The sequence below is a fragment of the Lutimaribacter degradans genome (genome assembly GCF_023703375.1).
In the GTDB taxonomy this organism is placed as follows: domain Bacteria; phylum Pseudomonadota; class Alphaproteobacteria; order Rhodobacterales; family Rhodobacteraceae; genus Lutimaribacter; species Lutimaribacter degradans.
Genome location: NZ_JAMQGO010000007.1, coordinates 1 through 56,517, shown reverse-complemented (window position 1 = coordinate 56,517; position 56,517 = coordinate 1). Strand labels below are relative to the sequence as shown.

Below are 56,517 nucleotides of genomic sequence, written 5' to 3'. Positions count from 1 at the left end.
GTCCGAGGCGCAGGCGGCGGCCCAGGCCAACATGCTGCAACTGATGGAGCGGCGGCTGGGCCAGGTCAGCGAAAAGATGAACGAGAACCTGCAGGGCGCGGCGCGGCGCACGGCGCATTCGCTGGGCGAGTTGCAGCAACGCCTGCAGGCCATCGACAAGGCGCAGGACAACATTACCAAGCTGTCGGGCGACGTGCTGTCCTTGCAGGATATTCTGAGCAACAAGCAGACGCGCGGCGCCTTTGGCGAAATCCAACTGCGCGATATCGTCAGCAAGGCGCTGCCCAGTGACAGCTATCAATGGCAGGCGACGCTGAGCAACGGCAAAAGGGCCGATTGCCTGATCTACCTGCCCAACCCGCCCGGGCCCATCGCGATAGACAGCAAGTTCCCGTTGGAGCCATACGAGGCGCTGGTGAATGCCGAAAGCCCCGAGGGTGTCAACCGCGCCGCCACGCAGATGCGGCAGGCGGTGCGCGCGCATATCAAGGCGATATCCGAGAAATACATACTGGATGGCGAAACCGCCGACGGGGCGTTGATGTTCCTGCCATCCGAGGCGGTCTATGCCGAGCTGCACGCGCGGTTTCCCGAGCTGGTGCGCGAAGGGTTCGCCGCGCGGGTCTGGATCGTGTCGCCGACCACTTGCATGGCCACGCTACACACGATGCGCGCGATCCTGAAGGACGCGCGGATGCGCGAGCAGGCGGGCGCGATCCGGCGTGAGTTGGGCCTGCTGTTTGCCGATGTCGAACGGCTGGGCGCGCGGGTGGACAACCTTGACCGGCATTTCGGGCAGGCGGCCAAGGATATCTCGGAAATCAAGATAAGCGCCGACAAGGCGGGGCGCCGCGCGCGGCGGCTGGACAATTTCGATTTCGAGGAACTGGCGCCCGAGACCGAGGCGCCGGGCGTTCTGCGGTTGGAACACCCCAAGCTGTAGGCGGCATTGGGGTGCATGGGGGGGGCGCCGGCCGCAGCCCTTGCGGCGCGCTCAGTGCCTGCGCGGGTCGGCGGGGTAGACGCCGAGAATCTTTACATGCGAGGTGAAATAACGCAGCTCGTCGAGCGCCAGTTTCACGTTGTCATCCTCGGGGTGGCCCTCGATGTCGGCGTAGAATTGCGTGGCGGTGAAAGACCCGCCCACCATGTAGCTTTCCAGCTTGGTCATGTTCACGCCGTTGGTCGCAAAGCCGCCCATTGCCTTGTAAAGCGCGGCGGGGATGTTGCGCACCTGGAAGACGAAACTGGTCATCATCCCGTCGGTGCCGCGGCGGCTGTGATCGCCCTCGCGCGACATGACCAGGAACCGCGTGGTGTTGTTGCCCTGGTCCTCGATATGGCGGGCCAGCACGTCGAGCCCGTAGATATCTGCCGCAAGATCGCCCGCCAGCGCGGCCAGCGACGGGTCGCCCAGTTCGGCCACGTGCTTGGCCGATCCGGCGGTATCGGCGCCGGTGACACGGTGAATGTCGTGCTTGGCCAGGAATTTCTTGCATTGGCCCAGAAGAACCGTGTGGCTCATGGCGCGCTTGACGCGCTCCAGTGGCGTGCCGGGCACGGCCAGCAGGTTGATATGCACGCGCACGAATGCCTCGTCGATGATGTGCAACCCCGAGGCTGGCAAAAGCGAATGGATATCGGCCACGCGGCCATAGGTCGAGTTTTCAACCGGCAGCATCGCCAGGTCGGCGCGGCCTTCGCGCACGGCGTCGATCGCATCCTCGAAGGTGCGGCAGGGCAGGGCCTCCATTTCCGGGCGGGCGTCGTGGCAGGCCTGGTGTGAATAGGCCCCCGGCTCGCCCTGGAAAGCGATGCGATTGGTCTGTGTCATGGCATTATTCCGTCAAAAAGCCGCATTTCGGGCGTTTCGTCGCGCTAACTATACCTTGCCACAGGGAAGGTGAAGCAATAGATACGCGGCGACGCAATCGAAATGAACGGGCGAACCATGTTTGACACGATGACGATCACGAAGGCCGGTGGCGCGCTGTGTGGCGCGCTTCTGATCTTTTTGCTGGGCAAATGGGGTGCTGAGACGCTCTATCACATGGGCGGTGGCCATGGTGAGGATCATGCCTCGGGCTACGTGATCCAGGTGGACGATGGTGCCGATGCCGAACCCGAAGAGGAAGAGGTTGTCGACGTCGCGACCATTCTTGCGGAAGGCGATGCCGGCAGCGGTGAACGCGTGTTCAACAAGTGTCGTGCCTGCCACAAGCTGGAAGACGGCGCCAACGCGACCGGGCCGCACCTGTTCGGGGTGGTCAACCGCGAGATCGGTGCCGTGGACGGGTTCGGGTATTCCGGCGCGTTGAGCGAGCAGGGCGCCGATGCGTGGACACCCGAAACGCTGTACGCGTTCCTGGAAAACCCGCGCGGCTGGGCACCGGGCACCTCGATGTCCTTTGCCGGCCTGAACAAGCCAGAGGACAAGGCAGACCTGATCGCCTACCTCGCCACGATCGGCAACTGATCTATCCCGACCAACGGGTTTCATGGCCGCTGCCCCACCGGGCGGCGGCCTTTTTCGTGTTCGGTGCCTTTCACGGGCGATCACGCATTCTTACCTTGAATGTGGCCAAGACGCGCCCTTAGCTTAGATCATTGATAAACAGGTCTGATCCGGATCGCGACAGGAGGACGAGCATGACACCTGCCCCCCGAACCAAGGCGCTGGCGCGCAATCCGCTGCCCGCGCTGTTCACGTGGATGCTGTTGAGCGTGATGGCGCTGACGGTTCCGGCGCTGGCACAGGATGACGGGTCGGGTGACGAAATGATCCGCAGCCACGGCTATTCCTATTTCGGCAACCTGACCTACCCGGCGGATTACCCGCATTTCGACTACGTGAACCCGGACGCGCCCAAGGGCGGGGAAATCTCGCTGGCGGCGACGGGCACGTTCGATTCGATGAACCCTTACAGCCGCAAGGGACGGGCGGGGCGCTATTCCTGGATGATGTATGAAAGCCTGCTGGGCGAGATGCCGGCCAGCGGGTCGGGGGCGCCGGCCGATGTCTATGGCGAGATGTATGGCCTGCTGGCCGAACGCCTGGAATATCCCGAAAGCAAGGAATGGGTGATTTTCCACATGCGCCCCGAGGCACGGTTTTCCGACGGGCACCCGGTGACGGCGCATGACGTGGTGTTTTCGCATAACCTGCTGCTGGACCAGGGCCTGCCATCTTATGCGCAGGCAGTGAAGGTGCGGGTGCTGACCGCCGAGGCGCTGGACGACCACACCGTGAAATTCACCTTCGCCAAGGATATCTCGCGCCGGTCGCTGATCGACCAGGTGGGCAGCGTGCCGGTCTGGCCCGAACACTGGTTCAAGGAAAACGACGCGCGGCTGGATGAACCGCGGCTTGAGGCGGCGCCGGGGTCGGGCCCCTACATGGTGGCCGAGGTCGAGCCGAACAGGCGCATCGTCTACAAGCGCAACCCCGATTACTGGGCGCGCGATCTGCCGATCAACGTGGGCCGGCACAATTTCGATACGATCCGCGTGGAATATTTTGGCGATGACACCGCGGCGTTCGAGGCGTTCAAGGCCGGTGAGTTCACCGTCCGCCCCGAGGGAAATTCGCGCCTGTGGGCCACGGGGTACGAATTCCCCGCGGTCGAGAAAGGCTGGGTCAAGATGGAAGAGTTGCCCGATGGCACGCCGCCCGCGCCGACCGGCATCATCTTCAACCTGGCGCGCGAAAAGTTCCAGGATCGCCGCGTGCGCGAGGCGGTTTCGCTGGCCTATAATTTCGAATGGACCAACAGCTCGTTGCAATACGGGCTATTCGAGCAGCGCCACTCTTTCACCCAGGGCACCCCGCTTGAGGCGAATGGCGTGCCCGAGGGGGCCGAGCTGGAATTGCTGCAATCGCTTGGCGACATCGTGCCACGCGAAATGCTGACCGAGCCGCCGGTGATGGCGCATACCTCGTCGGACGCGCGCCTGACCGATCGGCGCAACCTGCGCCGGGCGATGGGCCTGCTGGACGAGGCGGGATGGTCCGTGGGCGAGGACGGTATTCGCCGCAATGCCCAGGGCCGGGTGATGCGGATTGATTTTCTGCTGAACACGGCCGGGTCGCCCACGCTGGAATCGGTGGTCGAGACCTTCGTGCAGAACCTGCAAAAGATGGGAATCGACGCAAGGGTGGAAAAGGTCGATCCGTCTCAATACACGCTGCGCGAACGCGACCGTGATTTCGACCTGATCTTCGATCAGTATCGGGCCTTTCTGGATACCGGGACCGGGCTGCACCAGATGTACGGGTCGAAAGAAGCGGAGTTTTCGCTGTTTAACCCTGCCGGCTTGGCAAGTCCCATGGTCGACGCGATCATCGACGCTTCGCTGATGAGCGAAACCGCCGAAGAACGCGACGTGGCCCTGCGCGCGCTGGACCGTGCCCTGCGCTGGGAGCGATTCATGATCCCGGTCTGGTTCAACCCGAACGTCTGGATCGCCTCGTGGGATCAGTACGACCACCCTGACCCGTTGCCGACTTATGCGGTGGGACTTTTGGATTTCTGGTGGTATGACGCGGAAAAGGCCGAAAAACTCAGGGCTGAAGGCGCACTGAGGTAACAGCAAAGGTAGCGGGCAGATGGGCGCCTATATCCTGCGGCGATTGGCTTTGATCGTCCCGACGCTGTTCGGGATCATGCTGATCAATTTCATCCTGACCCAGTTCGTGCCGGGTGGCCCGGTAGAGCAGGTTATCGCCCAGATGCAGGGCCAGGGCGATGTGACCGCCGGTTTCGCCGGCAGCGGCAACGACGCGGGCATGGATATTCCCCAGAACGAGGAATATGTCGGCGCGCGCGGCCTGCCGCCCGAGTTCATCGAGCAGCTTGAGCGCGAATTCGGCTTTGACAAACCCCCGCTTGAACGCTTTGCCAGCATGATGTGGGATTATGCCCGCTTTGATTTCGGGGAAAGCTGGTTCAAGAAAGAAGAGGTCACGACGCTGATCCTGCAGGCAATGCCCGTGTCCATTTCGCTGGGGCTGTGGTCGACCCTGCTGGCTTATCTGATCTCGATTCCGCTGGGTATTCGCAAGGCGGTGCAAGACGGGTCACGCTTTGACGGGTGGACATCGACGGTGGTGATCGTGGCCTATGCGATCCCCGGTTTCCTCTTCGCGATCCTGTTGCTGGTGCTGTTCGCGGGCGGATCGTATTTGCAGATCTTTCCGTTCCGTGGCCTGACCAGCGAACAGTCGGTGTGGGACACGATGACATGGTATGAAAAGGTGGGCGACTATTTCTGGCACATCACGCTGCCGGTGGTGGCATCGACCATCAGCGCCTTTGCCACGCTGACCCTGCTGACCAAGAACAGCTTCCTGGACGAGATCAAGAAACAATACGTGATCACCGCCCGCGCCAAGGGACTGAGCGAGAAACAGGTGTTGTACGGACATGTCTTTCGCAACGCCATGCTGATCGTGATCGCGGGGTTCCCGGCGGCGTTCATCAGCATCTTCTTCACTGGCTCGATCATCATCGAGAAACTGTTTTCACTGAACGGGCTGGGCCTTCTGGGGTTCGAGGCGGCGTTGCAGCGTGATTACCCCATCGTGTTCGGCACGCTGTTCATTTTCGGCCTGATCGGGCTGCTGGTGGGGCTGCTGAGCGACCTGATGTACGTGCTGGTCGATCCGCGCATCGATTTCGAAAAGCGGGAGGGGTAAGATGGCGCTTTCCCCCCTCAACCAGCGGCGCTGGCGCAATTTCCGGCGCAACAAACGCGCCTTCTGGTCGCTGATCTTGTTCTCGATCCTGTTCGGCCTGTCGCTGTTTGCCGAGTTCATCGCCAATGACAAGCCGATCCTGGTGCAGTACCGGGGCGAGATTCACGCGCCGATCTTTCGCTTTTACCCCGAAACCGCGTTCGGCGGCGATTTCCAGACCGAAGCGGATTACCGCGACCCGGTGGTGCAATGCCTGATCGTGACGGGCGGCATGGGTGAGTGTTTCGATACGCCGGAAGAGTTGATCGAGGATGCCGCCGACGGGCAGGTGAACGGCGCGGCCATTGAACAGGGATGGGCGCTGTGGCCGCTTTTGCCTTATGCCTATGATACCACGGTCGACCGCCCCGGTGCCGCGCCGCTGCCGCCTGACGGGCAGAACTGGCTGGGCACCGACGACACAAAGCGCGACGTGCTGGCGCGCGTGATCTATGGCTTTCGGCTGTCTATCCTGTTCACGCTGATCGTCACCACGCTGGCCAGCCTGATCGGTATCATCGCGGGGGCGTTGCAGGGCTTTTTCGGCGGTTGGCTGGACCTGATATTCCAACGCGTGATCGAGATCTGGACGGCGATGCCGCAGCTTTACGTCATCATCATCCTGTTCGCGATACTGGGGCGGGGGTTCTGGTTACTTGTCTTCATAACGGTGCTGTTCGGATGGACGGCGCTGGTGGGCGTGGTGCGCGCCGAGTTTCTGCGGGCGCGCAACCTTGAATACGTGCGCGCGGCGCGCGCGCTGGGCGTGTCGAACTGGACGATCATGTTCCGCCACATGCTGCCCAACGCGATGGTGGCCACGCTGACCATGCTGCCCTTCATCGTCACCGGCACAATCGGGCTGCTGGCCAGCCTCGATTTCCTGGGCTTCGGCCTGCCCTCGTCCTCGCCCAGCCTGGGCGAGCTGACGTTGCAGGCCAAGCAGAACCTTGATGCACCCTGGCTGGCTTTCACCGCGTTTTTCACCTTCGCCATCATGCTGTCGCTGCTTGTCTTTATCTTCGAAGGCGTGCGCGACGCGTTCGACCCAAGGAAGACCTTTCAATGAGCGTGCTCGAGGTTCGCGATCTGACCGTGGCGTTTCGCCAGGATGGCATGCTCAACACTGCCGTGCGCGGCGTGTCGTTCAGCGTTGATCGGGGCGAAACCGTGGCGCTGGTGGGGGAAAGCGGCTCGGGCAAGTCTGTCACGGCGCTGTCGACCGTGGGGCTGCTGCCACCCTCGGCCGAGGTGACCGGCGACGTGACATACGAGGGCCAGCAGATGATTGGCGCCAGCGACAAGCTGTTGCGCCAGGTGCGGGGCAACGACATCAGTTTCATTTTCCAGGAACCGATGACCTCGCTCAACCCGCTGCACACGATCGAAAAGCAACTGCGCGAGTCGATCGAACTGCACCAGGGCTTGCAGGGCAAGGCGTTGCACGACCGTATCCTTGAATTGCTCGACAGGGTGGGTATCCGCGACGCCGCCGAACGGCTGAGCGCCTATCCGCACCAGTTGTCCGGCGGGCAGCGCCAGCGGGTGATGATCGCCATGGCGCTTGCCAACAAGCCCGACCTGCTGATCGCGGACGAGCCGACCACCGCGCTGGACGTGACGATACAGGCGCAGATCCTCGATTTGTTGGCCGAGCTGAAAGAGACCGAGGACATGGGGCTGCTGTTCATCACCCATGATCTTGGGATCGTGCAGCGCATCGCCGACAAGGTTTGCGTGATGAAGGATGGCGAGATCGTCGAGGCCGGCCCGACGGCCCGGATTTTCGCCGACCCGCAACACCCCTATACGCAAAAGCTGCTGGGTGCGCGCGCCGTGGGCGTGCCCGCACCAGTGCCCGAGAATGCGGAAACGCTGGTATCCACCAATGGCTTGCGCGTGTGGTTCCCGATCCAGCGCGGCTTTCTGAAGCGCACCGTGGGCTATGTGAAGGCCGTGAACGACGCCACGATCGACGTGCGCGCGGGCGAGACGCTGGGCGTCGTTGGGGAAAGCGGTTCGGGCAAGACAACGCTGGCGCTGGCGATCATGCGGCTGATCCGGTCAGAGGGCGGGCTTACCTATGACGGGCAGGATGTGCGGGGCTGGTCGACCAGGAAACTGCGCAGGCTGCGCCGCGAAATGCAGATCGTGTTCCAGGATCCGTTCGGCAGCCTGAGCCCGCGCATGACCTGCGAACAGATCATCGCCGAGGGGCTGGGCGTGCATGGTGTCCCGGCGGGGCAGAGCGAACACGGGCTGGTGGCCCAGATCATGGAAGAGGTCGGGCTGGACCCGGCCACGATGCACCGCTACCCGCACGAGTTTTCAGGCGGCCAGCGGCAGCGCATCGCCATTGCCCGCGCCATGATCCTGCGGCCGCGGCTGCTGGTGCTGGACGAACCCACCAGCGCGCTGGACATGACCGTGCAGGTGCAGATCGTCGACCTGTTGCGCGATCTTCAGGTGAAATACGGGCTGGCCTACCTGTTCATCAGCCACGACCTTAACGTGGTGCGTGCCATGAGCCACAAGATCATGGTGATGAAACAGGGCGACGTGGTCGAGGCTGGCATGGCCGAAGACGTATTTACCAACCCGAGAACCGATTACGCCCGCACGCTGCTGTCGGCGGCGTTGGAGAGGGCGGGCTAAACCACCGGCCCAAGCCCCGGCAGGTCGATCACCAGCGCCGCGTGGTCGCTGGCGTGGGGGCGGTGGTGGCCCACCTGTGCCAGATGCGCCCCGGTGTGGCGGCGGGCCTCAAGGCTCAGCCCTTCGCGATGCATCTCGGGCAGGGCGTCGGGATAGGCGCGGGCCAGTGCCGGGCTTGCCAGCAGCGCGTCGGCCCGCCAATAAACATCATCCCACGGATCATGCGCCGACCAGCGCGCGCCACGCGGCCGCCGGGCCATCAGGTCAACCGAAAAGGGCGGCAGAACGGGCGCGGTCGCCGGGTCATTTGCCGGGGTGGCGGGTTCGTTCAGATCGCCCAGGATCAGCCAGTTTTCCGCGCCGCTTTCCTGCACGAGATGGCGCACGGCCAACGCCTCTTGCCGGCGCACGGGCCAGGCGGTTTCGGGGTCTGGCCCAGGTGCCTTGAAGTGGCAGATGAACAGCGTCACGCCCGGCAAGGCCACCTCCAGGCAATCGCGCCGGAAAATCGGCGTGTCGGGGTGATAGCCGGGCGGCGCGTCTAGCCCCAGGTCGGCGGGTCGCAGGCTGGCATGGCTGCCTACGCGCAGCGGTGCGATGCGCGACAAAAGCGCCACGTCCTGTCCGCGCCCGTCATTGCCGGGCAGACAGTGGCGATGGGGGTAGGCGGGCACCCCGGCGGGCCGCAGAAAAGCATCGTGGAAATGATCGAGCGTGGCCTGGTCGAACACTTCTTGCAGGGCCAGCACGTCGGCGCGCAGCGCGCCGATCACCTGCGCGCCCAGCCGCCGGTCGGTCTGGTCTGTCCGGGGCTCGGGCCGGTCTGGTGTGTCGTGGTCATGCGCACCATCCAGACCCCTGCCACGCAGGCGGAGGTTCTGGAGGTTGAAGCTGCCAATGCGCAACCGAACGCTCAGATCGCCGAGGAATGGCCGGCCTTGCTAAGGTCGTAGGCATCGAAAGCGCGGGCGATCATCCGGACCAGGGGGCGTGCGGCTTCGGGCACATCCAGCCCGTTCTCGGTCACGCGCAGCAGCCCGTCGAAATCACGGTTCACGCGGTTGAACTCGGCCATCAGGCTGGTGCGATCGGCACCGAATTTTTCCACCAGTTCGTTGGCGTCAATTCGAAAGAAGCACATCAGCGATTCGATCATGCGGTTGCGCATCAGGTCGTCGCCGCTGAAACCATGCCCCTTGGCCGTCGCGAAACGCCCATCGCGAATGGCGCCCGTATAGGCCGACGTGGCCGGGGCGTTCTGGGCGTATCCCTGCGGAAAGCGCGATATCGACGAGGCGCCAAGCCCGATCAGCACATCGGCCGGGTCTTCGGTATAGCCCTGGAAATTGCGTTTCAGCGTGCGGTCGCGCAAGGCGCGGGCCATGCTGTCATCTGGGCGGGCGAAATGGTCGATCCCGATCTCGTCATACCCATCCCAGACGAACAGCTTGCGTGCCACTTCGAACAGTTCCAGCCGTTCTTGCGGCGTGGGCAGCGCGTCCGAGGGGATCATCTGTTGGCGCTTGGCCATCCACGGCACATGCGCATACCCGTAAAGCGCCACCCGGTCGGGGTTGAACGACAGCAGTTTCTGCACGGTTTCGGTGATGCGCGCCTGGCTTTGATGCGGCAGGCCGAACAGGATGTCGGCATTCAGGCTGTGCACGCCGCGGGCGCGGATCATCTCGACCGCGTCGCGCGTGATTTCATAGCCCTGGATGCGACCGATGGTTTGCTGAATCTGGTCGTCGAAATCCTGCACCCCGATCGAGGCGCGGTTCATCCCGGCGGCAGCCAGCGCATCAAGCCGCGCGGCGTCGATCTCGTTCGGGTCGATCTCGACCGAGAACTCGGCATTGTCCTTGGCCATCGGCGCTACCGCGAAGATTGATTCGGCCAGCTCGGTCATCATGTCGGGCGCCATCAGCGTCGGCGTGCCACCGCCCCAATGCAGCCGCGACAGGGTGACGCCTTCGGGCAGGGTCTGCCCCAGCAAGGCGATTTCGGCCTTGAGCGTTTCAAGGTAGACGCGCACCGGCTTTTCGTTTTGCGTACCTTGCGTGCGACAGGCGCAGAACCAGCACAGGCGGCGGCAAAATGGAACGTGGACGTACAAGGAGATACGGGAGCCGGGCGTGATGGCGCGGGTCCAGTCGGCAAAATCTCCGGGGCCGATCGCGGACGAGAAATGCGGCGCAGTCGGGTAACTCGTGTACCGCGGCACCTTCGCGTCAAACAGTCCCAGTTTTGCAAGTTGCGTTTTCGTAACCATAACCCTACCCTGTAAGGCAGGAAAAAAGGGTCAACCTTGACCCAGATCAAGCGCGCGAACACAAAATGCTTAACGATGAAAAGACACAAGTCTCGAACGAGTGTGCCGACTGTCCTATTCGCCATAGGGCTGTATGCGCGCGCTGCGAAAGCGATGAGCTGGAGCAACTCGAAGAGATCAAGTATTACCGCAATTTCGAGGCTGGCCAGACAATCATCTGGTCGGGCGACCGGATGGATTTCGTGGGCTCGGTCGTATCGGGCATCGCCACCCTGACCCAGACAATGGAAGACGGGCGTACCCAGATGGTGGGCCTTTTGCTGCCCAGCGATTTCGTGGGCCGGCCGGGGCGCGATGGCTCACCCTATGACGTGGTGGCCACGACCGACCTGGTCATGTGCTGTTTCCGCAAGCGCCCGTTCGAAGACATGATGTCGAGAACCCCGCATATCGCCCATCGTCTGCTTGAAATGACCCTGGACGAGCTGGATGCCGCGCGCGAATGGATGCTGGTTCTGGGGCGCAAGACCGCGCGCGAGAAGATCGCCAGTCTTTTGACGATCATCGCGCGGCGCGACGCATCGCTGAACCTGCGCCCGACGCATGATGCGCTGGTGTTCGACCTGCCGCTGACGCGCGAGGCAATGGCCGATTACCTTGGTCTGACGCTGGAAACCGTCAGCCGCCAGATCAGCGCGCTCAAGCGTGATGGCGTGATCGAGCTTGAGGGCAAGCGTCATGTCACCATTCCCGATTTTAGCCGCCTTCTGGACGAGGCGGGCGATGACAGCGATGGCGGGATGCTGGCCTGACGCGCCTTGCGGCCGCATCGTGATGTCGTGGAAACACGGGCATGCCGTGTCCCAGATTTGCGCGGCGGGCAATTCCTGCTAAAGCCTGATCCCGACTGGCAGGGAGGGCGAGATGCAAGATACCGATACTGTTGTAATTTCCGGCGCCGGAATCGCCGGGTTGTCGCTGGCGTTGACACTGCACCAGATCGGCGTGCCCTGCAGGGTATACGAAGCCGTTCCCGAACTGCGCCCGCTGGGCGTGGGCATCAACCTGCAACCCAACGCCGTGCGCGAGCTTTACGACATGGGCTTTGCCACCGATGACCTGGACCGCGTCGGCGTGCCCGCGCGCGAATGGGCGCTGGTGGGGCGCAACGGCAACGACATCTACGCCGAGCCGCGCGGGCTGCTGGCCGGGTACAACTGGCCGCAATATGCCGTGCATCGCGGGCAGTTGCAGATGATGTTGCTGGATGCGGTGCGCACGCGGCTGGGCGCGGACGCGGTGCAAACCGGCGCGCGCGTCATCGGCTACGATCAGGACGCGCAGGGCGTGACCGTGACCATCGCCGACACGCAGGGTGCGACGCGGCGGGTGCGAGGCCGCCTGCTGGTGGCCGCCGACGGGTTGCATTCGCCCATTCGCGCGCAGATGCATCCCGATCAGCCGCCAGTTCAATGGGGTGGCGCGGTGCTGTGGCGTGGCGTGACGCGGGCAAGGCCGATCCGCACCGGCAGCAGTTTCGTTGGGCTGGGCACGCACAAGCACCGCATGGTGATCTACCCGATTTCGCACCCCGACGCGGATGGCATGGCCACCGTCAACTGGATCGCCGAGCAGACATTCGACAATTCCGCCGGCTGGGAAGGCGACTGGAACAAGAAGGTCTCGGCCGAGGATTTCGTGCACCATTTCGAGGGCTGGAATTTCGATTGGCTGGATGTGCCCGCGCTGATTCGGGGCGCGGAAGACGTGTATGAATACCCGATGATCGACCGCGAGCCGGTGCCTACCTGGGTGGATGGCCGGGTGGCGCTGATGGGCGATGCCGCACATGTCATGTATCCCACCGGGTCCAACGGGGCGAGCCAGGCCATTATCGACGCCCGCGTGATCGGCGCGGAAATGGTGACGCACGGGCCGGGCCCAAGGGCGTTGGCCGCCTATGACGCCCGCTTGTGCGAGCCGGTGTCGCAGTTGGTTCTGCGCAACCGGGGCGCGGGCCCGTTCGGGATGCTGAACATCGTGGACGAGCGGTGCGGCGGAGAGTTCGAGGACATCAACGATGTCTTCCCCGAGGCCGAGCGCGCCGCCTTCATGGCCGGCTACAAGAAGGCTGCGGGTTTCGCCATCGACGCGTTGAACGCCGCTGCGCCCACCATCGCACCGGGTGCGCGCGTCACCGGCGCGGCGGGCTGAAGCCCGCCCTACCCGATTTGTGTACCGCGCCGGGCTGTGAAAGGCTGGGCGCAAGTCATCCGAGGGAAAGGAAACGAAAAATGGGCGTGGAAAGTCTTTTGGCGATGCTGGTCATCGGCGCGATTGCCGGTTGGCTGGCGGGCAAGTTGATGCAGGGCGGCGGCTATGGCCTACTTGGAAATGTCGCGATGGGTATCGTCGGCGCCTTCGTGGCGGGGCTGATCCTGCCGCGCATTGGGCTGGAGATCGGCGGCGGATTCCTGGGGGCGATCATCAACGCCACCATTGGTGCGGTGATCGTGATCTTCCTGATCCGGCTGATAAAACGCGCTTGAGCGCGTGAAATGAAAAGGGTGGGCAAACTGCCCACCCTGCGCAACTGCCCCGGAACGGGCGGGTAGGGCGGGCTTTAGCCCGCCGCGACCTTCCAATCAGTGCGCCATGAACACCGGGATTTCCGTCTGTTCGAGCATGTAACGGGTGGCCCCGCCTAGGATCGCCTCGCGGAAGCGCGATTTGCCATAGGCGCCCATGACCACCAAGTCGGCCTCGATATCCTTGCAATGGCGCAAAAGCACGTCGGACACGCGCGGCATCGTTTTCGACAGAACGTCGATTTCGCATTTCACACCGTGCCGGGCCAGGTATTGCGACAACAGCCCGCCCGGGTCCGAGCGGTCGGGCCCGTGCGTCGGCGGATCGATCACCGCCAGGTGCACCGACTCGGCCGCGATCAGCATGGGCAACGCCGCCCGCGCCGCGTTGAGCGCCTCGGCGCTTTCGTTCCAGGCCAGCACGATCTTGTCGGCTTTCTTGACCTGTGTTTCCTCATCGGGAACCACCAGAACCGGCGTATGCCCTTCGAACATCGCGGCTTCCAGAATCGGCTCCAGTTCGACGCCGCGACCCTCGCCATAAGGGCGGGGCAGAACCACCATGTCGGAAAACCGCGCCCGGGCCGCCACGTGCCGCCCGAGATCGGCCAGCTGGGCCACCCCCGATTCCGTGCTCCAGCGCACTTCGCTGGAGCGCAGGATATCGCGCACGCGGGCTTCGATCCCCTCGGCCTCTTCCTGGGCGCGGGTGATGCTTTCCTGCAGGATCATCGCGTTTGCGCCTGCGTAGTAATAGCCCGTCTGGCTGCGATCGACGCCCATGCACAACACTTCGAGATGGGCATCGTTCATACCGGTCAACGTGACCGCTTGCGACAGTACGGGGCCTGCCAGCTTTTCGTCGGTCAATACGGAAAACAGCGACTTGTAGGCCATGGTCTTTCTCCTTCATCCACGCCGCCCCCTGGTGCGGGGTGTCCGGCCTTTCATGCACATTAGACAGGCTGCACCCATGCCCGCCTTGATACGAGTCAAAAAAACCATCTTCTGCTTTTGATGCAGATCAATGCGGCGAATCCCGCAAAATTTCATTAAGCCGGGAGTCTAAACCTATCCGTGCGCTTGTTCGAATCGCGCGGGGACAGACGAAGGGACGCAAAATGGGTAACTATATCAAGCTGATCGTGTATGGCCTGATCGCGCTTTTTGCGCTGATCGCGGCCAATTACGCGCGCGATCCGGCATATCTTGTCAACGCCGTGGTCGTGGCTTTGGCCGCGGCTGGCCTGTTCGTGTGGACGCTGCGCCGTACGGACGAACCGGTTCCGAATGTTGATCTTTCGGGCGAATACATGGATGGCGTGGTGCGCGCCGGGGTGATTGCAACGGCGCTTTGGGGCGTCGTGGGCTTCCTGGTGGGGGTCACGATCGCGTTTCAGCTGGCCTTTCCGGCGCTCAATTTCGAATGGGCCCAAGGGTACCTGAACTTTGGCAGGTTGCGTCCGCTTCATACCTCGGCGGTGATTTTCGCTTTCGGGGGCAACGCGCTGATCGCCACGTCGTTCTATGTCGTGCAGCGCACGAGCGCCGCACGCCTTTGGGGCGGCAACCTGGCGTGGTTCGTGTTCTGGGGGTTCCAGCTGATGATCGTCCTTGCGGCGACCGGCTATCTCCTGGGGGCCACCCAATCCAAGGAATACGCCGAGCCCGAGTGGTATGTCGACTGGTGGCTGACCATCGTCTGGGTTGCCTATTTTGCTGTCTTCGTCGGCACGATCGTGAAACGCAAAGAGCCGCATATCTACGTGGCCAACTGGTTCTACCTGTCGTTCATCATCACGGTGGCGATGCTGCATATCGTCAATAACCTGTCGATCCCGGTGTCGATCTTCGGTTCGAAATCGGTGCAGGTTTTCGCCGGTGTGCAGGATGCGATGACACAATGGTGGTATGGCCACAACGCCGTGGGCTTTTTCCTGACCGCGGGCTTCCTGGGCATGATGTATTACTTTATTCCCAAGCAGGCCGAACGCCCTGTGTTCAGCTACAAGCTGTCGATCATCCACTTCTGGGCGCTGATCTTCATCTACATCTGGGCCGGTCCGCACCACCTGCACTATACCGCGCTGCCTGACTGGGCCTCGACGCTGGGCATGGTGTTCTCGATCGTGCTCTGGATGCCCTCCTGGGGTGGCATGATCAACGGCCTGATGACCCTGTCGGGCGCGTGGGACAAGCTGCGCACCGATCCGATCATTCGGATGATGGTGATCTCGGTCGGCTTTTACGGCATGTCCACCTTCGAAGGTCCGATGATGTCGATCCGCGCGGTGAACTCGTTGTCGCACTACACCGACTGGACCATTGGCCACGTGCACTCGGGCGCGCTGGGCTGGAACGGCATGATCACCTTTGGTGCGCTGTACTTCCTGGTGCCGCGCCTGTGGAACCGCGAGCGGCTGTATAGCCTGAGCCTGGTCAGCTGGCACTTCTGGCTCGCCACGATCGGCATCATCCTTTACGCGGCGTCCATGTGGGTGACCGGCATCATGGAGGGCCTGATGTGGCGCGAAGTGGATGCAAACGGTTTCCTCGTGAACTCGTTCGCCGACACCGTGGCCGCCAAGTTCCCGATGTACGTGGTGCGTGGCCTGGGTGGGGTGCTCTACCTCGCTGGCGGTATCATCATGTGCTACAACCTCTGGATGACCGTGCGTCGTTCGCCTGCTGTAAAGCCGGTGAACCACATGGTCCCGGCTGAATAAGGAGGGCCGGAGAGATGGCAATTCTCGACAAACACACGATCCTTGAAAAGAACATCACGCTTCTTTCGATCTTCGCCTTCCTGGTCGTGACCATTGGCGGCATCGTGCAGATCGCGCCCCTGTTCTGGCTGGAAAACACCATCGAGGATGTAGAGGGCATGCGCCCCTACACCCCGCTGGAGTTGGCCGGGCGTGACATCTACGTGCGCGAAGGCTGCTATGTCTGCCACAGCCAGATGGTGCGCCCGATGCGGGACGAGGTGGAACGCTATGGCCATTACAGCCTTGCGGCTGAATCGCAGTACGACCACCCGTTCCAGTGGGGGTCCAAGCGCACGGGGCCCGACCTGGCCCGCCTGGGCGGCCGCTATTCCGATGAATGGCATGTCGACCACCTGCGCGACCCGCAGTCGGTGGTGCCGGAATCGGTGATGCCGAAATACGGGTTCCTTGAAGACCGTTTGCTTGAGGGCGAACATATCGAGGATCTGCTGCGCACCCACGCGCTGGTCGGTGTCCCCTACGACGAGGATGTGAACGGCGAACCCAGCACCGATCGCTTCGAGAACGCCCGCGCCGATTTCCTGGCGCAGGCCGACCCGGACAGCGACTATGACGGCCTTCTGGAGCGTTACGGCGAGAACGTGAACGTGCGCAATTTCGATGGTCAGCCCGGCGTTTCCGAAGCCGACGCGCTGATCGCCTATCTGCAAATGCTGGGCACGCTGGTCGATTTCTCGACCTTCACGCCGGATGAAAGCCGCTGAGGGAGATACCGATGGAAACCTATTCCTTTCTTCGCCAACTCGCCGATAGCTGGTTTTTGCTTGCCATGTTCGTCTTCTTCATCGGGGTCGTGATCTTTGCGTTCCGCCCCGGCTCGACGAAGGTTTATGACGACGTGGCAGACATCCCGTTCCGGCACGAAGACAAACCCGCCCCCGATGGCGGCCGGCCCGAGGAGGCTTGATCACATGGCAAAGCAACCGAACAAAAAGCAGGAAGTCGAAACCACTGGCCATGAGTGGGACGGCATCGAGGAATACAACAACCCGCTTCCGCGCTGGTGGCTGTGGGTGTTCTACGCCACCATCGTCTGGGGCATCTGGTACACCATTGCCTATCCAGCCTGGCCCGGCATAAAAAGCGCGACCGCCGGTTACCTGGGCTTTTCGACCCGTGGCCAGGTTGCCGAGGATATCGCCGAGTTCGAAACCAGGCTTGAGCCGATCAACGCCACGCTGGTCGCGGCCGACCTGAACGAGATCCGTGGCAATGACGAGCTGGAGGGCTATGCCGTCAACGCCGGCGCCGCTGTCTATCGGACCTGGTGCGCACAGTGCCACGGCTCGGGCGCCGCGGGTGCGGTGGGCTATCCCAACCTGCAGGATGACGCCTGGCTTTGGGGCGGCACGATGGAGGAAATCCATTACACCGTCAGCCACGGCATCCGCAACGAGGATGACCTTGACGCCCATTACAGCGAAATGCCGGCTTTTGGCCGCGATGAGCTGCTGACCAGGGAAGAGGTGGAACAGGTCGTCAACTACGTGATGTCGCTGTCGGCGGTGAACCCGCCCGTCGATGAAAGCCTGGTCGAGGCCGGCGCCGAGGTCTACGAGATCAACTGCGTTGCCTGCCACGGGGAAGACGCCCAGGGCGACAAGTTCCAGGGCGCGCCGAACCTGGCCGACGCGATCTGGCTTTATGGGGGCGATTACGACGCGATCTATGAAACGGTCTGGAACTCGCGCTTTGGCGTGATGCCCCCGATGGGCGGCGCCGACCTGAGCGAGGCCGAGATCCGCGCCGTGACCACCTACGTGCACCAGCTTGGCGGTGGCCAGGACCCTGAATAAAGAGACACCCGTGGGCGTCTGACGCCCACGGGTTCGGCACCGGCCCTTCCGTCCTGTTCGCGCGTTTCCTGGAAGGCCGGTGCCACCTTTTTCCCGGCGGTTGCCATGGGCGTCAAGCCCCGGCTGCTGCCGGTTTGCCTTTGCCGCCGGACGCACGGCCCTATGCGTCTGTGTGCCGCGACCTTGAGGCGTGGCAAACAGCCCGGCTTTGAAATAGATGTGTTTCAGAGTCAAAATTTGACTCAGGTCAATGAGGTGTCAGCCCCAGGCTGACAGAACTGGCCCAGAAATTTCCATGCCGGAGTGATTCCGTGTCAGACACGCAACCCGAAGCCCCCAGCCTTTATGCCGCACGGGAACCGATTTTCCCCAAGCGGGTCAGCGGCAAGTTCCGCAATCTCAAGTGGATCATAATGATCGTGACGCTGGGTATCTACTACCTGACGCCCTGGATTCGCTGGGACAGGGGGCCGAACCTGCCCGATCAGGCCGTGCTGGTCGATCTGGCCAATCGCCGTTTCTTCTTCTTCTGGATCGAGATCTGGCCGCACGAGTTCTATTTCATCGCCGGCTTGCTGGTGATGGCAGGGCTTGGCCTGTTCCTGTTCACTTCGGCGCTTGGCCGTGTCTGGTGCGGGTACACCTGCCCGCAAACCGTTTGGACCGACCTGTTCATCCTCGTCGAACGCTGGATCGAGGGCGACCGCAACGCCCGCCTGCGCCTGCATCGCCAGAAAAAGATGGATTTCCGCAAGCTGCGTCTACGGTTGACGAAATGGGTTGTCTGGCTGGTGATCGCCGCCGCAACCGGCGGGGCTTGGGTGTTCTATTTCACCGATGCGCCAACCCTGTTGGTCGATCTGTTCACCGGCAACGCCCACCCGGTCGCCTACACGACCGTGGCGATCCTGACGGCCACTACCTTTGTCTTTGGCGGCTTCGCGCGCGAACAGATATGTATCTATGCCTGCCCCTGGCCGCGTATCCAGGCCGCCATGATGGACGAAGACACGTTGACCGTGGGCTATCGCGCGTGGCGCGGTGAGCCGCGCGGCAAGCACCGCAAAAGCGAAGGCGCCGAGGAATTGGGCGATTGCATCGACTGCATGGCCTGCGTCAATGTCTGCCCCATGGGCATCGACATCCGCGACGGGCAGCAGATGGAATGCATCACCTGCGCGCTGTGCATCGACGCCTGCGACGACGTAATGGAAAGGATCGGCAAGCCGCGCGGATTGATCGATTACATGGCGCTGACAGACGAAGTGGCCGAGCGCGCGGGCACCCCGCCGAAATCGGTCTGGAAACACGTGTTCCGCCCGCGCACCATGTTGTACACCGCGCTTTGGGTGCTGGTGGGCGTGGGCCTGGTGGTGGCGCTGTTCATCCGCTCCGATATCGACGTGACGGTGGCGCCGGTGCGCAACCCGACCTTTGTCACCCTGTCCGATGGCACCGTTCGCAACACCTATGACGTGCGGGTGCGCAACATGCAGCACGATGCGATGCCGTTCCAGATCACCGCGACGGGCCACCCCGCGCTGTCGGTGGAACTGGAAGGCAGCGACGATGGCACCATCATGGTGCCCGCCGATGAAATGAGCCTGCAACGCGTCTACGTGACCGCCCCGCCGGGAAGCGAACCCGCCGAAAGCGAACGCTGGGATATACGCATCTGGGTTGAGGACACGACCAACCAGGAACGCGTCTACAAGGACACCATCTTTAACGGGAGGGCCAACTGATGGCCGAGCGCAAGATCACCGGGCGTCACGTTCTGTTCGGCTTTGTCGCCTTTTTCGGCATCATCATCGCGGTCAACCTTTTCATGGCTTACAGCGCCGTGTCGACCTTTCCGGGGCTCGAGGTGCGCAACGGCTACATCGCCAGCCAAAGCTTTGACGAGCGCCGGGCCGCGCAGCAGGCGTTGGGTTGGTCGGCGCGGGTCGAGGTCGAGGATGGGCGCCTGTCGCTGGCCATCATCGATGCCGAAGGCCGCCCCGTGCAGGCTGGCAACGTGCGTGCGCTGGTGGGGCGTCCCACCTCGAACCGTGACGATTTCACCCCCGACCTGGTATTCAACGGCAAGGTTTACCAGGCGCCTGTCGAACTGGCCGCGGGCAAGTGGATCCTGCATCTCAAGGCGCAATCCCTTCAGGGCGAACCGTTCGAACAACGCCTTGACGTGCATGTGAAATCCTGACCGCGAAAGCCCCGCCCATGACCGCCACCATGCGTCCCAATATCTCGGCCTGCCCCGCCTGTTCCGCGGCCCCCGCGGCCGAGGCGCTGGCCGAAACAGCCGAGGTAAAAAATGCGCGGATCGCGCTGTCGCTTCCCACGATCCATTGCTCGGCCTGTATCGCCTCGGTCGAAGAGGCGCTGAACGCCTATCCGGGCGTGCATCAGGCGCGCGTCAACCTGACCATGAAACGCGCCAGCATCGAGGCCGACGCCGACGTGATGCCGGATGACCTGGTTCAGGCGCTGGCCGGTATCGGCTACGAGGCACATGAACTGGATGCCGGCACCCTGTCGGCCACCGAAACCGACAAGGCGGGCCGCGACCTGCTGATGCGCATGGCGGTGGCGGGCTTTGCGGCCATGAACGTGATGTTGTTGTCTGTATCGGTCTGGTCTGGTGCGGCCGATGCCACGCGCGACATGTTCCACTGGATATCGGCGCTGATCACGATGCCGGTCATCCTGTTTTCGGGCCAGCCCTTTTACCGCAACGCCTGGGCCGCGCTGAAACATGGCCGGCTGAACATGGATGTGCCGATCACGCTGGCCATCGTGCTGGCCGTGGTCACATCGCTGTGGGAAACCGCGCTGTCGGGCAAACACGCCTATTTCGACGCCGCGCTGGCGCTGACCTTTTTCCTGCTGGCGGGCCGATACCTTGACCACCGGACCCGTGCCATCGCCCGCTCTGCCGCCGAGGAGCTGGCCGCATTGGAGGTGCCCCGTGCCTGGGTGTTGCGTGACGGGCAAGAGGTGCAGGTGCCCGCCGCCCAGGTGGCCGTGGGTGACCTGGTGCGCGTCCGCCCCGGTGGCCGGATGCCCGTTGACGGTGAAATTACCGACGGTGTGTCGGAACTGGACCGTTCGCTTTTGACGGGCGAAACGCTGCCTGTCTTTGCCGAACCGGGCCAGGCCGTTTCCGCCGGCGAAGTCAACCTGACCGGCCCGCTGACCATCCGCGCAACGGCAGTGGGCGAGGAAACCTCGCTCCATCGCATGGCTGACCTGGTCGCCGTGGCTGAATCCGGGCGGTCTCGCTATACCTCGCTGGCCGACAAGGCGGCCAAGCTCTATGCGCCGGGGGTGCATATCCTGTCGGCGCTCAGCTTTGTCGGGTGGTATCTTTACACATGGGACGTGCGCACCGCGCTGAACATCGCCGCCGCCGTTCTGATCATCACGTGCCCCTGTGCGCTGGGTCTGGCCGTGCCGGCCGTGACGACCGCCGCCAGTGGCCGCTTGTTTCGCCGTGGCATGCTGATCAAGCATGGCACCGCGCTTGAACGTCTGGCCGAGGTCGATACCGTGGTGTTCGACAAGACCGGAACCCTGACGCGGGGCACGCCGGAACTGACCAACCTGGGCGACCATGCCGCCAGCGATCTGCAAATTGCCGCCGCATTGGCCGCGGCCTCGTCGCACCCGCTTAGCCAGGCCATTGTGACCGCATGCCAGGCCGCGGGCGTCACCCCGGCCGAGGTGACCGAGATAAGCGAACTGCCCGGCTATGGCACCCAAGGCACATGGCAGGGCATGCCTGTGCGGCTGGGCCGCGCCGCCTGGGTCGGGGCCGATCCGCGCGCCGAAACAACCGCGTGGCTGCGCATCGGTGATGAACGCCCGCGCGCCTTTAGCTTCGCCGATGCGTTGCGTGACGGCGCCGAAGAGGCGGTTCAGGCGCTGATTGCCTCGGGGCGCGAGGTGATCCTGATTTCCGGCGACACCACCCCCGCGGTCGAGGCGCTGGCCCGGCGGCTGGGCATCACCCAATGGGTGGCCGAGGCGCTGCCTGCCGACAAGGTCGCCCGCATCGCGCAGCTGACCGAACAGGGCGGGCGTGTTCTGATGGTGGGTGACGGTCTGAACGACACCGCCGCGCTGGCCGGGGCGCATGTTTCCATTTCGCCCGCCTCGGCGCTCGATGCCGCGCGCGTGGCGTCCGACATCGTCTTGCTGGGCGGTGACCTGTCGCCGATCGCCGACGCGCTGGAAACCGCGCGAAAATCGACCCGGCGCATCCGCGAGAACTTTCGCATCGCGACGGTCTACAACATCATCGCCGTGCCGCTGGCGGTGGCCGGTCTTGCCACGCCGCTGATCGCGGCCTTGGCCATGTCGGCCAGTTCGATTACCGTGTCGCTGAACGCGCTACGGGTGAGGTGACACAAAATGGAAGTTCTGGCTTACCTGATCCCGATTTCCCTGATCATGGGGGGCATCGGCCTGCTGTTCTTTGTCTGGACGGTCAAGACCAACCAGTACGACGACCCCGAGGGCGACGCCCGCCGGATTCTTTCCGGCCAATACGACGACAAGCCCAAGCAGTAGGGGCCGACGGTGTTCCCATTCGGCCTTGCGGCCCGCGCCGAGCAATGCCGCCATCTGCCATGGCGCCGCATGACGCGACTTACCAAAAAGTAAACCGCGCGGTTCCGGCAAGGAACCACGCGGGTTTTGTATATTTAGCAGCCCGCTGCATATACAGGGGTGTCAGCTTGGCGGTGGTCCGACCATGAAACAGGTGACTTGGCGCGCCTGCAAACGGCGGCAGGCCAGGTCTGCCAATTCGCGCGTCATACCAAGGAAATTCGCGTCGAACCCGTTGTTTCGCTTGACCACCTTGCGCAGGCTCCCGTCCAACGTGTCCATTTCCAGCAGGGCCGTTTGCAGCAGCACGCGCTCGGCCTTGTGGCGGCTGGGGTAACGACCGATATTGATCCCCCAATGGTGCCCGCCAGACGTGGAAACGCGGGTTACCACCTCTGGCTGCTCTGCATCGGCAACTGCTTGATTTGCAATGGCTTTCGGGCGCAGCCGCGGGGTTATGCTGGCGCTGGGTGCTGTCGTTCCCAGTGCCACTGTCTCAAGCGTTTCGGGCGGTGGTGGCGTGGCCGCGCCCTGTGCTACGACGGCGTTGGCTTGTGCCTCTTCCAAGGCTTTCTGGATATCGTCCTGTATCGCCACGACGACAGGGGCGGGCTCGGCCTCTTCGCCGGGCCGCAGCACGGGTCGCAGCGATTTCTTGACGGCTGTCATCGCGCGGATCGTCTTGCCCGCGCCGCCGGTTGACCCAACGTAGGCGGGCTTTTCGGGTTTGCGCAGAGCAACGCGGCTGGGTGCGCGCTGAAAGCCCATATCCAGCAATTCGGCCACCCGCGCGTTCCGCCAAGCTGTTGATCTTCCTCCGAAAACCGTGGCAATGATCCGCTCGTTCCCGCGCTCGGCCGAAGCGACAAGGTTGAAGCCGGCGGCGCGGGTATAGCCCGTCTTGATCCCGTCGGCGCCCTTGTAGGCGGCCAGAAGACGCCGGTTGGTATTGGCCACTTCGCGCACGCCGGCATGGGTCGAACGACGCGAGAACAGGTTATAATACTGCGGATAGTCATACAGCACGTGACGGCCCAGCGTGGTCATGTCGCGCGCGGTCGACAGGTGCCCTTGTTCCGTCAGGCCATGCATGTTCTTGAAGGTTGTGCGCGTCATTCCCAGTGCCTTGGCGGTCCGGTTCATGCGGCGGGCAAATGCGGCCTCCGATCCCTCGATCGCTTCGCCGATGGCGGTGGCGGCGTCATTGGCCGATTTCACGGCAGCCGCCCGGATCAGGTACCGCAGCTTGATGCGCTGACCGGCTTTCAAGCCCAGTTTGCTAGGGGGTTCTGCCGCGGCGTTGCGTGAAATCCGTACCACCGTGTCCAGGCTGATTTCGCCCTTTTCAACCGCTTCGAAGGCGACATAGAGCGTCATCATCTTGGTAAGCGAGGCCGGATGAAGCCGGGTATCGGCATTGCGAGAATGGAGCACTTCACCAGTGCGTGCATCAACCACCATGGCGGCATAGGGGGCGGCCACCGCGGAAAGCGGAACCACAACCAACATCCATAGTGCTGCGACGAAATACAGGGCCCTTCGGCCCGGCGCCCAATGCCGATCCTTCACGATCACTGCCTTCTCTGCCTCGATGCCGCCGGTTTTCCGGTCTGACTTTTAGTTGATTATCATCACTCTATCACAGTGTTTTTCACCTTTAAAGTATTCATTCTACGGCTGTTTTTCCATGTTTTCTACGTATGCGGGCATACATGTTGGGGGTATTTTCTGACAGCACGCAACACCTTTGATTTTCTTGTCGGGAAGGCCGGATCAGCCAATCTGCGACACAAGCGCCGGCAATTCACCCAGATCTGACAATTCGTGATACCGCGCCGCGCCATCGGGCGGAGTTGCGTGCTCGATTTCCCACGTCTGGCCGTGGGGCACGTAGACAGCCCAGCCGCCGGCCTCTACCACGGGCAGGACGTCGGATTTCATCGAATTGCCGACCATCATTGCATGGGCCGCTCCATCGCCATGGCGGTCGAATATGGCGTGATAGACAGCTCTTGTCTTGTTGCTGACGATCTCGACGCCGTCGAACATCTCGCCCAGCCCCGATTGCGCCAGTTTCCGTTCCTGGTCCAGCAGGTCGCCCTTGGTAATCAGCAGAACGCGGTGAGTTTCGGCAACCGCAGCCACGGCCTGCGCCGCGTGGGGCAAAAGCTCGATCGGGTGGCGCAACATTTCCTGGCCGGCTTCGATCAGCGACCGGATCACATGGGCCGGCACGCGTTCCTCGGTAACCTCGATCGCGGTTTCGATCATCGACAGAACGAAGCCCTTGATGCCGAACCCGTAGTGTCCGATGTTGCGTTTCTCGGCGGCCAGAAGCCGTTGTTCCAGGTGGTTCGGGTCGGCATGGTCGGTCAGCAATTCCTGGAAATGCGCCTGCGTCAGTTTGAAGAAGCGTTCGTTGTGCCAAAGCGTGTCGTCCGCATCGAAGGCCACTGTTGTCAGATTCCGCGTCAAACGGCGCCCCATTTCCGGTCAACCCTTTTCTAATGGGTGCCAGACGATATATAGCAAGGCCAATGCCCGAAACCGGAAAAAGCGAAACGATGACACATTGGCCCGAATTCATGTCTGACAAGAAAGACGACGACGGCGAATCCGAGGTCGTCGTCAAAACCCGGCCCAAAACCAAGCGGCCGCCGCTTTACAAGGTATTGTTGCTGAACGACGACTACACCCCGATGGAGTTCGTGGTGCATGTGCTGGAACGGTTCTTTGGCATGAATCACGCGCAGGCGTTCGAGATCATGCTGACCGTGCACAAGAAGGGCTTGGCCGTCGTGGGCGTTTTCAGCCACGAAATCGCGGAAACCAAGGTGACGCAGGTGATGGATTTCGCCCGCCAGCATCAGCACCCGCTGCAATGCACGATGGAACGGGAATAACAGCCGGTGCCACATCCCCGCCTGAGCCTTGCCCGCGATGCCGGGTTGTTCGCGCCTGCCGATGCAGGCGATATCGCGGTGTTTGGCGCGATAGACGCCGCTAATCTGGATGATCTGCCGCGCGAGGCGGTGCTGCGCGTGTCGTCGTTGAAGACAGATCATGACGAGTGCGCGCGCACAGGTTTGCGCGCCGCCCTGCAAGCGACCGAGACAACGGCACAGGCCATTGTCGTCTTGCCGCGGGCCAAGGTGCTGGCGCGCGGGTTGATCGCGCGCGCGCTGGCCGTGGCCAATGGCCGGGTGATCGTGGATGGTCAGAAAACCGATGGCATCGACAGCATCCTGAAAGACTGCCGAAAGCGCGGGCAGGTGGACGAGGTGATCGCCAAGGCCCATGGCAAGCTGTTCTTGCTGCAAGCCGGCGTGGCGGATTTCGCCGACTGGGCCTTGCCCGACACCCCGCAAGAGATCGCCGGCGGGTTCGTCACCCTGCCGGGCGTGTTTTCCGCCGATGGGGTCGACCCGGCCTCGAACCTGTTGGCGGGAGCCCTGCCGAAAACGCTGGGCAAGACGGTGGCCGACCTTGGCGCCGGCTGGGGCTACCTGGCGCGGGTGATGCTGGAGCGCCCGGAGGTGACCGAACTGCACCTGGTGGAAAACGATCACAGCGCGTTGGACTGCGCCCGGCGCAACGTGGATGACCCGCGCGCGCGGTTTCATTGGGATGACGCAACCACCTGGCGCCCCGAACGCGCGTTGGATGCCGTGGTGATGAACCCACCCTTTCACAGCGGCCGCGCCGCCGACCCGGGGCTGGGGCAATCCTTTATCGCCAGCGCGGCGGCGTGCCTGGCGCCGCATGGGCGCCTTTGGTTGGTGGCCAACAGGCACCTGCCCTACGAGGCCGCGTTGCAGACGCATTTTGCCCAAGTCGATGAAATTGCCGGCGACAACAGGTTCAAGGTGCTGAGCGCGCACCGCCCGACTCGAAACAAGGGGCGGCATCGCATAGGCTGACCGCCAGAATCAGGAGGCATTTTCAATGTCCTTTTCACTCGCCGGCAAGACCGCCATCATCACCGGGGCGGCCAATGGAATCGGGCTGGCCATCGGGCGGCACTTTGTCGACAAGGGCGCGAATGTCGTCTTTGCGGATATCGACGAAAAGACATTGGCACGTGAAATCGGGCCTGACGTGGACGGTGCCAACTACCGCTATTTCGCCGGCGACCTGCGCCAGAAGTTGAGCATTGCCAACCTGCTGTCGGCGACGATCGACGCCTTTGACAGGGTCGATATCCTTGTGAACGGTTCGCGCCAGGTGATCGCATCGGACCCGTTGAACCCCGACGACGATGCCATGGAGCTGTTGCTGGAGCAAAACCTGCTGACCGCGCTGCGCCTGAGCCAACTGGTCGCCAAGCGGATGATCAAGCAGGCCGAGGGCCAGAGCGAGGGCACCGCTGGCACCATCGTCAACCTGTCATCCATCGCCGCGCGCCGGACCAACCCGCAGCTTTTGGCATATTCGGTATCGACCGCCGCGCTTGACCAGATGACGCGCAGCCTGGCCGTTGCGCTTGCACCGTATCGCATCAGGGTAAACGCGGTGGCCTTTGGCTCGGTCATGTCGAACAGCCTGAAGGATGTGCTGAAAGAACATTCCGATTACCGCAACGATATCGAGGATCACACGCCGCTGGGCCGTATCGCCGCCCCGCGTGAGCTGGCCGAGGCCGTGCATTACCTGGCGTCGGACGGGTCTGGCTTCATGACCGGGCAGATCATGACCGTGGACGGGGGGCGCACCTTGCTTGATCCGGTCACCGCACCGGCGCATTGACTGTCAGGCCGCGCTGACGGTTTGGGCTTCACCCCCTTTCGCAAAAGCCGTAAGTCCTTGCTGGAGAGGGAGGCAAGACATGACCGATTTCACCGCCGAAAAGGATAAAGCCAGCGCCTGGTTCCGAACCTTGCGTGACGAGATCGTGGCGTGTTTCGAAGGCTTGGAGGAAAGCCACGACCAGGGGCCCTTTGCCGAACTGGAACCGGGGCGGTTCGAGGTTACGGAAACCCGGCGCCATTCCGACGATGGATCGGATGCTGGCGGTGGCCTGATGAGCGTGATGCGTGGCGGCCGGGTTTTCGAAAAGGTCGGTGTCAATGTTTCAACTGTATACGGCACCCTGGGCGAGGCCGCGCAGCGCGCCATGGCGGCGCGCGGTGTGCCCGGCATGGACAGCGACCCGCGGTTCTGGGCCAGCGGAATTTCCCTGGTGGCGCATATGCGCAACCCGCATGTGCCGGCAGTTCACATGAACACCCGCATGTTCTGGACACCGCACGCATGGTGGTTTGGCGGCGGGTCCGATCTGAACCCCTGCATCGAATACGACGAGGACACCGCCCATTTCCACGCCACGCAAAAGGCGCACCTGGACCCGCACGGGGCAGATTGGTACCCCAAGCTAAAGGCGTGGGCCGACGAATATTTCTATATTCCCCACCGTCACCGCGCCCGCGGCGTGGGCGGCATTTTCATGGACGACCAGAACAGTGGCGATTGGGCCGCCGATTTTGCACTGACGCAAGACATCGGGCGGGCGTTCCTGCCAGCCTATGTGCCGTTGGTGGAAAAGCGCCGCGTGCAACCGTTTGCCGACGCCGACAAGGACACGCAGTTGATTCATCGCGGGCTCTATGCGGAGTACAACCTTGTCTATGATCGCGGCACCAAGTTCGGCCTTGCCACGGGGCACGACGCGAATGCCGTGCTGATGAGCTTGCCACCCCTCGCCAAGTGGGTTTGAGCCGAGTGGTTCACAGGTTAATGGTTTGAAAATAAACAATAAACCGTTCTTTGATTGACCCAGATCAACGCTTGGGCCCGGCTTGTTGCGATACGATCATCTTGAATGAAGCGCGCATATCAAGCCAACCGGGGCACAGGAGGCCCAAGCGATGAAACTCAGAACCCTGCTAATTTCCACCTCAATGGCCGTTCTGGCCGCACAGGCTGCTGGCGCGAACGAATTGCGCGAATGGGCCGAAGACGTTTTCAAACCGCTGCCTTCGACCATTCCCGCGCTGAAAGACAACATCGTGACGCCTGAAAAGATCGACTTGGGCAAGGCGCTGTTCTTTGATCCGCGCATGTCGGCCTCGGGGGTGTTTTCGTGCAACTCGTGCCACAACCTGGCCACGGGGGGCGACGATAACATGCCGGTGTCCATCGGCCATGGTTGGCAGAAAGGGCCGCGCAACTCGCCTACCGTGCTGAACTCGGTTTTCAACACAGCGCAATTCTGGGATGGCCGCGCCGCCGACTTGGCCGAGCAGGCCAAGGGCCCCGTGCAAGCCGGTGTCGAGATGGCCAACACCCCTGATAACGTGGTGGCCACGCTGAATTCGATGCCGCAATATGTCGAGTGGTTCCAGGCGTCTTTCCCCGAACAGGATGACCCGGTGACCTTTGACAACTTTGCCAAGGCGATCGAGGCTTACGAGGCCACGCTGATCACCCCGGCACCGTTTGATGCCTGGCTGAACGGCGATGATAACGCGCTGAATGCCGATCAACTGGCCGGGCTTGAGCTGTTCTTGGACAAGGGGTGTTCGACTTGCCACAACGGCGTGAACCTCGGCGGCAATGGCTATTATCCGTTCGGCCTGATCGAAAAAACCGGGTGCCGACATCTTGCCCGAGGGCGACAAGGGGCGGTTTGCCGTGACCGAGACCGCGGATGACGAATATGTTTTCCGCGCCTCGCCGCTGCGCAACATCGACCAGACAGCGCCCTATTTCCACTCGGGCCTTGTGTGGGATCTCAAGGTTGCCGTGCAGATCATGGGCGAAAGCCAGCTTGGCGAGGATCTGACCGATGAAGATGCAGACCAGATCGTGGCCTTCTTGGGCAGCCTGACCGGCGAGATGCCCGAGGTCGTCTATCCGGTGCTGCCGGTTGAAACGGCAACCACGCCGCACCCGACGGGTGAAGTGAAGTAAACCAGATTGCGTCCCCGACCGGCGCGCGCAAGGGTATCCTTGCGCGCGCTTTTTCATGTCCAGTTCACATCGCCCAGAAAGATGTAGCCCGCACCGTAGATCGTTTTGATCAGGCGGGGGTTTTTCGGGTCTTCGCGCAGTTTGTGGCGCAGGCGTGAAATGCGCACGTCCATTGCCCGGTCAAAACTTTCCCCTGCGGCACCGCCCAGGGTTTCCTGCATCACCGCCCGGGAAATCAGGCGTTTGGGCCGTTCCAGGAACAGGCGAAGAACCTCGCCCTCGGCATGGGAAAAGGGGGTTTGTTGGCCAGCCTCGTCAATCAGCGTGTAGCTGTCGAAACAGGCCGTCCAGCCGTTGAACCGCGCGCGGTTGCCGGTGTGGGTGGTCGAACGGTCGCGGCGCAGGCGGGCGCGGACGCGCGCCACCACCTCGACCGGGTCGAAGGGCTTGATGATATAGTCGTCGGCGCCCAGTTCCAGCCCGGTTACCCTGTCCTGCACCTGGGCCCGCCCCGAGATGATGATGACCGAGGCCCCCTTTTCCAGCGCAAGGCGATGAACCAGCGTCAGCCCGTCGCGGTCGGGTAGCGACAGGTCGACAAGGCAGACATCGGGCGTGGTGGTTTGCAGCGCCGCCTCGAACTCGGTCGCGCGGCCAAAGCACATCGTGCGAAACCCGGCCTCTTGTAGCGCATCTGCCAACATGGTGCGGATTGCCGGCTCATCATCCAGGATGGAAACAAGCGGTTGCGTCATGATTGCGCCCCCCGGGTGCTTAGAAACGCGCCCAATTCGCGGGCCGAGAAGGGTTTGCGCAGAACCGGCGCGCGGGTCAATGCCTGAACGTGCAGCGGATGTTCGGGCGGCAGCGATGTCATCAGGATGCAAGGCGGCGCGTCGTCGGGCAGGGCGGCAGCCAGGTCCAGCCCGGTTTTAACCCCTTCCAGCGAAATATCGGAAAGGATCAACCGAATATCGGGCACTTCGCGCAAAAGGCCCAGGGCCTCGTCCGCCGATGTCGCCTCGATCACCGTGTGGCTCTGATCGGTCAGCATGGCGCGAATACCGGCGCGCAGGTCGGTGCTGTCTTCGACCAGCAGAACAAGCCCCGGCGCAACCGGCGGCGGGGCGGGTCGCAGTGGCAGGCGCAGGCGCACGCGCGCGCCCCCCTCGGTTCGGTTCGACAGTTGTACTTGCCCGCCAGCCAACTTGGCGGTGTCATAGACCATTGCCAGCCCCAGCCCCGAGCCTTCGCCGCCCTTGGTGGAAAAGAACGGCTGGAACGCGTGGTCCAGCGCCACCTGGTCAAAGCCCGGACCGGTATCGGTTACGGTGAAATCGGCCCAGGTGTTCTGCACCGGGGTCACGGACAAGGTGATGCCGCCGTTGTCGCCGATCGCGTCGCGGGCGTTCAGAAACAGGTTCAAGAGCGCGTCTTGTATCATCCCCGGGTCCAGCATCAGGCGATCGTTTTCCAGCATGTTGAACACGTCGAGCCGGATGCCTTGCGGCAGGGCAGGGGCGGCCAGCATTTCAAGATCATGCAAGAGCGGGGCAAGGCTGGTCGGTTGCGGGCGCCATTCGCGGGCGCCGGTTATATCGGCCAGGCGATTGAGCAACGATCCGCCCCGATGGGTCGCGCCCAGCGTGGCGGCGACCAGTTCGGCCGCACCGGCCGGGAGGTCCATGCGTTGCAGGCGCGACTGGCTGCCCATGATGATTGTCAAAAGATTCGAGAAATCATGCGCCAGACCGCTGGTCAGCTGCGCGGCCAATTCGCGCCGCCGCGTCTGTTGCAGGGCCGTGCGCGCCTGGGTTTCCTCGGTAATGTCGGTGGACAGAAGGTAGACCCCCATGATCTGCCCGTCCTGGCGCAGGTCAGGGGTAAAGGCCGTGCGGATACGGCGCGAAGACCCTTCATGGGTGAACTCCATAACCGATGGCTGACCCTCGAAAGCGGCATCCAGGTTCTTGTGGATATGGCCATATGCCTCGTCCCCCAATGCCTCGGCGATGGGCAGGCCCACGATATGCGCCGGTCGTCCGGGCAGGATCGAGCTTAGCCGCAGGTTGGAGAACGTATAGGTTCTGTTCAGGCCCACATGCGCGATGTGGGCGGGCATCATTTCGGTCGTCAGCCGGGTGCGCGCCTCGGTTTCGGTCAATTGGCGCTTGGCCTCTTCCAAGGCGGCGATGGTGCTGGCCAGCTTGCGGTTTGTGGCCGACAGTTCCTCGGCATGGGCAAGCAGCTTGTCCGACAATTCTTCGGAACGGGCGCGCAACAATGCCTCCTGGTTCTTGGTCTGGGTAATGTCGGTATAGACGGTGATCCAACCTCCCTCGGGCAGGGGCGCGCCCTCGACACTGATGACGCGGCCATCCGGGCGGGTGCGCTCCATGTAATGCGGCTCGAACGCGCGGGCCTGCTCGACACGGCTGTGCACCGCCTGGTCGGGGTCGTCGAAGGGGCCGTATTCGCCGCGTTCCACAAGATGGCGAATGGTGTCTTCGAACCGCGCGCCGGGTGTCGTCAGCGCGCCGGGCAGGTTGAACATTTCGCGGAACATGCGGTTGCAGATCACCAGTCGCAGGTCGCTGTCATAGATCGAAAGCGCCTGTTGGATCAGGTTCAGACCGGCCATCATCATTGGCGCGCGGTCTAGGCTGTGCTGGGTCATGGTCTGCCTCCTGAGACATTGCGATAGCACCCGGCGTGCGTTCGGCAAAGCGCACCCTGAGCTTGTTACAATTCGTAAGGTTTGGGCAATGTTCACGAAAAAGTTGACGGCAAGCCTGCCACCTGCACCAATTGACCCGGAAGAATCGCCGGGACAGGCGGTCATCTGCCTGCGAAGACGGGCAAAGGGAGGAACAGAATTGGCACAGTCGTCTCAGGCGACCGGCGGGCTTGGGTCCGTTCCGGCGCTGCTGCTTCGTAACGCTGCGGAATTCGGTGACAAGCCGGCCTATCGCGAAAAGGAATTCGGGATCTGGCAAAGCTGGACCTGGAAAGAGACCGAACAGGAAATCCGTAACCTGGCCCTGGGCCTTATGAACCTTGGCGTGAACGAAGGCGATTTCGTCGCCATCATCGGCAACAACCGTCCGCACCTGTATTGGGGCATGGTCGCCGCGCAATGGGTCGGTGCGATTCCGGTTCCGCTCTATCAAGACAGCGCCGCCGAAGAGATGGCCTATGTTCTCGATCATTGCGGCGCGCGCTTCGTGATCGCGGAAGACCAGGAACAGGTCGACAAGGTGATCGAGGTGCAGGACCGCCTGCACCAGTTCGAGCATCTGATCTATCTCGACCCACGGGGCATGCGGAAATACGACCATGCGCATCTTCACGAATATACCCACGTGCAGGAACAAGGGCACGCTGCCCGCGACGAGTTTACACCCGAGTTGGAGAAACGCGGTGCCAAGCTGACATATGACTCGGTTTGCGTAATGCTTTACACCTCGGGGACGACGGGCAAGCCCAAGGGCGTTGTCCTGTCGAACCGCAACATCATTGAAACCGCCAAAAGCAGCGCCGAGTTCGACAATTTGACCCCGGGCGAGGAAATCCTGGCCTATCTGCCGATGGCATGGGTCGGTGATTTCATCTTTTCCATCGGCCAGGCATTCTGGACCGGGTTCTGCGTCAACTGCCCTGAAAGCCCCGACACCGTGGCCGCCGACCTGCGCGAGATAGGGCCGACCTATTATTTCGCGCCGCCGCGCGTGTTCGAAACCCAGCTGACCAACGTGATGATCCGCATGGAGGATGCCGGGCGGCTGAAAAAGTGGCTGTTCGACACGTTCATGGCACATGCCCGCCGCGTCGGGCCTGATATACTGGATGGCAAGCCGGTAGGCGCATGGGACAGGTTCAAATACTGGTTGGGCGATCTGTTCATCTACGGCCCGCTGAAGAACACGTTGGGCTTTTCCAAAGTGCGCGTGGGCTACACGGCAGGTGAGGCCATCGGCCCGGAAATCTTTGATTTCTACCGCAGTCTCGGTATCAACCTGAAACAGCTTTACGGCCAGACCGAGGCCAGCGTGTTCATCACCGTTCAACCCGATGGCGAGGTGCGCAGCGACACGGTTGGCGTACCGGCACCGGGGGTCGAACTGCGTATCGGCGATAGTGGCGAGGTCTATTACCGCAGCCCGGGCGTGTTCGAGTATTATTTCAAGAACGAGGAAAGCACGAAGTCGACCAAGGATGAGGAGGGCTGGGTTGCCACGGGTGACGCGGGCTTTATCGAGCCCGACACCGGCCATCTGCGGATCATCGACCGCGCCAAGGATGTCGGCAAGATGGTCGACGGCAGCCTGTTCGCGCCGAAATACGTTGAGAACAAGCTGAAATTCTACCCCAACATCCTTGAGGCGGTGGTGTTCGGCAATAACCGTGACAAGTGCATGGCCTTTATCAACATCGACCTTTCGGCGGTGGGCAACTGGGCAGAGCGCAACAATATTGCTTATTCCAGCTACCAGGAACTTGCCGGTCATCCCAAGGTTTACGAGATGATCCAGAACCATGTCGAAGAGGTGAACGCCAGCGTCGCCCAAGACGAGATGCTGTCGGGCTGCCAGGTGCACAGGTTCCTGATTCTTCACAAGGAGCTGGATGCCGATGACGGCGAAATGACCCGCACCCGCAAGGTGCGGCGCCGCATCGTGGAAGAGAAATTCGCCGACCTGATCGAAGCGCTTTATGGCGGCAAGACCGAGCAATATACCGAGACCGAAGTGACCTATGAGGATGGGCGGAAGGGCAAGATCTCGGCCACTTTGGAAATACGCGATGCCAAGGTGGTGCCGGTCACGACGCAGAAGGTGGCCGCGGAATGATGGCCCGGCACGCGCCGCTCGTGGCCCCGCGGACCACATCGCCCCGCCCGCCGTCCCGTAGCGGGGGAGTATCGGCCCAGACCATATTTCAGACGACAGAGGGGAAGCGCCATGCTTGACGCGACCGACGAAGGCTACGTCACATCGGATGGCCGCAAGATCGGCGATGTCCTGATGGAGATGAAGAACATCACGCTGCGGTTCGGTGGGGTCAAGGCGATCACCGACATCAGTTTCGACATCCGCCAAGGTGAGATCCGCGCGATCATCGGCCCGAACGGGGCGGGCAAGTCATCCATGCTGAACGTGATCTCGGGTTTCTACGTCCCGCAAGAGGGCGAGGTCTGGTACAAGGGGCAAAAGCGCCCGCAGATGAAACCCTTCCAAGTGGCGCAGCTGGGCATTGCCCGGACCTTTCAGAACATCGCCCTGTTCGAGGGCATGACGGTTCTGGACAACGTCATGACCGGGCGGCTGAATTACATGAAAACGAACCTCTTCCAGCAGGCCCTGTGGAAGGGCAAGGCGGAAGAGGAAGAGACCAAGAACCGGGAAGTCGTTGAAAAGGTTATCGACTTTCTGGAAATTCAGTCGATCCGCAAGACACCCGTGTCGCGCTTGCCTTATGGTTTGAAAAAACGGGTGGAACTGGCCCGCGCACTGGCGGCCGAGCCGTCGCTGCTGCTGCTGGATGAGCCGATGGCGGGGATGAATGTCGAGGAAAAAGAGGACATGAGCCGCTTTGTCCTGGATGTGAACGATGAATTCGGCACCACCATCGCGTTGATCGAGCATGACATGGGCGTGGTGATGGACCTTTCAGACCGTGTCGTCGTGATGGATTACGGCAAGAAGATCGGTGACGGCACGCCCGATGAGATCCGCAACAACCAGGCGGTGATCGACGCCTACCTGGGGGTCGCCCATGACTGATTTCGCACGTCACATGGCATGCACATCACGTGCATACCCGATGCAGATGATGCCCGCCCCGGAAAGAGGAGCCTGATCCATGCCCGATCAACTGATTTTCGCGATGGAGGTATTCCTGAACGGTCTGATGGCCGGGGTTCTCTACGCGCTTGTCGCCCTTGGTTTTGTCTTGATCTACAAGGCCAGCGGCATCTTCAACTATTCGCAGGGCGTCATGGCCCTTTTCGCCGCGCTGACGCTGGTCGGCATCATGGAAGGCCGAGTGCCCTTTGCCCACCTGATCAACGCGACCTTCGGCACCGAGATACACCACTTTGGCTGGCACCTGCCGGCGCTGGCGGCGATCTTGCTGACCATGGGTGTAATGGTGGTTCTGGCCTGGGCGGTGAACAAGCTGATCTTCAACCACCTGGTCAACCAGGAGCCGATCATCCTTTTCATGGCGACCATCGGCCTGGCCTATTTCATGGAAGGGTTCGGCGACGTCATGTGGGGCGCCGACATCAAGAAGCTTGATGTGGGCCTGCCGCAGGGGATCAACACCGCCATCGACGAAATCACCTACGGCTGGTTCGGATACGGGTTCTTCATCGACAACCTGGACATAGTTGCCACCATCATAGCCGCGTTGCTGGTGATCGCCCTGGTGATGTTTAGCCAGTACACCAAGCAGGGCCGGGCCATGCGCGCGGTGGCCGATGACCACCAGGCCGCGCTGTCGGTGGGGATCAGCCTGAACTTCATCTGGATCATGGTGTGGTCGCTGGCAGGCTTCGTGGCGCTGGTCGCGGGTATCATGTGGGGCACCAAGATGGGGGTGCAGTTCAGCCTGTCGCTTATCGCGCTCAAGGCGCTGCCGGTTCTGATGCTGGGCGGCTTTACTTCGATCCCCGGGGCCATCGTTGGTGGGTTGATCATCGGCGTGGGCGAAAAGCTGTTCGAATTCGCCATCGGCCCGATGATCGGTGGGGCAACCGAAAATTGGTTCGCCTATGTGCTGGCGCTGATTTTCCTCGTGTTCCGGCCGCAAGGCCTGTTCGGCGAGAAGATTATCGAGAGGGTTTGAGAATGCGCAAGCTGATCGCGATACTGAACGTGGTCGCATGGGCCGGTTTCTGGGCCTTTGGCTATATCGCCCTGACGACCCACGCCCACAACGTGCGCGATATGGTGACCGCTGCCATTCTTGCGGCCCTTGGCGGGGCGGTGGGCATGTGGGCCTATTTTCGCCTGATCCGTATCAATGAAGAAACCGGATACGCCAAGCGTCCGAACCGCGCCGACAGGTCGCATCTGGATATCGAAGAAAACGGGGAGCAAGCCTGATGTTCTATCGTGAAGCGGGCGATTTCAAGACGTCCTATGTGGAAGACAGCCAGACCTTCCCGATCAAGTTCGACCGGTACCGGTATTACTTCGTACTGGTCTGTGCCTTTGCCGTGGTGCCCTTTGTCATCAACGACTACTGGGTGAACGCGATCTTCATGCCGTTCCTGATCTATTCGATCGCCGCGATCGGGCTGAACATCCTGGTGGGCTATTGCGGGCAGGTGTCGCTGGGCACCGGGGGCTTCATGGCCGTGGGGGCCTATGGCTGCTACAAGCTGATGACCGCCTTCCCGGACGTGAGCATTTTCTTTCACATAATCGCGGCCGGGGGCATTACCGCCCTTGTCGGGGTTCTGTTCGGTTTGCCCAGCCTGCGGATCAAGGGCTTTTACTTGGCGGTGGCGACGCTGGCCGCCCAGTTTTTCCTGGTGTGGCTGTTCAACCGAGTGCCGTGGTTCTATAACTATTCGGCCTCGGGGCAGATCTCGGCGCCTGAACGCACGATTTTCGGCATCGAGGTGACTGGCGCCAATACCGAAGCTTGGGCCACCTACCTGTTCTGCCTGGTCTTTACCGTGGCTAGCGCCATCGTGGCGCGCAACCTGACACGCGGCGCGCAGGGGCGCAAATGGATGGCGATCCGCGACATGGATATCGCCGCCGAGATCATCGGCGTGGACCCGCTGAAGGCGAAACTGTCGGCCTTTGCCGTGTCGTCGTTTTTCGTGGGTATTTCGGGGGCGCTGTTCTTTGCGGTCTACCTGGGCGCGGTCGAAGTTGGCGAGGCGTTCGGTATCAACAAGTCGTTCCTGGTGTTGTTCATGGTCATCATCGGCGGGCTTGGGTCGATCTTTGGCTCGTTCGCGGGCGCCGCGTTCCTGGTTCTGTTGCCGGTCTTGCTGAAAAACGTGCTGGTCGCAGGGCTGGGCTGGCCGACCGACCTGGCGGCGCATCTGGAGTTCATGATCGTGGGCGCATTGATCATCGCCTTTCTTATCGCCGAGCCACATGGCTTGGCGCAGCTGTGGCGTGTGATGAAGGAAAAGCTGCGGCTGTGGCCGTTCCCGCACTAGGGGCGGCGCGCCCTGTCGAAAGTCGGGGCGCATTCAGTAATGACACGCATCGGACATAACCAAGGGAGGAGAACCCGATGAAAATGAAACTGGCAACTCTGGCACTGGGGGCCGTCATGGCCGCAGGGCCAGCACTGGCGGACCTGGTGTTTCCGTCAATGAGCTATCGCACGGGCCCCTATGCAGCGGGGGGGATTCCCTTTGCAGATGGGTACGCGGATTATTTCACCCTGCTGAACGAACGTGACGGCGGTATCGGTGGCGAAAAGATCGACATGCCGGAATGCGAAACCGCCTATAACACCGAAAAAGGGGTTGAGTGCTACGAGGCGACCAAGGATCTTGGCTCGCTCGTCTATCAGCCGCTTTCGACCGGCATTACCTATCAGCTGATTCCCAAGGTCACGGCAGATGGTATCCCGATGTTGACCTCGGGCTTGGGGCGTACCTCGGCCAAGAACGGCGCGGTATTCCCCTGGCTGTTCAATTTCCCCGCCAACTATTGGGATGGCGCCTCGGTCGCGATCAAGCACATCCTTGACGAGGAAGGCGGCGACGTCAACGACAAGAAGATCACGCTGGTCTATCACAATAGCGCCTATGGCAAAGAGCCGATCCGCACGCTCGAAGAGCTGTCGAAAAAGCACGGGTTCGACCTGTCGCTGGTGCCCGTGGATCACCCCGGCCAAGAGCAGAAAAGCCAGTGGCTGCAGATCCGCCGTGACCGTCCCGATTACGTCATCATGTATGGCTGGGGCGTGATGAACCAGGTCGCCATTCAAGAGGCCGTAAATATCCGTTTCCCGATGGACAAGTTCATCGGCATCTGGTGGTCGGGCTCGGAGAATGACGTTCGTCCTGCCGGAGCCGCGGCTGATGGGTACAAGGCACTGACTTTCCATAACCTCGGTGACGATTACCCGCTTTATGACGATCTCAAGACCTTTGTTTATGACAAGGGTCTTGCAGCCGGCGCGGGTGACCAGCACGGCACGGCGCTGTATAACCGTGGTCTTTACGGCGCGATGCTGGTGGCCGAGGCCGCGAAAACCGCGCAGGAGATCCACGGCGTTTCGGCGATCACCCCGGCGATGATGCGCGATGGCATGGAAGCGCTGGAAATGACCGAAGAGAAAATGGCGGCCCTCGGCCTGCCGGCCTTCGGCCCCGAGTTCCAGGTTACGTGCGAAAACCATGGTGGCAACGGGTTCGCGGCTATCGGCCAGTGGGATGCCGCTGCCAGCGAGTGGAAGATGATCACCGACTATATTCAGTCGGATCAGGAAATCGTGCAGCCGCTGATCGAGGCGGACTCGATGGCCTATGCCGAAGAGAACGGCATCACCCCGAGCTGCGACTGATCCAAACAGCCGGGCCGCCGCCAGTCGCGGCGGCCCGCATCAACGAATTGACGGAGCGTGGACATGCTGGACGCCGCCAAGACCCAGACCGAGACCTTGCTTGAGGTCAACAATATCGAGGTGATCTATAACCACGTGATCCTTGTCCTGAAGGGTGTCAGCCTGAAGGTACCCAAAGGCGGAATCACGGCGCTGCTGGGTGGCAACGGCGCGGGCAAGACCACCACGCTCAAGGCAGTTTCCAATCTGTTGGCCAGCGAACGCGGTGAGGTAACCAAGGGCAGCATCATTTATCGCGGCGAGCGGGTGCAGGATCTGACTCCGAACGACCTGGTGCGCAAGGGCGTGATCCAGGTTATGGAAGGCCGCCACTGTTTCGAGCACCTGACTGTCGAGGAAAACCTGCTGACTGGCGCTTATACCCGCGCTGCCAGCAGGGGCGACGTCGATGCCGACCTGGAGATGGTCTATGAATATTTTCCGCGCTTGAAAGAGCGCCGCCGCAGTCAGGCGGGCTATACCTCGGGCGGTGAGCAACAGATGGTCGCCATCGGGCGCGCACTGATGAGCCGGCCCGAGACGATCTTGCTGGACGAACCCAGCATGGGCCTTGCGCCGCAATTGGTGGAGCAGATTTTCAACATCGTGAAGTCGCTGAACGAGGAGCAGGGCTATACCTTCCTTCTGGCGGAACAGAACACCAACGTGGCGCTACGCTTCGCGCATTACGGCTACATCCTGGAATCCGGCCGGGTGGTGATGGATGGCCCCGCCGACGATCTGCGCGAAAACCCCGATGTGAAGGAATTCTATCTCGGCATGTCCGATGAGGGTCGCAAATCGTTCCGTGATGTGCGCAGTTACCGCCGCCGCAAACGTTGGCTGAGCTGAAACCCGTTTCCCCACCCCCACCATCCATTCGCCAGAAGGACAGGCAGATGAGCGGATATTTCGACGACCTGGAAACCCGCAGCGCGGACGAACGTGCCGAGGCAATCGCCAGGGAACTGCCTGCACAGGTGGCCCGCGCGCAGGCGCTGCCCGGATATGGCGGGCGGCTGGAGGGGGTCGAGGCCAGCCAGATCACCGATATGGCGGCGTTGGCCAAATTGCCGGTCTTGCGCAAATCGGACCTGGGCGCGGTGCAAGGGGCGGGTAACCCCCTTGGTGGGCTGACGACACGCCCCGCCAGTGGGTTTGCCCATATTTTCCAGTCGCCCGGCCCGATCTATGAACCTGGTGGCACCGAACATGACTGGTGGCGCATGGGCCGGTTCCTGAATGCCTGCGGCATCGGGCGTGGCGATATCGTGCAGAACTGTTTCGGCTATCACCTGACGCCTGCGGGCATGATCTTTGAATCCGGCGCGCGTGCCGTGGGCGCAACCGTACTGCCCGCCGGAACCGGCCAGACCGAGTTGCAGGTGACGGCCGCGCATGACGTTGGCACGACCGCTTATGCCGGCACGCCTGACTACCTGAAAATCATCCTGGACAAGGCCGACGAGATGGGCGTGAAACTGGCCATCACCAAGGCGGCCGTTGGGGGTGGTGCGCTGTTCCCATCGTTGCGCCAGGAATATGCTGATCGCGGGATCATCTGCCTGCAATCCTACGCCACCGCCGACCTTGGCAATATCGCGTATGAATCGGATGCGATGGAGGGCATGATCGTTGACGAGGGTGTGATCGTCGAGATCGTGACCCCCGGCACGGGCGATCCGGTCGCGCCGGGCCAGGTGGGCGAGGTTGTGGTGACGACGCTGAACGCCGATTACCCTCTGATCCGCTTTGCCACCGGAGATTTGTCGGCCGTGTTGGAGGGCAGCAGCCCTTGCGGCAGGACCAACATGCGCATCAAGGGCTGGATGGGCCGTGCCGACCAGACTACCAAGATCAAGGGCATGTTCGTGCGCCCCGAGCAGGTGGCCGCGCTGGTGGCCAAGCACCCCGAGATCAGCCGCGCCCGCGTGGTGGCGGGCCGAGAGGGCGAGATGGACGTGATGACCGTGCGGATCGAGGCCACCGGCGGTGACGAAGCCGCCTTTGGCGCAAGCGTGGCCGAGGTGCTCAAGCTGAAAGGCAAGGTAGAGATCGTCAGCCCCGGCAGCTTGCCCAACGATGGCAAGGTGATCGAGGATGCCCGCGACTACGGCTGACCCAGGCCGCGTCAGGCGGCCTCGGCGCGATGTGCCCTAGCGGATGTGAACATAGGTTCCGGGCGCCGGGTCCAATGGCGGAAACCCCTGGTCGGGTGCGCCCATGGCAGGTGGGGCAGCGTTTCGTGCACCGCCATGCGCGGCCAGCCAACGGCCCCATTCGCGCCACCAAGACCCTTCTTGCGGTGCGTGGTTTTCGGCCCAGCTGTCAGGATCGGCATATAGATCGCCCGCCTTGCGGCAGCTTATGCGATAGTGACGGTTCTTGTGGCCCGGCTCACTGACGATACCGCCATTATGACCACCAGAGGTCAGGCAGAATGTCAGTTCGGATTGTGTGAACAGCGCGATCTTGTAGACCGAGTGCCAAGGCGCGATGTGGTCGGTTTCGGTGCCCACGGCGAAGATGGGCACATGGATGTCGCGCAGCGCGATGACCCGGCCATCGACGGCAAAGCGGCCGGCGCTCAGGCGGTTTTCCAGAAACAGGCTGCGCAGGTACTCGGAATGCATCCGCGCAGGCATGCGCGTGGTATCGGCGTTCCAGGCTGCCATGTCTGTGGCGCGGTCATCCTCGCCCATCAGGTAGCGGCGGACCGCGCGGGTCCAGACAAGGTCTTCGGCCCGCAAGGCTTGAAACGCGCCGGCCATTTGGTGCCCGTCCAGTGTGCCTTGTTCGGCCATCATGTCTTCGAGAAAGGCCAGTTGGCTTTCATCTAGAAACAAGAGCAATTCGCCCGCTTCGCTGAAATCGGTCTGAGCTGCCAGTAGCGACAGCGAGGCAAGCCTGTCATCACCATCGCGCGCCATCGTGGCCGCGGCGATCGACAGGATGGTGCCGCCAAGGCAATAGCCGCATCCATGAATCGCTTGGCCGGGAACGATCTGTGAAACGGCGTCAAGCGCAGCCATCACGCCGTCGCGGCGATACTCGTCCAGCGATGTATCGGCCAACTCGGCATCAGGATTGACCCAGCTCATGCAGAAAACCGTGTGTCCCTGACTTACCAGCCAGTTGATCAACGAATTGTGGGGCGAAAGATCTAGAATGTAATATTTCATGATCCACGCCGGAACGATCAGCACCGGTTCAGCGTGAACGGTTTCGGTTTGCGGGGCATACTGGATCAGTTCGAACAGGTGATTGCGAAACACCACCTGGCCGGGCGTACAGGCGATATCTTGTCCGACGCGCGGCCCGTTGTCTTCGGGTTGCGCCCCGGCGGCTTGCGACAAGTCGGCGAGCCAATGGCGCATTCCTGCGGACAGCACCTCGGGGCCTTTCTCTGAGAAGGTTTCGATGATCTCGGGGTTCAGCGCCGGGGCATTCGACGGCGACGCCGCATCCAGCATCTGCCGCAGCATGAAACGCACCCTTTCGGCGTTGCGGGGCTGCACGCCGGGCAGGTCAGAGGCCGCCGCCTGCCACCAGTCCTGCGTGGCCAGGTAGCCCTGGGCCCAGGCGCGAAAGGGGGGCTGTCCCCAGCCTGAATGGGTGAATCGATGGTCGGTGTGGTCCGGCTGAAAGGGGGGCGCTGCTGCCGGATCGGCCCGCAGCGCGTCCTGCATCAGCGCCGTTGCGTTGCGCGTTGCACGGTCCCAAAGGTCCATTTGTCGGCCCGGAGCCGCGGCCAGGTGTCCCATCCAATCGGCCCAGGCCGCGACAGTGGCGTGGGGTGACAGCCCGTTTGTCAGCTTGGCGGTGGCCGCGTGCAGCGCCTGGTCAAGCGCGGCGTGGCGATCCTTTGGGGATTTGGGGGCGTTGTCTTTCGGAGTGGTCATGCAATGTCCTGTCGATACGCTACGTGCCTGCGCCTGACATATACATATGGCAACAGCATGACGACACGCCGCGACGGCATGCCGCAAAAGAGAAAGGCCGCTGCCCTTGTCGTGGGCAGCGGCCTTTTGCATGCTCAAACGTCGGTTGGGTCAGCCCTGACGGGCCTTGAACCGGCGTTGCGTCTTGTTGATGACGTAGACGCGGCCCTTGCGGCGCACGACACGGCAGTCGCGGTGACGCTGCTTGAGCGAGCGGAGCGAGTTCTTGACCTTCATCGGTCCTCTCCTTTCGTCGCGGCGCGGGCGTGCGCCATTGCAGGTCGTCCCCAGAACGGGGACAGTGAAATCATGGTGGGCGGTACTGGGATCGAACCAGTGACCCCTACGATGTCAACGTAGTGCTCTACCGCTGAGCTAACCGCCCGTGATACCGACACTTTCGTTGCCCCTAACAAAGAGGGGCGCGGAAATCCGCGCCGGTTCGCGTTCCTATAAAAGGAGTCGTCGGGGGGATCAAGGGCTTTTGGCATAGTATCGAATAGGTCTATGCTGCAAGATAGTGCTGATTAGGTTGGATGCGCCAGGATGCCCAAGGTCGCTTATCATTTGATAAACCCGCAAAAACGCAGCACCAGCGTCGTTTTTGCCTCGCCTCATAGCGGGCGCGACTATTCCGCAGGTTTCTTGCGTCGCTCCGTTCTGGACGAACATACCATTCGGTCCTCCGAAGATGCTTTTGTCGACAAGCTGTTCGCCGCCGCCCCGCAACATGGTGCGCCGCTGCTGCTGGCCGGTGCGCCGCGCGCCTTCGTCGATCTCAACCGCAGCGCCGACGAGCTGGACCCGGCGTTGATCGAGGATGTGCGCGCACCCGGGCACAACCCGCGCGTGGCCTCGGGGTTGGGTGTGGTGCCGCGCGTCGTCGCCGGAGCCCGCGCAATCTACCGGGGCAAGCTGACCCGTGCCGAGGCGCAAAACCGGATCGACACTTATTGGCACCCCTACCACGATGCATTGAACCGCCTGCTTGACGAGGCGCAGGCACAGTTCGGCGAGGCGGTTTTGATTGATTGCCACTCGATGCCGCACGAGGCGATGGATGGAATCGTGCGCGCGGGCGTGCGCCGCCCCGATGTTGTTCTGGGTGACCGGTTTGGCGCGTCGGCGGGGGCAGACGTGGTTGACCGGATCGAGGCCGCCCTTGCGACGGCGGGCTTGAAGGTGGTGCGCAATGCGCCTTTTGCCGGGGCCTATACTGCGCAGCATTATGGCCGCCCGTCGCGCCGCCAGCATGTCGTGCAGATCGAAATCGATCGCGCGCTTTACATGAACGAACAGCTCATTCGCCCGAACGGGAATTTCAACCACCTGCAAAAAGTGTTGTCGGGCGTTATCGCCGAGATCACGGAAATGGGGCGGCCACACGAATTGCCGTTGGCAGCCGAGTAATCAGCGCAGGGCGCGCCCTTTCACGATCGCGTCGTCGCCAAACCGTTGCCTGATCTGGTCGGTCGCGCGTTCGGCCTGCGCGCGCGCCCGTGCCTGCGGGTCGAGCAGGTCACCCGACAAATCCGCTGCTTCTGCGCCGCACAGCTCCGACAGGCCAACGCCGAGCAGCCGGTACGGAGATTTATGCTCGGTCTGGTCGAACAGTGCCCGCGCGTTGCGATAGATCACGTCGGCCATTTGCGTGGCGTCGCGCAGCGATTGCCGCCGGGTGACCAGCTTGTGATCCGCGCGTTTCAGTTTCAGCGTCACGACCCGCCCTGCCTTTTCCTTGGCCTTGGCGCGGTCGGCCACCTTTTCGGCAAGGCGCCAGATATGGCCATCCAGAAGATCGGGGTCAGCCGTGTCCTGTGCAAAGGTGGTTTCGTTGGAAATGGATTTCACCGGCGCGTCACTTGCCACGCGGCGGGCATCTTGCCCACGCGCCAGGTGCCACAGCCGGTTGCCCATCGCGCCGAACCGGGCGATCAGGTCGCGCTGTTCCCAGCGCAGCAGGTCGGAAAAGGTTCGAATGCCCGCGCTATCCAACGCCGATTGCGTGGCCTCGCCCACGCCCCAGATCATGCGCACCGGTTTGTCGCGCAGGAAATCGGCGGTTTCCGCTTGGCCGATCACCGAAAACCCATGCGGTTTCTCCATGTCCGACGCCACCTTGGCCAGAAACTTGTTATGGCTCAGCCCTATCGAGCCGGTGATACCCAACTCGTCGCGCATGCGTTTGACCAGCCGGGCCAGCATCACCGCTGGAGGTTGGCCGTGCAGGCGCGCGGTGCCGGTCAGGTCAAGGAACGCCTCGTCCAGCGACAGGGGCTCGATCGCTGGTGTCAGGTCTTCCATCATTGCGCGGATCTGGCGACTGATGTCGGCATAAAGCTGCATCCGGGGCCTGATCACCACCGCATCCGGGCAAAGTTTAAGCGCCTGGAACATCGGCATGGCCGAGTGCACGCCACGAATACGCGCCACGTAGCAGGCGGTAGACACGACGCCCCGCCGCCCCCCGCCGATGATCACTGGCTTGTCGGCCAGCTCGGGTTTGTCGCGCTTCTCGACGCTGGCATAAAAGGCGTCGCAATCCATATGAGCGATGGACAACTGAAACAGCTCAGGATGTCGCGTGATGCGCGGGCGCCTGCAGGCGGGGCAGCGGGCGCCGTCATCGAATTGTGTCAGGCAGTCGCGGCAAAGGGCGGGCATGGCGTATCGCACTGGTTGGGGTTGCTCACAGTATATAGGGTCCGGGTATGCAGGACGACAGCGATTTCATTGGCGCCAAGCTGGCGCTGTTCCTTGGCGATACGTTGGTGGTGATCCGGCGCGACGCCCATCCCGGCCTGCCTTGGCCGGGCTACTGGGATTTTCCCGGTGGCGGGCGCGAGGCGGGCGAAAGCCCCGCCGCCTGCGCCCTGCGGGAAACCCGCGAAGAGCTGGGCCTGAACGTGCCTGAGACCGCGCTGCATCGGGGCCGGGCCTTTCGGCGGCCTGACGGGGCGTTGGGGTGGATGTTCGCGGCGCGTTTGCCCGCCTCCAGCGCCCATGACGTCCGGCTGGGCGACGAGGGGCAAGGTTGGGCATTGATGACTCCCGCCGCCTACCTGGCCGACCCTTTGGGGATTCCGCATTTCAAGGAACGGCTGCGTCTTTACCTGATGACCACTGGCGAGTGATCAGGCGCCGGCCAGCTCGTCGAGGATGGCCTGCGCTGCCGCGCGCGGATCGTCTGCTTTCCACACGGGGCGACCGACCACGATGTGATCGGCCCCGTCCGTCACGGCCTGTGCAGGCGTGGCCACGCGTTTCTGGTCACCCAGGTCGGCCCCTGCCGGACGCACGCCCGGCGTGACGATCAACCGGCCCGCGGCTTGCGGCAAGGCGCGGATCATGGCGGCCTCTTGCGGGCTGGCGATGACGCCATCGGCGCCCGCTTCGAACGCGCGGGCGGCACGTTCGGCCACCAGGTCGGCGACGTCGCCCGCCTTGATCAGGCTGTCATCCAGATCTGCCCGGTCCAGCGAAGTCAGAATCGTGACGGCCAGAATTTTCGTTTCCTTGCCGGCCGCGCCTTCCTTGGCGGCGCGCACCACATGGGGGTCGCCATGCACGGTCAGGAAATCAAGATCGTACTGCGCCAGCCCACGCACGGCGTTCTCCACTGTGGCGCCGATATCGAACAGCTTCATGTCCAGGAAAATGCGCTTTCCATGCTCTTGTTTCAGCTCGTTGGCCAGCGCCAGGCCCCCGCCCGTCAGCATTCCAAGCCCGATCTTGTAAAAGCCCGCTGCATCGCCGATGCGTTCGGCCAGTTGCAGCCCTTGCAGGGCATCGGGTACGTCGAGGGCGACGATCAGGCGGTCATCTGTCATGGGTGGCTCCTGCGGTCATATTCCGGCCCTTGTCGAAAGAATGTGGTGGCGCGTCAAGCGGCCATTGACAGGGGGCTGCCCGTGGTCGGTGCACAGGTGTGAATGTCAGAAGGTTGCGTTGTCATCCCCGTCTTGCACCAAGCGTGGCGCGACCTGGTGGATCTTTGCGTGATCGCTCTTGAACGGTGGCATCTGTGATCACACATTGGTGACGAGGCCCGGACAGGGGCGCGCCGCAAAGCGGGCGCCGTAACATAACGGGCGCTTGGAAAAAGGAGAAGACCCATGGACTTGTCGAAGTTCACGGAACGGTCGCGCGGTTTCATCCAGGCCGCACAGACCATCGCCATGCGCGAAAATCACCAGCGTTTGGTGCCCGAGCACCTGTTGAAGGCGTTGTTGGATGATCCCGAAGGGCTTGCCAGTAACCTGATCAAGCGCGCGGGGGGTGCGCCCGAGCGCGTAACCGAAGCGTTGGACGTGGCAATGGGCAAGCTGCCCAAGGTCACGGGTGACGCGGGGCAGGTTTACCTGGATAACGCGATGGCCCGCGTGTTGGACGAAGCCGAAAAGATCGCCACGAAGGCGGGCGACAGTTTCGTGCCGGTCGAACGGCTGCTGATGGCGCTGGCCATGGTCAAATCCAAGGCCAAGGAAGCGTTGGATGCAGGTGCCGTGACGGCGCAAAAGCTGAACGAGGCGGTCAATGACATCCGCAAGGGCCGTACCGCGGACACCGCGAGCGCCGAAGAAGGTTATGACGCGCTGAAGAAATACGCCCGCGATCTGACCGAGGCAGCGCGCGAAGGCAAGATCGACCCGATCATCGGCCGCGATGACGAGATTCGCCGCGCCATGCAGGTGCTTTCGCGTCGGACGAAGAACAACCCCGTTCTGATCGGTGAGCCTGGCGTAGGTAAAACCGCGATTGCCGAGGGTCTGGCCCTGCGTATCGTCAATGGCGATGTGCCGGAATCACTGCGCAACAAGAAGCTTATGGCCTTGGACATGGGCGCGCTGATTGCCGGTGCGAAATACCGTGGCGAGTTCGAAGAGCGGTTGAAAGCAATCCTGAGCGAAATCACCGCGGCTGCGGGTGAAATCATCCTGTTCATCGACGAGATGCACACGCTGGTCGGCGCAGGCAAGGCAGATGGCGCGATGGACGCGGCCAACCTGATCAAGCCGGCGTTGGCGCGGGGTGAACTGCATTGTGTCGGTGCCACGACGCTGACCGAGTACCGCAAATACGTGGAAAAGGACGCGGCCCTTGCCCGGCGGTTCCAGCCGGTCATGGTCGAAGAGCCCACCGTTGAAGACACGATTTCCATCTTGCGCGGGATCAAGGAAAAATACGAACTGCACCACGGTGTGCGCATTTCCGACAGCGCGCTGGTATCGGCTGCAACGCTGAGCCATCGCTACATCACCGACCGCTTCCTGCCCGACAAGGCCATCGACCTGGTGGATGAAGCGGCTAGCCGCCTGCGGATGGAAGTGGACAGCAAGCCCGAAGAACTGGATGCGCTGGATCGCCAGATCCTGCAAATGCAGATCGAGGCCGAGGCGTTGCGACTGGAGGATGACAAGGCGTCAAAGGACAGGCTGGAAAAGCTGGAGCGCGAGCTGGCCGACTTGCAGGACAAATCCGCCGAGATGACTGCCAAGTGGCAGGCCGAACGCGACAAGCTGGCATCGGCCCGTGACCTCAAGGAGCAACTGGACCGCGCCCGCGCGGACCTGGATATCGCCAAGCGCGAAGGCAACCTGGCGAAAGCGGGTGAGCTGTCCTATGGCATCATCCCGCAGCTGGAAAAGCAGTTGTCCGAGGCCGAACAGGTCGAGGAAGATGGTGTAATGGTCGAAGAGGCCGTGCGCCCTGAACAGATCGCCCAGGTGGTCGAGCGTTGGACGGGTATCCCGACATCCAAGATGCTGGAAGGCGAACGTGAAAAGCTGTTGCGGATGGAGGATGAACTGCACCGCCGGGTGATCGGCCAGGATACCGCTGTCAAGGCCGTGTCGAACGCCGTGCGCCGTGCACGGGCGGGCCTGAACGACGAGAACCGCCCGCTGGGTTCGTTCCTGTTCCTTGGCCCGACCGGCGTCGGCAAGACCGAGCTGACCAAGGCCGTCGCCAATTACCTGTTCGATGACGACCAGGCGATGGTGCGTATCGACATGAGCGAGTTCATGGAAAAGCACAGTGTCTCTCGTCTGATCGGGGCGCCCCCGGGGTATGTCGGCTATGACGAAGGCGGAGTTCTGACCGAGGCGGTGCGCAGGCGTCCCTACCAGGTGGTCCTTTTCGACGAGGTCGAAAAAGCCCACCCGGAGGTGTTCAACGTGCTGCTTCAGGTGCTGGACGATGGTATGCTGACCGATGGTCAGGGCCGCACGGTCGATTTCAAGCAGACGCTGATCGTGCTTACATCGAACCTCGGGAGCCAGGCCTTGAGCCAGATGCCCGAAGGCGCGGATGCGGCGGACGCCAAGCGCGACGTGATGGACGCGGTGCGGGCGCATTTCCGCCCCGAGTTCCTGAACCGCCTGGACGAGATCGTCGTGTTCGACCGGCTGAGCCGCGACCAGATGGACGGCATCGTGGATATCCAGATGGCACGGCTGCAAAAGCGCCTGGCAACCCGCAAGATCCAGTTGGAGCTGGACCAGGCCGCCAAGACATGGCTGGCCGACGAAGGCTACGATCCGGTCTACGGTGCCCGGCCTCTGAAACGGGTGATCCAGAAGGCGCTGCAAGACCCGCTGGCCGAGGCGATCCTGGCCGGCGAGGTGGACGAAGACAGCGTGGTGCCTGTCTCGGCTGGGGCCGAGGGTCTGATCATCGGTGATCGCGTGGGCAGCACCGACAAGCCCAAGCCCGACGATGCCGTGGTGCATTGATCGCGTATCAAGATGAGCAAAAGGCGGGGCATGCAGCTCCGCCTTTTCTTTTGTGGCTTAGGGCAGGTCTTGGCCCGCCGCCCGACGGATGCAGTCACCCGGTGTTGGTTGGCCGATCTCCCGGCTTAGCCTAGGGAAAGGTCAGGGTCGGCCGGTGGCAGCGGTGCAAAAATGAAATCCGACTCGTCGATATCGGCCAGATCGACATTTTGCAGCAAAAGCACATCGCGGTTGCTTACCCGCAGTTCGACATCCGACCCGATCTGGGTCAACGTGAGGTCATCCAGCCCGGTGAAGCCGAAGGCCGAAAAATCGAGCAGGTCCACGCCGTCTTCGAAATCGGTGATGGTATCGGCGCGCATCCGGTCTTCGAATACGAATACGTCGGCGCCATTGCCGCCGGTCAATTCGTCGTCGCCGAAACCGCCGGACAGCGTGTCATCACCATTGTCGCCGTAAAGCTTGTCTTTGCCTGCACCACCCGACAACAGGTCATTGTCGGCGCCGCCCCAAAGCCGGTCATTGCCATTGTCTCCGATCAGAACATCGCGCCCGCCTTCGCCATACAAACGGTCATTGTCGGCCTGACCATTCAGCGTGTCGTTGCCGTCACCGCCAAGGATCTTGTCGTTGCCCGAGCTGCCCAGGAGCAGGTCGCGCCCGTTGCCGCCGAATAGCTGGTCGCTGCCTGACCCTCCGTCAATCACGTCATTGCCGGCATCGCCCTTGATCGTATCCTCGCCAGTGCCGCCCGAAAGCGTGTCACCACCGAAGCCGCCGCGGATATCATCGGCACCGCCCATTCCATCAAACACATCTGCGTCGGCCGTGCCATCGAACCGGTCGGCGCTGTCAGATGCGGCGGGCGGCGGTGGCGGAGCGGCAAAGATGAAGTCATCTGAATCAATCTCGCTGGCAAGGCGCCCTACAAGGGTCAGGTGTGAGCCGTTCGAAAGGGTGATGCGCACGCCATCGCCGGTGTCCTGAATACCCAATTCGCCCAGGGACGAAACACCGAAACCCGATACGTCGATCAGATCGACCCCGTCGGTGAAGGAAAACACAACATCCTGCCCGGTTTGGCCGATCAACGCGAAGGTATCTGCGCCCGTCCCGCCATACAGCGTGTCGTTCCCGACACCGCCGTCAAGGTAGTTCGTCCCGCTGGTTCCAAACAGAACATCGGCACCCTTACCGCCCAAAAGCGTGTCGTCGCCTTCACCGCCGACCAACATGTCGTCGTTGTTTCCGCCGTCGATCAGGTCGTTGCCGGCGCCGCCAAGCAAAGTGTCGTCGCCATTACCGCCGTCGACAAGGTCATCATCGGCACCGCCATCAAGGTAATCATGGCCATTTCCGCCGTGCAACGTGTCGTTGCCCGCGCCGCCCAGGATCTCGTCCGATCCCCCGCCAGCGTCCATGCTGTCGTCACCGGCGCCAAGGTCGGCAAAATCCGAGGAGTCTGAGCCAATAAGGTTATCGTCAAGCGGGGTAGCCGTCAGGGTGTTGGGCATTTGAGCGCCTTTCAAATTGAATCTTCAATATTTACTCGGTGCTCGAAAGGTTGGCCAAAAATGTGATTCTTCTTTTTATCGTGAAAGATTATCAGCGCTGGCTGGCGCCCGGAAAAAGAAATGGCGAAAATGCGGCAAAATAGTGGCGCAAACAACCAAAGGTGGAAAAATATGCGTGGAGGCGGGGAACAATCCCCGCCTTCCTGTTGAATTAGTTCGGAAGCAGTACCGAATCGATCACGTGGATAACGCCGTTCGATCCGGCAACGTCGGCCTGAATCACGCGGGCATTGTTCACGCGCACACCGTGGGTTCCGTTTACATCCACGGTTGTGCCCTGAACGGTTTTGACGTCGAGCCGCTGACCGGCCAGTTGGTCGGATGTCACGGCGCCAGGAACGACATGATACGTCAGAATGCTGGCCAGCTGGTCGCGGTTTTCAGGGCGGAGCAATGACTCGACGGTTCCGGCTGGCAGCTTTTCAAAGGCTGCGTTGGTGGGCGCGAAAACGGTAAAGGGACCATCGCCCTTGAGCGTGCCGGCAAGATCGGCCGCGCCGACGGCTGCAACCAATGTCGAGAATTCATCATTGGCGGCAAGGATGTCGACGACATCGGGTTGCGTGGTTGTTGTTGTGCAACCAGCGGCGGCGGTCAGTCCGGCGGCGGCCACGGCGGCAAAAAATGTGCGACGCTTCATGATCTGTCCTCTTGTTTGGAAATGAAAAAAAGGCGCGCATTTCTGCGCGCCTTTGATGTGTTTCAGTCTTCGGGCGGCAGGATGACGCCATCGATCACGTGGATGACGCCGTTCGATGCCTCGATATCGGCCGTAACCACGTTTGCTCCATCGACCGTCACGCCGCCTTCGGTGCCGATGGTCACTTCCTTGCCGTTCACTGTGGTGGCCATCATGCCATCCGACAGATCGCCTGACATCACTTTGCCCGGAACCACGTGGTAGGTCAGGATCGCCGTCAGCTGATCCTTGTTTTCGGGCATCAACAGGCTTTCAACCGTGCCTTCGGGCAGTGCGGCGAAGGCTTCGTCGGTGGGCGCAAAAACAGTGAAGGGGCCGTCGCCCTTCAGCGTTTCGACGAGGTCGGCGGCCTGAACGGCGGCGACCAGCGTTTCAAAGCTGCCCGCATCCACGGCGGTGTCGACGATATCCTTGGAATGGCCGCCGGCCAGCGCGGGCCCTGCCATCAAGGTGGCCGCGGTCAGGGCGAGGTAAGTTCTGCGTAGCATTGTAATCTCCCATTGTCGTTAGGTGCGAATGCCTGTGTGGCATCGCGTTCACTACGCAAGGGATAGGCCGTTGGTTCAGCGGGGCTTTCCGCCGATGCCGCTTGACGAAAAAAGGCGCGGAACTAAGCCGCGCCTTTTGCCGATTTCCAGTGGAATCTTTGTGATCGAATGCGAGCGTCGCGTGATCAATCCAGCCCGATCGCGTTGCGCACGATGCCGTCGAGAAGGGCTTGTATCTTTTGCATCTCGCCTTCGGGGAAGGGACGGTAGCCGATCATGACCTGTTCGCCGGGGCGCTGAGCCACGAAGATGTTGTAGGGGCAGAATTGGACGTTCATCGGATCTGCCTCCATCACCTCGCGCGACAGCGCGGCCGAGCAGAAGGAATAGATATCTGCCATGTCGTAGATGGTCATTTCGGCGTCCAGGTCGCCCTTGGTGCGTTCCAGCATGTCGCCGGTATGCGACACGTGGTCGATGACCAATCCCTCGTCCAGGATGGCGTTCTCCAGCCCAAAGATAACATCATCGAAACTGTCCTCGGTCGTATATGTCACGGCCTCTTGAGCCTGCGCCACGGTGGCGGCCGCGGCGATTATCCCGGCCATCAAAAATCTTTTCATCATACTCTCCCATTATCACGTGGCGGTTTGTGCCGACAGCGGCACTGTGTAACGTGTGAGCATAATTGTTTTGAGAGGGTTCGCTTTGACCCAAATCAATCGGAGGTATGATGGAATTCGTTCTGGACGCGCTGCTGATCTTGGCGCTGTTGTTCATTCTGGCCTTGGGGGCGGCGGTTCTGATCGTCGTATTGCTGTTCGTCATCGACCGCACACAGACGGGCGATGCGATCCGGCGCAATTACCCGGTGATAGGGCGTTTCCGGAAGTTGTTCACCAATCTGGGCGAGTTCTTCCGCCAATATTTCTTTGCCATGGATCGCGAGGAAATGCCGTTTAACCGCGCGCAACGCGATTGGGTTGCGCACGCGACGCGTGGCAAGGGCAACACCATCGCGTTCGGGTCTACCAGAAACCTGGGCGTGCCGGGCACACCCATTTTCGTGAACGCGGTCTTTCCACCACTTGATGACCAGTTCGCGACGACACAGCCGATGCAGATCGGTCCGACCGCGGTCATCCCCTATAATGCCAAGTCGATCTTCAACATCTCGGGCATGAGCTATGGCGCCATTTCGCGCCCCGCGGTCGAGGCATTGAGCCGTGGCGCCGCCAAGGCCGGTATCTGGCTGAATACCGGCGAAGGCGGGCTGAGCCCGTATCACCTGACCGGCGCGTGCGATATCGTTTACCAGATCGGCACTGCGAAATACGGCGTCCGCGACGAACATGGCAACCTTGATGATGACAAGCTGCTCAAGATGGCCGAGCATCCGCAGGTGCGCATGTTCGAGCTGAAGCTGGCGCAAGGTGCCAAGCCCGGCAAGGGCGGTATCCTGCCTGGTGAAAAGGTCAATGCCGAGATCGCGGCAATCCGTGGTATCCCTCAAGGCGTCGACAGCGTATCACCCAACCGACACCGCGAAATCGACGATTTCGGCGACCTGCTGGACGTGATCGGCCATATCCGAACCGTCACGGGCAAGCCTTGCGGCTTCAAGACGGTAATTGGCAGCTCTGAGGCGTGGGAAGAGTTCTTTCAACTGATCAAGGCCCGTGGCGACGACAGCGCGCCCGACTTCATTACCATCGATGGTGGCGAAGGGGGCACTGGCGCGGCGCCCATGCCGCTGATGGACCTTGTTGGGATGCCCCTGCGCGAAGCGTTGTTGCGCATGGTCGACCTGCGCGATCGGCACGGACTGAAAGACCGTATCCGCATAATCGCCAGCGGCAAGCTTGTGAATCCCGGCGACGTGGCGATGGCGCTGTGTGCCGGCGCCGATTTCGTCAGCTCGGCCCGGGGGTTCATGTTCTCGCTGGGTTGCATCCAGGCGCTGAAATGCAATCGCAACACTTGCCCGACCGGCATCACCACCCATGATCCGTATCTGCAGCGGGGTCTCGTGGCCGAAGACAAGTTCGTAAAAGTTGCCAATTACGCGACCTCGATCATCAAGGAGGTTGAGACCATCGCACATTCCGTGGGCGTGGCCGAACCCCGGCTGATGCGCCGCCGCCATGTGCGCATCGTACAAGAAGATGGCACGTCGATGCCGTTGAACAAGATCCGGCCCAGTTTCAACGCGCCGCCCGCAGCCTGAGCCTTGTTTCAAGCGGTCCCCGTTTCGTGATGCCTTGTATTTTGCGTAGCGCGCACCGCGCGCTATGTCGTCATTCACCGCAGCAGAGACAGGAGAAGACATGGCTCATCGTTGGAAAAACAACCTGCGTGATAGCGAGGTGACGGATGAGGCGCTATGGATGAACCGCCGCCAGATCATGGGTGGTTTGGCCGGTCTGGGGCTGGTTGGCGCGGGAGCGCCCGCGCGCGCCGAGGGTTTGGAGCCCAATAGCTGGAAAGAGATCACCAGCTACAACAATTTCTACGAATTCGGTACTGCCAAGGGCGATCCCGAGAAAAACGCGGGCGCCATGACCATCGACCCCTGGAGCGTGCGTATCGACGGCCTTGTGGACCGCCCAGGCGACTATGCCTTTGACCAGATCATGGACGGGATGACGGTCGAGGAACGGATATATCGTTTTCGCTGTGTCGAGGCGTGGTCGATGGTGATCCCGTGGAATGGTTTCGAACTGGCCGACCTGTTGGAGATGGCGGGCGTTCAGTCGGGCGCCAAGTACGTGGCCTTCGAAACTTACCTGAATCGCGAGGAAATGCCCGGCACGCGGTTCCCGGTGCTGGAGTGGCCCTATGTCGAAGGTTTGCGCCTGGACGAGGCGATGCACCCGCTGACCATCATGGCGACCGGCATTTACGGTCGTGACATCCCGAAACAGAACGGTGCGCCACTTCGATTGGTGGTGCCATGGAAATACGGGTTCAAATCCATCAAGTCAGTGGTGCGCATCACGCTTACCGACAGCGAACCGCCCACCAGCTGGAACAAGGCCAATCCACGCGAATACGGGTTTTACTCCAACGTGAATCCAGAAGTTGACCACCCCCGCTGGAGCCAGGCGAGCGAACGCCGCATCGGCGGCGGGCTGTTTGCCGACAACCAGCCCACCCTGATGTTCAACGGCTACGGCGATGAGGTGGCAGCGCTGTATGATGGCATGGATCTGCGCGCGAACTTCTGATGGGCCTGCGCGACCGTATCAATGCCGCGGCTCGGCGGCTGCCCACGTGGGCCGCCTATATCGGGCTTGCCGCACCGGCCCCTTGGCTTTTCTACATGGGGCTCACCGGCGGGCTGGGCGTCGAGCCGGTCAAGGCCCTGGAGCATGAGTACGGCGCACTTGCGCTTAAACTGTTGATTGCGGGGCTGTGCATCACCCCGTTGCGTCGGCATCTAGGTGTGAACCTGCTGAAGTTTCGCCGGGCGCTGGGGCTTTTGGCCTTTTTCTATGTTGTGCTGCACTTGACGGTCTGGGCCGTTCTGGATGTCCAATCGCTGGAGCGGGTTTGGGCGGATATCGTCAAACGCCCCTATATCACGATCGGCATGGCGGCATTTGTGCTGATGGTGCCGCTGGTCGCCACATCGAATAACCGGGCGGTGCGCAGCCTCGGCCGTGGATGGGGCAGGTTGCACCGCCTGACTTATGTCGTGGTGCCTTTGGCCGGGGTGCATTTCATATGGCTGCGCAAGGGGCTTCAGCCCGAGCCGCTGATCTACATGGCGGCAATTTTGCTGCTACTGGCATTGCGAGTCGCCCCTCGAAGCAAAAAACGCCGGATTCGGGCGGCATGATTCACGAAAAATCGGACGACTCGCCGCGAAAAGCGGGCGCATTTGTGGGTAAGCCTGTGGATAAGTCCATATATTGTTATGCCTGCCGTTTCGGTTCGGCGCCGCCTCTCTCAATCGATCTGCGGGCGGGGTGCTATGAACTGCGTAATATACTGATTTCACGGTAGAAATTATAAATATGGAAAAAATCTAACATAAACGGAAAAAAGGGGTTGCGGGTATTTGTTGTTATCCGTAAAAGCCCCTTCACCGGCGCTGCTGAGGCGGACGTTGGGGCGCCTACCGGGGCTGACGAGGTTC

At 62.0% G+C, this 56,517-nt stretch carries 51 protein-coding genes, 1 tRNA gene and 1 pseudogene (1 of these 53 only partly in view); 36 read left to right on the top strand and 17 right to left on the bottom strand.

Going from position 1 to position 56,517, the window contains the following annotated elements; genetic code table 11:
- On the top strand, nt 1–943 hold the 3' portion of the coding sequence (locus M8744_RS11530) for a DNA recombination protein RmuC (RefSeq protein WP_251416171.1). It extends 233 nt beyond the left edge of the window; 943 of the gene's 1,176 nt are visible here — the last part of the coding sequence; the start codon falls outside the window, past its left edge; it ends in the stop codon at nt 941–943.
- A gap of 51 nt (nt 944–994) precedes the next feature.
- Here M8744_RS11530 and M8744_RS11525 read toward each other — a convergent pair whose 3' ends face one another.
- On the bottom strand, nt 995–1,834 hold the full coding sequence (locus tag M8744_RS11525; RefSeq protein WP_251416168.1) for a prephenate dehydratase: 840 nt from the start codon (nt 1,832–1,834) through the stop codon (nt 995–997).
- A 117-nt stretch (nt 1,835–1,951) separates the two neighbouring features.
- Here M8744_RS11525 and M8744_RS11520 point away from each other — a divergent pair, with 117 nt between their 5' ends.
- From M8744_RS11520 to M8744_RS11500, 5 genes are all read left to right on the top strand, one after another.
- The gene (locus M8744_RS11520) at nt 1,952–2,476 is read left to right on the top strand and encodes a c-type cytochrome (protein WP_251416165.1); all 525 of its coding nucleotides are present in this window, start codon (nt 1,952–1,954) and stop codon (nt 2,474–2,476) included.
- 173 nt (nt 2,477–2,649) lie between these two features.
- Complete coding sequence (locus tag M8744_RS11515) at nt 2,650–4,587, top strand: extracellular solute-binding protein (protein WP_434481365.1); 1,938 nt, start codon at nt 2,650–2,652, stop codon at nt 4,585–4,587.
- Nucleotides 4,588–4,606: 19 nt separating this feature from the next.
- Nucleotides 4,607–5,695 carry a microcin C ABC transporter permease YejB gene (locus M8744_RS11510; RefSeq protein WP_251416163.1) on the top strand — a complete coding sequence of 363 codons (1,089 nt, stop codon included), beginning with the start codon at nt 4,607–4,609 and terminating at the stop codon, nt 5,693–5,695.
- A gap of 1 nt (nt 5,696) precedes the next feature.
- Complete coding sequence (locus tag M8744_RS11505; protein WP_251416160.1) at nt 5,697–6,803, top strand: ABC transporter permease; 1,107 nt, start codon at nt 5,697–5,699, stop codon at nt 6,801–6,803.
- Nucleotides 6,800–8,389 carry an ABC transporter ATP-binding protein gene (locus tag M8744_RS11500; protein WP_251416157.1) on the top strand — a complete coding sequence of 530 codons (1,590 nt, stop codon included), beginning with the start codon at nt 6,800–6,802 and terminating at the stop codon, nt 8,387–8,389. Before M8744_RS11505 ends, M8744_RS11500 begins: the two co-directional genes overlap by 4 nt.
- Here the strand turns inward: M8744_RS11500 and M8744_RS11495 are convergent.
- Together M8744_RS11495 and hemN are read right to left on the bottom strand one after the other, a co-directional pair.
- The gene (locus M8744_RS11495) at nt 8,386–9,294 is read right to left on the bottom strand and encodes an endonuclease/exonuclease/phosphatase family protein (protein ID WP_251416154.1); all 909 of its coding nucleotides are present in this window, start codon (nt 9,292–9,294) and stop codon (nt 8,386–8,388) included. The genes M8744_RS11500 and M8744_RS11495 overlap by 4 nt on opposite strands.
- An 8-nt stretch (nt 9,295–9,302) precedes the next feature.
- Nucleotides 9,303–10,661, bottom strand: coding sequence for an oxygen-independent coproporphyrinogen III oxidase (gene hemN / locus M8744_RS11490; RefSeq protein ID WP_251416151.1), 1,359 nt, complete (start codon nt 10,659–10,661; stop codon nt 9,303–9,305).
- A 65-nt stretch (nt 10,662–10,726) separates the two neighbouring features.
- On the opposite strand from hemN, the gene fnrL reads away from it, so the two are divergent.
- The 3 genes from fnrL (at nt 10,727) to M8744_RS11475 (ending at nt 13,210) form a co-directional block, all read left to right on the top strand.
- Complete coding sequence (fnrL, locus tag M8744_RS11485; RefSeq protein WP_251416148.1) at nt 10,727–11,473, top strand: transcriptional regulator FnrL; 747 nt, start codon at nt 10,727–10,729, stop codon at nt 11,471–11,473.
- Between the two features lie 112 nt (nt 11,474–11,585).
- Nucleotides 11,586–12,875, top strand: coding sequence for a flavin-dependent oxidoreductase (locus tag M8744_RS11480; protein ID WP_251416144.1), 1,290 nt, complete (start codon nt 11,586–11,588; stop codon nt 12,873–12,875).
- 80 nt (nt 12,876–12,955) lie between these two features.
- Complete coding sequence (locus M8744_RS11475; RefSeq protein ID WP_251416141.1) at nt 12,956–13,210, top strand: GlsB/YeaQ/YmgE family stress response membrane protein; 255 nt, start codon at nt 12,956–12,958, stop codon at nt 13,208–13,210.
- 96 nt (nt 13,211–13,306) lie between these two features.
- Here the strand turns inward: M8744_RS11475 and M8744_RS11470 are convergent, their stop codons facing one another.
- Nucleotides 13,307–14,146 (bottom strand): universal stress protein, encoded by an 840-nt coding sequence (locus M8744_RS11470; RefSeq protein ID WP_251416138.1) that lies wholly within the window; start codon nt 14,144–14,146, stop codon nt 13,307–13,309.
- Nucleotides 14,147–14,370: 224 nt separating this feature from the next.
- Between M8744_RS11470 and ccoN the strand changes: the two genes are divergently transcribed.
- The 8 genes from ccoN to ccoS all read left to right on the top strand — a co-directional run bounded on the left by ccoN (nt 14,371) and on the right by ccoS (nt 22,406).
- Nucleotides 14,371–15,975: a cytochrome-c oxidase, cbb3-type subunit I gene (gene ccoN / locus M8744_RS11465; protein ID WP_251416133.1), complete on the top strand. Its 1,605-nt coding sequence runs from the start codon at nt 14,371–14,373 to the stop codon at nt 15,973–15,975.
- A 14-nt stretch (nt 15,976–15,989) separates the two neighbouring features.
- Complete coding sequence (gene ccoO, locus M8744_RS11460; protein WP_251416115.1) at nt 15,990–16,742, top strand: cytochrome-c oxidase, cbb3-type subunit II; 753 nt, start codon at nt 15,990–15,992, stop codon at nt 16,740–16,742.
- A gap of 11 nt (nt 16,743–16,753) precedes the next feature.
- The gene (locus M8744_RS11455) at nt 16,754–16,945 is read left to right on the top strand and encodes a cbb3-type cytochrome c oxidase subunit 3 (protein ID WP_251416100.1); all 192 of its coding nucleotides are present in this window, start codon (nt 16,754–16,756) and stop codon (nt 16,943–16,945) included.
- Between the two features lie 4 nt (nt 16,946–16,949).
- Nucleotides 16,950–17,834: a cytochrome-c oxidase, cbb3-type subunit III gene (gene ccoP, locus M8744_RS11450; RefSeq protein ID WP_251416097.1), complete on the top strand. Its 885-nt coding sequence runs from the start codon at nt 16,950–16,952 to the stop codon at nt 17,832–17,834.
- 311 nt (nt 17,835–18,145) lie between these two features.
- Nucleotides 18,146–19,579 carry a cytochrome c oxidase accessory protein CcoG gene (gene ccoG / locus M8744_RS11445; protein WP_251416079.1) on the top strand — a complete coding sequence of 478 codons (1,434 nt, stop codon included), beginning with the start codon at nt 18,146–18,148 and terminating at the stop codon, nt 19,577–19,579.
- Nucleotides 19,579–20,037, top strand: a complete 459-nt coding sequence (locus M8744_RS11440) for a FixH family protein (protein WP_251416059.1) — start codon at nt 19,579–19,581, stop codon at nt 20,035–20,037. The genes ccoG and M8744_RS11440 overlap by 1 nt, the downstream gene beginning before the upstream one ends.
- A gap of 17 nt (nt 20,038–20,054) precedes the next feature.
- Entirely contained in the window at nt 20,055–22,241 is a 2,187-nt protein-coding gene (locus tag M8744_RS11435; protein ID WP_251416056.1) for a heavy metal translocating P-type ATPase, read from the top strand.
- 6 nt (nt 22,242–22,247) lie between these two features.
- The gene (ccoS, locus tag M8744_RS11430; RefSeq protein WP_251416053.1) at nt 22,248–22,406 is read left to right on the top strand and encodes a cbb3-type cytochrome oxidase assembly protein CcoS; all 159 of its coding nucleotides are present in this window, start codon (nt 22,248–22,250) and stop codon (nt 22,404–22,406) included.
- Between the two features lie 162 nt (nt 22,407–22,568).
- On the opposite strand, the gene M8744_RS11425 is transcribed toward ccoS, so the two are convergent.
- Both M8744_RS11425 and M8744_RS11420 read right to left on the bottom strand, forming a co-directional pair.
- Nucleotides 22,569–23,954: a D-alanyl-D-alanine carboxypeptidase family protein gene (locus M8744_RS11425; protein WP_251416036.1), complete on the bottom strand. Its 1,386-nt coding sequence runs from the start codon at nt 23,952–23,954 to the stop codon at nt 22,569–22,571.
- A 264-nt stretch (nt 23,955–24,218) separates the two neighbouring features.
- Nucleotides 24,219–24,920: an HAD family hydrolase gene (locus M8744_RS11420; RefSeq protein WP_251416033.1), complete on the bottom strand. Its 702-nt coding sequence runs from the start codon at nt 24,918–24,920 to the stop codon at nt 24,219–24,221.
- A 110-nt stretch (nt 24,921–25,030) separates the two neighbouring features.
- On the opposite strand from M8744_RS11420, the gene clpS reads away from it, so the two are divergent.
- The 5 genes and pseudogenes from clpS (at nt 25,031) to M8744_RS11395 (ending at nt 29,354) form a co-directional block, all read left to right on the top strand.
- Nucleotides 25,031–25,348 (top strand): ATP-dependent Clp protease adapter ClpS, encoded by a 318-nt coding sequence (gene clpS / locus M8744_RS11415; protein ID WP_251416030.1) that lies wholly within the window; start codon nt 25,031–25,033, stop codon nt 25,346–25,348.
- Nucleotides 25,349–25,354: 6 nt separating this feature from the next.
- Nucleotides 25,355–26,365: a class I SAM-dependent methyltransferase gene (locus M8744_RS11410; RefSeq protein WP_251416028.1), complete on the top strand. Its 1,011-nt coding sequence runs from the start codon at nt 25,355–25,357 to the stop codon at nt 26,363–26,365.
- 25 nt (nt 26,366–26,390) lie between these two features.
- The gene (locus M8744_RS11405; RefSeq protein WP_251416026.1) at nt 26,391–27,191 is read left to right on the top strand and encodes an SDR family NAD(P)-dependent oxidoreductase; all 801 of its coding nucleotides are present in this window, start codon (nt 26,391–26,393) and stop codon (nt 27,189–27,191) included.
- A gap of 79 nt (nt 27,192–27,270) precedes the next feature.
- Entirely contained in the window at nt 27,271–28,158 is an 888-nt protein-coding gene (gene hemF / locus M8744_RS11400) for an oxygen-dependent coproporphyrinogen oxidase (protein WP_251416024.1), read from the top strand.
- Between the two features lie 151 nt (nt 28,159–28,309).
- Nucleotides 28,310–29,354 (top strand): annotated as a pseudogene (locus M8744_RS11395) (cytochrome-c peroxidase).
- Nucleotides 29,355–29,407: 53 nt separating this feature from the next.
- On the opposite strand, the gene M8744_RS11390 reads toward M8744_RS11395, so the two are convergent.
- Both M8744_RS11390 and M8744_RS11385 read right to left on the bottom strand, forming a co-directional pair.
- Complete coding sequence (locus M8744_RS11390; protein ID WP_251416021.1) at nt 29,408–30,109, bottom strand: response regulator transcription factor; 702 nt, start codon at nt 30,107–30,109, stop codon at nt 29,408–29,410.
- Nucleotides 30,106–32,031, bottom strand: a complete 1,926-nt coding sequence (locus M8744_RS11385) for a PAS-domain containing protein (RefSeq protein ID WP_251416018.1) — start codon at nt 32,029–32,031, stop codon at nt 30,106–30,108. The genes M8744_RS11390 and M8744_RS11385 overlap by 4 nt, the downstream gene beginning before the upstream one ends.
- A 199-nt stretch (nt 32,032–32,230) precedes the next feature.
- On the opposite strand from M8744_RS11385, the gene M8744_RS11380 reads away from it, so the two are divergent.
- The 8 genes from M8744_RS11380 (at nt 32,231) to M8744_RS11345 (ending at nt 41,059) form a co-directional block, all read left to right on the top strand.
- Nucleotides 32,231–34,204, top strand: coding sequence for an AMP-binding protein (locus tag M8744_RS11380; RefSeq protein ID WP_251415988.1), 1,974 nt, complete (start codon nt 32,231–32,233; stop codon nt 34,202–34,204).
- Between the two features lie 111 nt (nt 34,205–34,315).
- The gene (locus tag M8744_RS11375; protein ID WP_251415985.1) at nt 34,316–35,137 is read left to right on the top strand and encodes an ABC transporter ATP-binding protein; all 822 of its coding nucleotides are present in this window, start codon (nt 34,316–34,318) and stop codon (nt 35,135–35,137) included.
- A 79-nt stretch (nt 35,138–35,216) separates the two neighbouring features.
- On the top strand, nt 35,217–36,203 hold the full coding sequence (locus M8744_RS11370) for a branched-chain amino acid ABC transporter permease (protein ID WP_251415982.1): 987 nt from the start codon (nt 35,217–35,219) through the stop codon (nt 36,201–36,203).
- A gap of 2 nt (nt 36,204–36,205) precedes the next feature.
- Nucleotides 36,206–36,463, top strand: a complete 258-nt coding sequence (locus tag M8744_RS11365) for a hypothetical protein (RefSeq protein ID WP_251415979.1) — start codon at nt 36,206–36,208, stop codon at nt 36,461–36,463.
- Nucleotides 36,463–37,539: a branched-chain amino acid ABC transporter permease gene (locus M8744_RS11360; protein WP_251415976.1), complete on the top strand. Its 1,077-nt coding sequence runs from the start codon at nt 36,463–36,465 to the stop codon at nt 37,537–37,539. The genes M8744_RS11365 and M8744_RS11360 overlap by 1 nt, the downstream gene beginning before the upstream one ends.
- Nucleotides 37,540–37,616: 77 nt before the next feature.
- Nucleotides 37,617–38,900 carry an ABC transporter substrate-binding protein gene (locus M8744_RS11355; RefSeq protein WP_251415973.1) on the top strand — a complete coding sequence of 428 codons (1,284 nt, stop codon included), beginning with the start codon at nt 37,617–37,619 and terminating at the stop codon, nt 38,898–38,900.
- Nucleotides 38,901–38,963: 63 nt separating this feature from the next.
- Nucleotides 38,964–39,791: an ABC transporter ATP-binding protein gene (locus M8744_RS11350; protein WP_251415970.1), complete on the top strand. Its 828-nt coding sequence runs from the start codon at nt 38,964–38,966 to the stop codon at nt 39,789–39,791.
- Nucleotides 39,792–39,838: 47 nt separating this feature from the next.
- A complete protein-coding gene (locus M8744_RS11345) occupies nt 39,839–41,059 on the top strand; it encodes a phenylacetate--CoA ligase family protein (RefSeq protein ID WP_251415967.1) in 1,221 nt (406 codons plus the stop codon).
- A 36-nt stretch (nt 41,060–41,095) separates the two neighbouring features.
- On the opposite strand, the gene M8744_RS11340 is transcribed toward M8744_RS11345, so the two are convergent.
- The 3 genes from M8744_RS11340 to M8744_RS11330 form a co-directional block, all read right to left on the bottom strand.
- Nucleotides 41,096–42,841, bottom strand: a complete 1,746-nt coding sequence (locus tag M8744_RS11340; protein WP_251415964.1) for a PHA/PHB synthase family protein — start codon at nt 42,839–42,841, stop codon at nt 41,096–41,098.
- Nucleotides 42,842–42,991: 150 nt separating this feature from the next.
- Nucleotides 42,992–43,117 carry a type B 50S ribosomal protein L36 gene (gene ykgO, locus M8744_RS11335; RefSeq protein ID WP_012177066.1) on the bottom strand — a complete coding sequence of 42 codons (126 nt, stop codon included), beginning with the start codon at nt 43,115–43,117 and terminating at the stop codon, nt 42,992–42,994.
- Between the two features lie 73 nt (nt 43,118–43,190).
- A tRNA-Val gene (locus M8744_RS11330) sits at nt 43,191–43,265 on the bottom strand.
- A gap of 161 nt (nt 43,266–43,426) precedes the next feature.
- Between M8744_RS11330 and M8744_RS11325 the strand changes: the two genes are divergently transcribed.
- Entirely contained in the window at nt 43,427–44,290 is an 864-nt protein-coding gene (locus M8744_RS11325) for an N-formylglutamate amidohydrolase (RefSeq protein WP_251415961.1), read from the top strand.
- Here M8744_RS11325 and M8744_RS11320 read toward each other — a convergent pair whose 3' ends face one another.
- Nucleotides 44,291–45,544, bottom strand: a complete 1,254-nt coding sequence (locus M8744_RS11320) for a DNA polymerase IV (protein WP_251415958.1) — start codon at nt 45,542–45,544, stop codon at nt 44,291–44,293. It lies immediately after the preceding gene.
- Nucleotides 45,545–45,591: 47 nt separating this feature from the next.
- Here M8744_RS11320 and M8744_RS11315 point away from each other — a divergent pair, with 47 nt between their 5' ends.
- Nucleotides 45,592–46,014 (top strand): NUDIX hydrolase, encoded by a 423-nt coding sequence (locus tag M8744_RS11315; RefSeq protein WP_251415943.1) that lies wholly within the window; start codon nt 45,592–45,594, stop codon nt 46,012–46,014.
- On the opposite strand, the gene pyrF is transcribed toward M8744_RS11315, so the two are convergent.
- Nucleotides 46,015–46,710, bottom strand: coding sequence for an orotidine-5'-phosphate decarboxylase (gene pyrF, locus M8744_RS11310; protein ID WP_251415939.1), 696 nt, complete (start codon nt 46,708–46,710; stop codon nt 46,015–46,017).
- A gap of 285 nt (nt 46,711–46,995) precedes the next feature.
- Here pyrF and clpB point away from each other — a divergent pair, with 285 nt between their 5' ends.
- Nucleotides 46,996–49,614, top strand: a complete 2,619-nt coding sequence (clpB, locus tag M8744_RS11305; protein WP_251415926.1) for an ATP-dependent chaperone ClpB — start codon at nt 46,996–46,998, stop codon at nt 49,612–49,614.
- A gap of 125 nt (nt 49,615–49,739) precedes the next feature.
- On the opposite strand, the gene M8744_RS11300 is transcribed toward clpB, so the two are convergent.
- From M8744_RS11300 to M8744_RS11285, 4 genes are all read right to left on the bottom strand, one after another.
- Nucleotides 49,740–51,128: a calcium-binding protein gene (locus tag M8744_RS11300; RefSeq protein WP_251415912.1), complete on the bottom strand. Its 1,389-nt coding sequence runs from the start codon at nt 51,126–51,128 to the stop codon at nt 49,740–49,742.
- A gap of 211 nt (nt 51,129–51,339) precedes the next feature.
- Nucleotides 51,340–51,828: a fasciclin domain-containing protein gene (locus M8744_RS11295; RefSeq protein ID WP_251415909.1), complete on the bottom strand. Its 489-nt coding sequence runs from the start codon at nt 51,826–51,828 to the stop codon at nt 51,340–51,342.
- A 62-nt stretch (nt 51,829–51,890) separates the two neighbouring features.
- Nucleotides 51,891–52,376, bottom strand: coding sequence for a fasciclin domain-containing protein (locus tag M8744_RS11290; protein WP_251415906.1), 486 nt, complete (start codon nt 52,374–52,376; stop codon nt 51,891–51,893).
- A gap of 185 nt (nt 52,377–52,561) precedes the next feature.
- Nucleotides 52,562–52,999 (bottom strand): DUF302 domain-containing protein, encoded by a 438-nt coding sequence (locus M8744_RS11285; RefSeq protein WP_251415903.1) that lies wholly within the window; start codon nt 52,997–52,999, stop codon nt 52,562–52,564.
- Nucleotides 53,000–53,109: 110 nt separating this feature from the next.
- Between M8744_RS11285 and M8744_RS11280 the strand changes: the two genes are divergently transcribed.
- The 3 genes from M8744_RS11280 to msrQ all read left to right on the top strand — a co-directional run bounded on the left by M8744_RS11280 (nt 53,110) and on the right by msrQ (nt 56,217).
- The gene (locus M8744_RS11280) at nt 53,110–54,603 is read left to right on the top strand and encodes an FMN-binding glutamate synthase family protein (RefSeq protein ID WP_251417075.1); all 1,494 of its coding nucleotides are present in this window, start codon (nt 53,110–53,112) and stop codon (nt 54,601–54,603) included.
- Between the two features lie 100 nt (nt 54,604–54,703).
- Complete coding sequence (gene msrP, locus M8744_RS11275; RefSeq protein WP_251415888.1) at nt 54,704–55,603, top strand: protein-methionine-sulfoxide reductase catalytic subunit MsrP; 900 nt, start codon at nt 54,704–54,706, stop codon at nt 55,601–55,603.
- Nucleotides 55,603–56,217, top strand: coding sequence for a protein-methionine-sulfoxide reductase heme-binding subunit MsrQ (msrQ, locus tag M8744_RS11270; protein ID WP_251415873.1), 615 nt, complete (start codon nt 55,603–55,605; stop codon nt 56,215–56,217). The genes msrP and msrQ overlap by 1 nt, the downstream gene beginning before the upstream one ends.
- The last annotated feature ends 300 nt before the right edge of the window (nt 56,218–56,517 follow it).

Excerpts from the sequence above, each read along its gene's own strand:
- M8744_RS11505 (WP_251416160.1), top strand. The coding sequence starts at position 5,697 with ATGGCGCTTTCCCCCCTCAACCAGCGGCGCTGGCGCAATTTCCGGCGC.
- hemF (WP_251416024.1), top strand. The coding sequence starts at position 27,271 with ATGACCGATTTCACCGCCGAAAAGGATAAAGCCAGCGCCTGGTTCCGA.
- M8744_RS11475 (WP_251416141.1), top strand. The coding sequence starts at position 12,956 with ATGGGCGTGGAAAGTCTTTTGGCGATGCTGGTCATCGGCGCGATTGCC.
- M8744_RS11405 (WP_251416026.1), top strand. The coding sequence starts at position 26,391 with ATGTCCTTTTCACTCGCCGGCAAGACCGCCATCATCACCGGGGCGGCC.
- M8744_RS11315 (WP_251415943.1), top strand. The coding sequence starts at position 45,592 with ATGCAGGACGACAGCGATTTCATTGGCGCCAAGCTGGCGCTGTTCCTT.
- msrP (WP_251415888.1), top strand. The coding sequence starts at position 54,704 with ATGGCTCATCGTTGGAAAAACAACCTGCGTGATAGCGAGGTGACGGAT.
- M8744_RS11325 (WP_251415961.1), top strand. The coding sequence starts at position 43,427 with ATGCCCAAGGTCGCTTATCATTTGATAAACCCGCAAAAACGCAGCACC.
- M8744_RS11375 (WP_251415985.1), top strand. The coding sequence starts at position 34,316 with ATGCTTGACGCGACCGACGAAGGCTACGTCACATCGGATGGCCGCAAG.
- M8744_RS11515 (WP_434481365.1), top strand. The coding sequence starts at position 2,650 with ATGACACCTGCCCCCCGAACCAAGGCGCTGGCGCGCAATCCGCTGCCC.
- hemN (WP_251416151.1), bottom strand. The coding sequence starts at position 10,661 with ATGGTTACGAAAACGCAACTTGCAAAACTGGGACTGTTTGACGCGAAG.
- M8744_RS11470 (WP_251416138.1), bottom strand. The coding sequence starts at position 14,146 with ATGGCCTACAAGTCGCTGTTTTCCGTATTGACCGACGAAAAGCTGGCA.
- M8744_RS11385 (WP_251416018.1), bottom strand. The coding sequence starts at position 32,031 with ATGACCCAGCACAGCCTAGACCGCGCGCCAATGATGATGGCCGGTCTG.
- M8744_RS11350 (WP_251415970.1), top strand. The coding sequence starts at position 38,964 with ATGCTGGACGCCGCCAAGACCCAGACCGAGACCTTGCTTGAGGTCAAC.
- M8744_RS11295 (WP_251415909.1), bottom strand. The coding sequence starts at position 51,828 with ATGAAGCGTCGCACATTTTTTGCCGCCGTGGCCGCCGCCGGACTGACC.
- M8744_RS11520 (WP_251416165.1), top strand. The coding sequence starts at position 1,952 with ATGTTTGACACGATGACGATCACGAAGGCCGGTGGCGCGCTGTGTGGC.
- msrQ (WP_251415873.1), top strand. The coding sequence starts at position 55,603 with ATGGGCCTGCGCGACCGTATCAATGCCGCGGCTCGGCGGCTGCCCACG.
- M8744_RS11525 (WP_251416168.1), bottom strand. The coding sequence starts at position 1,834 with ATGACACAGACCAATCGCATCGCTTTCCAGGGCGAGCCGGGGGCCTAT.
- M8744_RS11365 (WP_251415979.1), top strand. The coding sequence starts at position 36,206 with ATGCGCAAGCTGATCGCGATACTGAACGTGGTCGCATGGGCCGGTTTC.
- M8744_RS11435 (WP_251416056.1), top strand. The coding sequence starts at position 20,055 with ATGACCGCCACCATGCGTCCCAATATCTCGGCCTGCCCCGCCTGTTCC.
- clpS (WP_251416030.1), top strand. The coding sequence starts at position 25,031 with ATGTCTGACAAGAAAGACGACGACGGCGAATCCGAGGTCGTCGTCAAA.
- pyrF (WP_251415939.1), bottom strand. The coding sequence starts at position 46,710 with ATGACAGATGACCGCCTGATCGTCGCCCTCGACGTACCCGATGCCCTG.
- M8744_RS11345 (WP_251415967.1), top strand. The coding sequence starts at position 39,839 with ATGAGCGGATATTTCGACGACCTGGAAACCCGCAGCGCGGACGAACGT.
- M8744_RS11285 (WP_251415903.1), bottom strand. The coding sequence starts at position 52,999 with ATGAAAAGATTTTTGATGGCCGGGATAATCGCCGCGGCCGCCACCGTG.
- M8744_RS11300 (WP_251415912.1), bottom strand. The coding sequence starts at position 51,128 with ATGCCCAACACCCTGACGGCTACCCCGCTTGACGATAACCTTATTGGC.
- M8744_RS11440 (WP_251416059.1), top strand. The coding sequence starts at position 19,579 with ATGGCCGAGCGCAAGATCACCGGGCGTCACGTTCTGTTCGGCTTTGTC.
- M8744_RS11355 (WP_251415973.1), top strand. The coding sequence starts at position 37,617 with ATGAAAATGAAACTGGCAACTCTGGCACTGGGGGCCGTCATGGCCGCA.
- M8744_RS11510 (WP_251416163.1), top strand. The coding sequence starts at position 4,607 with ATGGGCGCCTATATCCTGCGGCGATTGGCTTTGATCGTCCCGACGCTG.
- M8744_RS11425 (WP_251416036.1), bottom strand. The coding sequence starts at position 23,954 with ATGTTGGTTGTGGTTCCGCTTTCCGCGGTGGCCGCCCCCTATGCCGCC.
- M8744_RS11360 (WP_251415976.1), top strand. The coding sequence starts at position 36,463 with ATGTTCTATCGTGAAGCGGGCGATTTCAAGACGTCCTATGTGGAAGAC.
- ccoO (WP_251416115.1), top strand. The coding sequence starts at position 15,990 with ATGGCAATTCTCGACAAACACACGATCCTTGAAAAGAACATCACGCTT.
- M8744_RS11480 (WP_251416144.1), top strand. The coding sequence starts at position 11,586 with ATGCAAGATACCGATACTGTTGTAATTTCCGGCGCCGGAATCGCCGGG.
- M8744_RS11455 (WP_251416100.1), top strand. The coding sequence starts at position 16,754 with ATGGAAACCTATTCCTTTCTTCGCCAACTCGCCGATAGCTGGTTTTTG.
- fnrL (WP_251416148.1), top strand. The coding sequence starts at position 10,727 with ATGCTTAACGATGAAAAGACACAAGTCTCGAACGAGTGTGCCGACTGT.
- M8744_RS11280 (WP_251417075.1), top strand. The coding sequence starts at position 53,110 with ATGGAATTCGTTCTGGACGCGCTGCTGATCTTGGCGCTGTTGTTCATT.
- ykgO (WP_012177066.1), bottom strand. The coding sequence starts at position 43,117 with ATGAAGGTCAAGAACTCGCTCCGCTCGCTCAAGCAGCGTCACCGCGAC.
- ccoS (WP_251416053.1), top strand. The coding sequence starts at position 22,248 with ATGGAAGTTCTGGCTTACCTGATCCCGATTTCCCTGATCATGGGGGGC.
- M8744_RS11370 (WP_251415982.1), top strand. The coding sequence starts at position 35,217 with ATGCCCGATCAACTGATTTTCGCGATGGAGGTATTCCTGAACGGTCTG.
- ccoN (WP_251416133.1), top strand. The coding sequence starts at position 14,371 with ATGGGTAACTATATCAAGCTGATCGTGTATGGCCTGATCGCGCTTTTT.
- M8744_RS11500 (WP_251416157.1), top strand. The coding sequence starts at position 6,800 with ATGAGCGTGCTCGAGGTTCGCGATCTGACCGTGGCGTTTCGCCAGGAT.
- M8744_RS11340 (WP_251415964.1), bottom strand. The coding sequence starts at position 42,841 with ATGACCACTCCGAAAGACAACGCCCCCAAATCCCCAAAGGATCGCCAC.
- M8744_RS11390 (WP_251416021.1), bottom strand. The coding sequence starts at position 30,109 with ATGACGCAACCGCTTGTTTCCATCCTGGATGATGAGCCGGCAATCCGC.
- ccoP (WP_251416097.1), top strand. The coding sequence starts at position 16,950 with ATGGCAAAGCAACCGAACAAAAAGCAGGAAGTCGAAACCACTGGCCAT.
- M8744_RS11320 (WP_251415958.1), bottom strand. The coding sequence starts at position 45,544 with ATGCCCGCCCTTTGCCGCGACTGCCTGACACAATTCGATGACGGCGCC.
- M8744_RS11290 (WP_251415906.1), bottom strand. The coding sequence starts at position 52,376 with ATGCTACGCAGAACTTACCTCGCCCTGACCGCGGCCACCTTGATGGCA.
- clpB (WP_251415926.1), top strand. The coding sequence starts at position 46,996 with ATGGACTTGTCGAAGTTCACGGAACGGTCGCGCGGTTTCATCCAGGCC.